Genomic DNA, 56,282 nt, shown 5'->3' on the forward strand with positions numbered 1-56,282 from the left:
CGGCGCCATGAAGCCGCGCATGGCGATATCCTGGCCGTTGAGCTGCTTCACCTTGTCGGAAAATTCGAGGCCGAGAACGCTGATCCTGCCATAGAGATCATCAAAGCCGATATCGGTATCGGCCCAAGCACGACGGGTTGCAAGGCCAAGAGGCGATGCTGCCGAAAGGCCGAGTACCAGCTTCAGCGTCAGGTCGAGTGTCTGGCGGCGATTGAACCGGGCCTTGCGGGGCTTTTCCATCACCAATCTCCCTATCACGGCATCATGCCATCGTCCTTGCTTCGGGTGAAGGACGAAAGATCGAAAAGGCAGAGGCACGCAATGAAGCGTGCCCCTGCCCCGTCAGGTTCTAGTTGGTCTGCTTGGCACCGAGCGCAAAGGCTTCGGCAAGCGCCTTGTAGACGTCGCTCTGTTCCATATAGCCGCGGAAGCCTTCGGCGCCGGGGCCTTCGGCCTGGAGAACGATGTCATCGACCGCGTGAACGCCGCTGTCGGCGCTTTTCGGGATGATGCCGGAGACGAAGACGGCGCCGGGAACATCCTTATACTGCTCGTTGGCGACATATTCCTTCTTCTCGTTCTGGATGGCCGGAACGAACGGGCCATCGAGCTTGGGACGGAAGGTTTCGTAATGGTCGGGGCCGTTGTTGGCGTTGAGGAACAGACGACGGGTAACGTCGAGCTTGTCCGGATAGCCGTCGCCGTTGGCGTCCTTGTAGTTGGGGAAGCCGGCTTCCGCGTAGGTGCCGACCTTCTCGCGCATGTCGCTGCCTTCCTTCTCGTCATCGACGGTGCCGATGATGGAGACGCCATGCGTGTGATCGCCGGTGACGATGATCAGCGTGTCGGGATTTTTGGCGGCGAATTCGCGCGCTACGCCGATCGCCTTGTCGAACTCGATCGTATCGACGACGGCACGGTCCCAATCGAGCGGGTGGGACATCTTGTCGACATTGGCGGCCTCGACCATGAGGAAGAAACCTTCCGGGTTCTTCGACAGGTTATCGAGGGCAACCTGCGTCATCTCGACGAGGCCCGGCTGTTCCGGGAACTTGGATACCGTCCCCTTCTTGAGGAACTCGCGGTCCAGCGTCGTATCCAGGTTGCCGGTGTGGAACAGGCCGAGGATCTTGCCGGTATTGGTACCGGAGGCCGATGCCAGCTCGGCCTTGCTCGTCGCCAGCGAATAGCCGGCTTCCTTGAACATGGCGATATAGTCCTTGTCGTCCTTGCGCTTCGAACCGGCGGTCGACTGCGGCAGGAAGTAGGCCGATCCGCCGCCAAGCACGACTTCCGGCTTCACGTCGAAGAGCATGCCGTTGATTTCAGCCTTGTCGCCGCGCTTGCGGGTATGGGCCACGACGGCTGCCGGCGTTGCGTCCTGCAGTTCGGCGGTCGAAACGATACCGATCGACTTCTTCGTCTGGCGGCGCAGCGCTTCGGCAATGTTTTCGACCTTCGGGTCGTCCATCGAGGCCGGCGTGCGGTCGGCGTATACGCCGATGGCATTCACGGCCGTCTTGTGACCGGTCATGTAGGCCGACATGGTGTTGGCCGAGTCGGTTGCGACAGCATCTGTCGCCGAGGTACCGATGAAGGCTGCCGGCGGCACGTCGTCCATGTTGAGACGGCCGTTCGCCTTGCCCTCGGTCATGCCCTTGGACATGATGCGGGCTGCGGTGCGGTGCGCCACCGAGAGGCCGTCGGCGATCAGGAAGATCACGTTCTTGGCCTTGGCCTGATCCGGCGTGCCATAGACATTCCAGGTGATGGCCTTGGTTTCGGCACCGGCCGAAACCTCGATCTTGTAATCGCCGGCATTGGCAAGCGTCACGCCGCGCAGGATGACGGCGGAACCGAGGACCTTGTCCTTGTTCTTCTCTTCGGCAACGAACTCGACTTGCCCGCCGAGAACGGTCTTGTAGTCCTGACCGTTGACGGTGATCCTGACGTCTTCGGGCTTCACGACCGTATCGAACTCGGCCTTGAAGTCGAAAGGCGAGCCAGCGAGAATGGTCGCACGATCGAGCGGAAACACTTCGGCGGCCTGAACGGCGCCGGTCAGAGCGGTCGATACGACCAGGGCAGCAAGCAACTTGCGCATTGGGAAACCTCACGGAAAAGGACGGAACGAGGTCGTCTTACCGGCAGCAGATGACACTTGCGTGACCGTTACGTGAGCTGATGTGATTGAGGAGAAAAAAGCTCCAGAAAAGCGAAAAGCCTGGCGCGGGAGGAGGATGCGCCAGGCTTTAAACTTGATCGACAACTGGGAGGAGGAGGATGTTGTCGATCCGTTATCGAACGACACTGGGAGGAGGAGTGCGTCGTTCGATGACCAAGCTTATATGCCATGATGCACCTATTCGCCAAGCGGGCACGCTGCAATGCAGCAATGCGCTATGCTCATAGCTGAGCATTTGCTCACCGCGCGCATGCTGCATTCCTGGTCATTGATGTTCCATGCGCGGACAAGCTGGATTATAGCAGAGGCACTTCACCAACAGGGAACGATCCGTATGGCCGAGATCCGCTATCATGAGGGAGATATCTCCGCTGCCGACGCACTGCGTTACACGGGCGCGATTGCCATCGACACAGAGACGCTCGGCCTCGTTCCGCGGCGTGACAGGTTATGTGTGGTGCAGCTTTCCCCCGGTGACGGCAGCGCCGATGTCATTCGCATCGCCAAGGGGCAGAACGCGGCCCCGAACATGACGGCGCTGCTGGCCGATCCGGCGCGGCAGAAGATTTTTCACTACGGACGCTTCGATATCGCTGTGCTGTTTCATACATTCGGCGTCACCTGCGCACCTGTCTTCTGCACCAAGATCGCTTCCCGGCTGACCCGTACCTATACGGACCGGCACGGACTGAAGGACAATCTGCGTGAACTGCTGGAGGTCGATATCTCCAAGGCGCAGCAGCAGACCGACTGGGCAGCCCCCGTTCTGTCGCAGGCACAGCTCGAATATGCGGCATCGGACGTGCTGCATCTGCATGCCCTGCGCGACAAGCTCGCCGGCCGGCTGGAGCGTGACGGACGGGCAGAGCTTGCGGCCGCCTGCTTCGAATTTCTGCCGACACGCGCCAAGCTCGATCTGCTGGGCTGGGAGGAGACGGACATCTTTGCCCATAGCTGAGATCGTGCCGCCAAAACGAGTAATCCTGACGTAGAACAATCTTAACCAACCGAACCTATCGTTGCATCCGACGCATATCTCAACGATTCGGATCGACCATGTTGCTTCCTACCCAGCAGTCCATCGGCCTTGTCGCGACAACCGCGATGCAATCGATGCTGGACGGTATCGAGGAGCAGCGCCGGCAGGAGGAAGAGCAGCGCAGCGGCAAAGAGCGCGACATGCTCACCGAGGCGAAGATCGGCGCCAGCGAGGAAGCCAGGCGCGCCCGCGACAAGATCGCCTCCGCATTGTTCGGCACGGGAAGCGATCCGGCCGCGCTCAAGCTGGATCTCATCGAACGGCTGGCCAAGAAGCTCGGCATCGACATGGACGAGGCCCGCTCATCCTACACGCTCGGCAAGACGCTTGAGGATGCGCTGAAATCCATGGGACCGGACCAGGTTCGCGAGCTTGCCGAGGATATCGGCCTCGTCGATCTCGGCGTGTCGATGGATACGTTGCTCAAGGCGATCAAGAACCCTTACGGCGACGACAACGAGCGGCTGAACGAGGCCTTCACCCGGCAGGCGAATGGCGGCAAGCTCGGCACAGAAGTGGAGCGCGTGGTACAGAGGCTGGAGGCCGTTGCCGATCCGAAGTCGCTCGAGGAATTGCGGCTCGGCCCGCAGGGATATGATCCGACACGCGTCGAGGATAGCGACACGCGTACCGAGAGGCAGCAGGATATCGCGGCGGCGCAAGCCGGCGAGAAGCTCGAAGACGTCGAGAAGGCACAGGATATCGTCGAGGAGCGCAACGACGCAGAGATCGGAAAGGCCGCCGGCGAAGCAAACGCCGCCGCCAGCGATGACGCTCTTACCATTCTCGCCGCCGCCGCAGACCAGGTCGTTGCAGCTGACAACGTGCCGTCGTCGACGGCAGATAAGGCAGATACCGTCGGCGATCTGGAACTTCAAGCGACGGTGGAGGACACCGTACAACAAAGCGAGAGCGGCGAAGAGATCGTTGATGCGCTGATGACCGCTCAGGATACATCCGACATGGCGGACGCCGCCATTCTGCCGGTGCGTCAGGACGAGCTGGGCATTTACGAGCTCTTGAAATCGAAGCGCGCAGCCTGACCGCCATAGCGGCGGTGCAAACCCTCCCGGCATCGTTAGCGGCGCATTAACCATTGTCATTTAACCTTCATCAATCGGCATGATTGCGCCATGAGGCGTTGCGGCGCCCGAGCGCCACGATTGAAAAACGGCCGACATGTTCCCCACCGTCGCAGACAACAGATGGAGCATGCGATGCTGCCACCCGTTCATGTCGCGTTGAGTTCGAATGCCGATTACCAGAGCAATGTTCAGCCCGCAGCCATGCGCGCGCCGATCCGTGCTGCGGCGAATTCAGGGGAACAGGAAACCGTCGCGACCGCACTCACATCCGGCGGCCGTCAGGATGCGCTTTCACTTTCCGCCCAACTGAAGCTGGCCCAGGGCTCGTCGATCCTTGCTGAGACGATCGGCAGGCTCCTCGACATGCCGCGCAAGGAAAACGAGACGCTGGCCGACTATACGACCCGGCTTTTCGAGGCGGTGCAGACACTCAAGCCATCCGAACAGGCCGCGATCCAGCGCCTCCTGAACCAGATCGTCAAGGGCATCTCACTGCGCCTGATGGCCGAGATCCTGAAAAACCCGAGCGGACCGGACGCGGCACGGCTGGCAAGCTATATAGAGGCTGCAAGCGCTGCCGAAAGCGATCTTGCCGCCAAGGCCGTCGTCAGCTCCTACCGCCAGAACGGCAGTGCCGAGGCTCCGGTCAACAACAACATTCCCCGCCCGACGCCGGCCAGTGCCGCTGCGGGACAGCCACCCCTCGTGGCGTCACAGACCGCGGCGGCTGCAACCACCGAAGATACGCCGGTGAGTACCGCTCCGGTGGCTGCTTTACCGGAGGAACAGCCGGACGGTGACAGGGTCAATGCTGAGCGCAGGCCGCCTGGCGATGCTCCGGCAGGCTCGTCGACCAGAATGGGATCCCTCGCACAGGCCGCCGTAGCGGTGGCCATGCAGCCCGCTGGCACCAAGGCAGCCGAGACGACGTCTCCCGCCGCCAACGTCGCGGCGCAGACCGCAGAAGCTACAGAGGCAGGCGAGGCGGCGGCGCCATCAACGGCTTCAGAGGCCGAAGAGGCCAGGACGCCGCCCTTTGCTTCGGATCGAAGAGCCACGGCCTCAAGGGCCGATGCGATCGCCGGCCGCCTCTATGACGGGCCGGCCCTTGCCCGCCGTTCGCTGGAAGCTTTTCGCCAGGAGGCGGCTCAAGCGCTTCGCGCCGCAGCCAATCCAGCAATGCCGGATGCCGCGGCCGTGCTTGCCGCAGCTCTTGCCGAAGCGGGACTGCCCGAACAGGCGCATCTGCAGTCGCGTCCAACGGCACAACCGTTCGCCGCGGGCAATGGAGGCACAGCCCAGCCCGACATACTGCCGGATACAGACGGCGATGCGGCCGGAGCATCGGCAAGAAATGCATCGGCAGCGGACGAGGCCCCGGCTCAGTCTCGACCGACGGAGGCTGCACGTGCCGCAGCAGCCGGCACGCAACCGGCTGCCGCTCTCGAGCAGCCGGATGGTATCGTTCCGGGCATGTTGCCTATCATTCCGCGCGAGGGCGTTCCTCTGCCGCAGGTGCCTTATCCGCCAAGCGAACAGGAGCCGCATCGCGAAGAGCGAAAGACCCGCGAACTTTCGGCAATCGGCGACGAGGAAGACGAGGCCCCGCAACAGGGCCACGACTTCCATCACGAGCAACAGGATGAGCCCCAGGACGAGAGTGAGGAAGGCCAGCCCGCCGAAGAAGCGGCGCGAACCGAAGGCGGCGACGAGGACGGGCGGCCGAACGATCTCTACTGGCGCATGGCCGGCTGGTCGTAGGTATTTCCAGCCGTCGTTGACTGATGAAAATGCTGATAAAAAGAAGGCACGAAAAAGCCGCCGGATCTTTCGATCCGGCGGCTTCTTTATTTCAGGAAACGACGATTACTCGTTGTTGCCGCGGTTCTTCAGGGCTGCGCCCAGGATGTCGCCGAGCGAAGCGCCACTGTCGGACGAACCGAACTGAGCAACGGCTTCCTTCTCTTCTGCGATCTCGAGAGCCTTGATCGACAGCATGACCTTACGGTCCTTCTTGGAGAAGTTGGTGACGCGAGCGTCAACCGTCTGGCCAACCGAGAAGCGCTCCGGACGCTGGTCGTCGCGGTCGCGAGCGAGGTCAGCGCGGCGGATGAACGAGACGATGTCTTCGTGCTCGACCAGCTTCACTTCGATGCCACCGTCGTTGACGGCAATGATCTCAGCCGAAACGACAGCGTTCTTGCGCAGGTCGCCGGAAGCGGCAGCTTCGCCGACCGAGTCCTTGCCGAGCTGCTTGATGCCGAGCGAGATACGCTCCTTCTCGACGTCAACATCGAGAACGACAGCCTTGACGACGTCACCCTTGTTGAACTCTTCGATGACCTGTTCGCCCGGACGGTTCCAGTCGAGATCCGACAGGTGAACCATGCCGTCAACGTCGCCTTCGAGGCCGATGAACAGGCCGAATTCGGTCTTGTTCTTGACTTCGCCTTCGACTTCAGTGCCGGCCGGGTGGCTGAAGGCAAATGCCTGCCACGGGTTCTCGAGGGTCTGCTTAAGACCGAGCGAGATACGGCGCTTGGACGGATCGACTTCGAGAACGACAACGTCAACGTCCTGCGTCGTGGACAGGATCTTGCCGGGGTGTACGTTCTTCTTGGTCCAGGACATTTCGGAGATGTGGATCAGGCCTTCGATGCCCGGCTCCAACTCTACGAATGCACCGTAGTCGGTGATGTTGGTGACGGTACCGGAGATCTTCTTGCCGATCGGGTACTTGGCCGCGATGCCATCCCACGGATCCGACTCGAGCTGCTTCATGCCGAGCGAGATGCGGTGGGTTTCCTGGTTGATGCGGATGATCTGAACCTTGACCGACTGGCCAATGGACAGGATTTCCGACGGATGGTTCACGCGGCGCCATGCCATGTCGGTGACGTGCAGCAGGCCGTCGATGCCGCCGAGGTCAACGAACGCACCGTAATCGGTGATGTTCTTGACGACGCCGTCAACAACCTGGCCTTCTTCGAGGTTCTGAACGATTTCAGAACGCTGCTCGGCACGCGACTCTTCAAGCACGGTACGACGCGAAACGACGATGTTGCCGCGACGCTTGTCCATCTTGAGGATTTCGAAGGGCTGCGGGTTGTGCATGAGCGGGGTAACGTCGCGGATCGGACGGATGTCGACCTGCGAACGCGGAAGGAAGGCAACAGCGCCGTCGAGATCGACCGTGAAGCCGCCCTTGACCTGGTTGAAGATAACGCCTTCAACGCGCTCGCCAGCTTCGAACTTGGCTTCGAGCTTGACCCAGCTTTCTTCGCGGCGAGCCTTCTCGCGCGAGAGAACCGCTTCGCCGAGAGCGTTTTCGATGCGCTCGACATAGACTTCGACTTCGTCGCCGACCTTCAGCGAACCGTCCTTGCCCTTGGCACCGAATTCCTTCAGAGCGATGCGACCTTCGACCTTGAGGCCGACGTCAACAACCGCCATGTCCTTTTCGATCGCCGTTACCAGACCCTTGGTAACGTAGCCTTCGGCCAGATCGTTGGAAACGAAGGATTCTTCGAGAAGAGCTGCAAAGTCTTCGCGCGTGGGGTTAGTTACTGCCATGGAATCTCCTGATCGTGCCCAAATATCATGGACACGCATGCGCCGGGGGTTCGTGTTAAACACGCCCGAAGTTCAGGCCCGCCTCTCTCTACGACTGTTGCGTTGGGAGGCATCCGGCGCCGGGACTGAACTGCGGGTCTTCCAGAACGAGACGCCGGGCTGTCCGGCGCTTCGTCAATTCCTTCTCAGAGCGGCGTCGATAAACGACTTCGCTGCCTGAAACGCGGCCTCTATACTCATTTTAGAGGTATCAAGCAAGTGCGCGTCTTGCGCCGGCTTCAGCGGGCTGTCGGCGCGACCCATGTCGCGCTCGTCGCGCTTCTTCACGTCGGCGAAAATCTCTTCGTAACTCGCCTCTTCGCCATTGCCGACAATCTCGTCGTAACGGCGTTTTGCACGCACGTCTGCGGATGCCGTGACATAGAGTTTTACCGAAGCATCCGGGCATACGACGGTGCCGATATCGCGACCGTCGAGTACCGTGCCGGGCTCTCGCGCCGAAAAGGCCTGCTGGGCTTCGACGAGCGCGCGGCGAACCTTCGGCATGACGGCAATTCTGGAGGCCGCCTCGCCGATCGCGTGGGCAGAAAGGACCGAACGATCAAGGCCGGCCAACTCAACCTCACGCGCCATCTTCTCCGCCACCGCCTCGTCATCGAGAGAAAGGCCTGCGTCAAGCATAGCCTTGGCCGTGGCGCGGTAGGTCAGGCCGGTATCGAGATGCTGAAAGCCATACTCTTCGGCGATCTGGCGCGACAGCGTGCCCTTGCCCGCAGCCGCCGGCCCGTCGATGGCGACGACAAAACCCATCAGGCCCCCTCACCTTCGACGAAGTCGATCTTCGCGCCGAGGCCGGTCATCAGATCCATGAATTCCGGGAAGCTGGTGGCGATGATCGACGCATCATCAACCGTCACGGGGTGCTCCGACGACAGGCCCAGGACCAGGAAGCTCATGGCGATACGATGGTCAAGATGGGTAACGACGGCGCGGCCCTGCGCATTGCCATAGCCCTTGCCGCCCGGACGGCCACGGACGACGAGCGTTTCTGCGCCCTCGTCGCAATCGACGCCATTGAGCTTCAGGCCCTCGGCCACAGCAGAGAGACGGTCCGACTCCTTCACCCGCAATTCCTCAAGGCCGAGCATGGTCGTCGTGCCGGTCGCATAGGCGGCGGCGACGGCGAGGACCGGATATTCGTCGATCATCGACGGCGCACGGTCGGCCGGGACGGTGACGCCCTTCAGTTCGGAATATTTCACCCGCAGGTCCGCGACATCCTCGCCGCCGGCGAGGCGGGCGTTAAGGATCTCAATATCGGCACCCATTTCCTGCAGCGTCAGAATCAGGCCGGTGCGGGTCGGGTTCATCAGCACGTTCAGGATCGTGACGTCGGAACCGGGGGTCAGAATTGCGGCCACGAGCGGGAAGGCGGTGGACGAAGGGTCGCCCGGAACATCGATGACCTGGCCCTTCAACTGGCCACGACCGACGAGACGGATCGTGCGGATACCGTCCGCATCGGTCTCGACCGAAAGATCTGCGCCAAAACCCTGCAGCATCTTTTCCGTGTGGTCGCGCGTCATGACCGGTTCGATGACCGTGGTGATGCCCGGCGTATTGAGACCGGCAAGCAGAACGGCCGACTTCACCTGCGCGGACGCCATCGGCACGCGGTAGGTGATCGGGTTCGGCACTTTCGGCCCATGCAGCGTCACCGGCAGACGGTCACCTTCGGCGGAGGTCACCTGCACGCCCATTTCGCGCAGCGGATTGAGAACACGGCCCATCGGGCGTTTGGTCAGCGAGGCATCGCCGATGAAGGTGGAGGCGAAATCATAGACGCCGACCAGGCCCATCGTCAGGCGGCAGCCGGTGCCGGCATTGCCGAAATCGAGTGGCTCTTGCGGCGCGAGCAGCGCGCCGTTGCCGGTACCCTGGATGATCCATTCATCGCCGACCTTGTCGATCTTGGCGCCCATGGCGCGCATCGCCTTGCCGGTGTTGATGACGTCTTCGCCTTCGAGCAGGCCGGTGATGCGCGTCTCGCCCGACGCAAGTCCACCGAACATGAAGGAGCGATGCGAGATCGACTTGTCGCCGGGAATCCTGATCGTCCCCGTCAATCCTTCCGAGCGAGCCGATTTCGCCGGCTTCAACGCCATACCATGCGACATTGATTGTCCCTACTTCTTAAAGCTGTCGTCAATTTCGCGCCGTGGTTAGCACAAAGCGTTTTGGCGGTCATCCGCTTGTTGATCGGACGGGGGCGAGAAAGCCCGGAAAGTTTGGCTTTGACATGAAGTGCGGTTGGCCTTATGGGGACCGGCTTAGATTTTTCACCCATTCATCCATCGCCGCAACCGCGGCGCGCCGATCTGATCGGCCGGCTTATGAGGCTTAACAGTGGCAAAAGCGGAACTCGGAACCAAACGTACCGACCCGGATACCGGAAAGAAGTTCTACGACCTGAACCGTGACCCGGTCGTCTCCCCCTATACCGGCAAGGCTTGGCCGCTGTCCTTCTTCGAAGAGAACAGCGCCGCCGTGAAGATGGAACAGGCTGCGGAAGACGAGGACGACGTCAAGGAAGTCGACAGCGAGAGCCAGGAAGCCGAAGTCGTGTCTCTGGAAGATGCCGACGGCGAGAACAACGGCGACGATATTCCGGACATGGGCGATGACGACGACGTCGATATCGGCGACGACGATGACGACACGTTCCTTGAAGAAGAAGAAGACGATGACGACGATATGTCGGGCATCATCGGCGTCGGTGGCGACGACGACGAGCAGTAATCACCTCAAAGCCCGGTAATTTCATAAAAAATTGCCGGGCTTTGATTTTTCGGCTTGCACTTCCAAAAATCCGGAAGTAATAAGCCGCCACCCCACAGCGAACGCCGCTTCGGGGCTTCCCAGGACCGGAATATCCGGACCACCCTGATGGGGCTATAGCTCAGCTGGGAGAGCGCTTGCATGGCATGCAAGAGGTCAGCGGTTCGATCCCGCTTAGCTCCACCAATTTTCTCAGACTTCTAGATTTGACAATAAAATCAAATCACTAGGCTGAATTTTGCCATTCGTCTCAGACCAATTCAGACCAACGGTTCAGACCAATCCTCAGCTTTCACTAATATTGTGGCGAGGCCCCGCCAGTTTCCCAGCAGGGCCTTGAGTAGTCGCAACGGATGTTGAAGTGCTTACTGATCTCCGTTTTCTAGTTCCGCGATCTCTCCGCTGCCCTCTCGCAAGCGCTCGTTCTCCGCGATGGATTTAACCATGGCAGTATACGCGGCGCTTCCCGCCCTAGCGCGAGCTGCGGCTGCGGCCCGCTTTGTCTCCCGATCCTCGATCCTCCGCAAATCGTTCGCGGTGCAGTGGATAATGAGACGCTCGGCCTCGGGCAGTTCATTTTCGATTGTTTGACTGTTTTCCATAGTTCTCTTTCTCGATCTAATTTAGAGCCGAACCAATCCGGCCCGTACCGCTGCCCCAAAGCCCATTTCGGGATAACCCGGCACGGCCACGGTCCAATCGCCACTAGCTGTCTTGCGGAGAACCTTTCTCTCCGCCTCAGACATGCCCTCTAGGCGTTCGGCAAACTCTTCCGGGTTCCGGGTCGGCAGAGTTGCCAAGCGCTCTACAGCGGCCCTCCCGATCTCCTGCAAGCGCTCGCCTGAATTCTGGACAGTGGCCCGTCGCGCATCCCGCAACTCTTCGTCGCTGCACAGTTCCATCAGCATAGGAACCGATGCGCCCACCGCTCCGAGCGTGCTGTTTGCCTGCGCGTAATAGCCCGCAGAGACCTTGATCACCTGCCCCATGTCCACACCCTGCGGGAGACCGTCTTCATCAGGCAGATAGCCACTATCAACAGCATCAGACAGCGCAGAATCCACCGCAGCGGCCCCTATCGTCTGGTCTAGCGCATTGAGAGTGTCGGATGCTTCCTTGGCTGCTTGCGCCGCCTCGGTGAGTTCAGGGCCATTCTCCTTCGCCTGTTCGCCCGCCTCAGTTGCCGACTTATCGACGGACTGGACGGGCTGCGGAAAACCCTTCGCTGCTTCCTCCGGTGTCATGAGGCCCGCCGCAACGGCACCTTCTATGGTGGTCTCGATACCCGCGATAACGATATGGCCGGGACGTAATCCGGGCGTCGCATAGGCCGTGCCGCCAGTCTGCTTCACGATGACCTGCTGTCCGTTGACGGTATTGATCTGACCACCGCCGCCCATCATAACATGGGGGACGAGTCCGACGTTGCTCTGCGGGCGAGCGGTTTCATACTGCTGTGTCCAAGCCGCCAGATCGTCAGCGTTGGAGATGTTGATTTCAGACATTCATGCTTCCTTTTCATTGATAAACCCCGCACCGGACATCGGAACGGGGGTATGGTTAGTTTGGGTTTTGGGTTGATTGCGGCGCTCCCGTCGTTGGAGACGGTGCCACCATTCAGGGGCAAGGTGCGGTTGAGCGAAGCGGGTTGGGCCGTTCATCGATCGAATGCCCGGACCTCGCCCTGCTATCCGATCCGCGATCTTCTGATCACGCTGCGGGTCATCGTCGGCTATGAACTCGTCGATTGGTCCCCATCCAAGCACCTTGTTATTTTCGCCGCTGTGCTTCTGAGACCGCGAAAGGCGTATCATGATACGTCGCTTCAGGTGATGCGGTTCGGACTAGAAACGGATCGCTACATCGCATTCCGGGTCATCGAGTTCGGCTTCACCGGCGACAACAAAGCTGCCCCATTCGTCCACCTCATCATCCATGCCGCCGAACAGCCAATCGGCAAACTCGCGGCACTTAGGTGGCCCCAAAGCTTCGCTCAGTGCCTCGAAGACGAAATTGCTTTCCCATGTCGCCGCACCGGCCTTCCGCCAGTCGAGGACATCACGCAATTGCTTTGCGACCTCCTCGATTGCCCGTTGCCGCTGAGCCTCGCTCATCTGCTCAGAGTTCGCCCATTCGGCGGCATCGTCCTGCCGGTCTCTCCACCATTGCCCCGTAACATCCACATCCGGCATCCCCATCAGGGCCTTAAGCCTCGCCCTCATGCGCCCAACCGTGGCTGTAGAAATCCCCGTCGCCTTGGCAATCTCAGGCTTTGAGAAGTTCATTCCCGGCTCCCTGACGAGCTTCCATGCGAGATCGGCCTTCTCCGCAGGACTAAGACACATCTTGTCCTTCGCGTTCGCTCCCGCCGCCACCAGCAAAGCCGTTCGACGGTCACAGGAAAGAATGGTCGCCGGGATAGGGTCTCGCCAACCTGCCGCCTTGTAGGCCTCAAGCCTGTAGGAGCCATCCAGCACCACCAGCGCCTCCCCATCCCGCCACAGTAGGACCGGATCAAGTGGCCCGTGGTTCTTCACCACTTGCGCCAATGTACGAACATGCGCCCGGTCACTCGCCCCCTTCCGGGCCACGAATTCATCCCGAACCGTGATCGCCTTTTGCGGGACAAACGTCCGCTCTCGGTGCATCGCCGTCTTGATTTCAGCCATGAAGCTCCTCCCGCCAATCGTCCAACCCGTCGCGGCCGGTCGGTGCTGGCTTCACTTCCTCGCTGGGGAGCGGCAGGGAGACTACTGTGGCTGTCGGGGGGGCCACCGGGATGGAAGGCGCTTCATCTTCCCGGACTGCATCTGCAGCCCTCCTGCGGCTGGCTGACAAGCAATGGATGCACATGCCCGCGATGTCCGAGGCTCCCGAGACATATTCCGCACTGCATGAGCGGCACACGCCGCGACGAACGCCTAGAAGCCGCGCATAGTAGGCACTTGAAATCCTCTCCTGCTGGTCGTGACCTCTACCTGAGCCAAAGCAATGCTCGATCATGCCATTAGGGCCGAACTCGATCACGCCCATGCCTCCAGTTCAAGGCTGTCCTTTCGGCTGATGACCAATTCGATGTCGGCCCGTTTAGAACGACCTTTCTTATTGATCAGGTTCCACGGTCGGAGGTCGAGGTGGTCCCCGTTCACGTACCTAATGGCGCTGCCCGGTCCTGCATCCATGATGAGCCTAGCGACCATCGCCAAAGTTCTAGTATCGCGTCCAGTTCGGATCATGGTGCGCACATAGGCCCGTCCCGGTGCTGCCTCGTTTAGAAGCCATACTCCGGTGGCTCCGGCTTGTTGAATACGGCGATAGTCGGCCTCGCCAACAATCGCGAATTTGCGCCCTGCTCGGTCGAGTGGAACGCGAAGGCAGTTAATGCCCGTCTCGGCATCCCGAAAGGGGATCGGAGCGTGGCGGAAAGTGGGTGTTGATGTCGGCATGAGCTTTGATCTCCTTTGCTACATGCGTGAAAAAGAAAGACCCCGCTCGGTTTCCCGGCGAGGTCGATGAAAGGTGCTGAACTGGTGACGCTGGCCGCTCAGCTACATGTCGGTAAACAGATGGGGACGCGCAGGTACGCAGTCGTGGATTGGATCAGCCCCGCACTGCTCAAAAGAGAACCCCGTCCCGCTAAGTCCAAACAGAACAAGGTTGAAAGGTGAGGAGCACGAGAATGACAGGCTGACGATCTCTTGGGAGAACGCCACGACAAATCGCCCACTCGATCCAAGTCCCGCAATGAGGAAAGGGAAAGGGTCAGGCAGGTGATCTGGCGAAGGGCTCAATGGTGTCGAAATTGAAAAGACCGCCCGGAAAACCCAACGGCCTTTGTATCGATTGTTGCTAGCTGAGCGGAGCGTCGGTGGTCCGTAATCCGGGGGTAATCAATGCCCCGTGGCCTCCCGCACCTTGGACATGGCCCATTCGAGCGACTGTTTCACTTCCCGGCTGTCCACCTCAAGGCCCATTGCCAGCTCCCGAACGGCACACATAAGGAACTCTGCGGCCTCCGTCAGTGCTGCTATCGGTGCGGCTGCGGTGGTCGTCGTATTCATCGCTTGCATTGCTCAATCCCTCTCTGAAATGCCGCCCGTCGCGGCTGTCGCGATACCTAGCTCTTGAAGGGCCTTCGATACAAACCAGTAATATTTGTCCCACTATAGGCACCACTTTTGGCTGCATTACTTTCGGGGCAAGGGCAGAGAAGTATAGAGAAGGGAAATAGTCTCGGTAGTGGGATGAATTTCGTTGAACCTCACGCCCCTGTGCCGGCTTCCTTGAGAATGCGGAAGATGCTGGTGCGCTTGACCCCGGTGGCTGCAATGATCGCGTCCACGGTCTTCCCTTCGGCTCTGAGGCGCACCACGTCCCCGGCCTTGTCGTCAGAGATAGGCTTCCGACCCTTATACTTGTTCTCTGCCTTCGCTTTGGCGATACCTTCCCTCTGACGCTCCAGCATCAATTCCCGTTCGAACTGCGCTATGGAGCCCAAGAGGTTCAGCATAAGCTTTCCTGTCGGGGTCGAGGTGTCGAGGTTCATGGCAAGGATGCGGAGGGCAACGCCCTTCTCGTTAAGGCGCTCTGTGATCTTCACGAGGTCAGCGACGGAGCGGGCAAGGCGGTCAAGCTTGGTGACAATGAGGGTGTCTCCGGCCCGAACGTAATCTAAAGCCCGATCCAGTTCGAGGCGCTTGGCCTTATCCACGGAGGAGACTTCCTCACTGAATACCTTGTGGCATCCCACGTCCTGCAAGTCCCGAAGCTGCCCCGCAAGTCCCGCCTTCTGGTCTGTGGTCGAGGTCCGGGCGTAGCCGACAAGCTGGCCGTGAGGTGCGCTGACGTGGTTCATTGGTGGCTCCATAGTTCATCTGAGGTCTAAGACTAATTGAACGGTATCGTTCGAAAAGTCAAATACCATTTCAAATGAACTACCCCGATGATGCGCCAGATAGTTCGGCAAGGGCAGGGCCTAAATGAACCCGAACTAGTTTTCTATCGGGGACTAGGCGGGCGCTCGGAGGTCGATTAGAGACCCCACGGGGGGTGATGTGCTTCCGCGACCGTCGAGTTCGACCCCTCAGATTTTTGGATCATTTTTAAAGCTGTGGATAGCAACGACAAGCTTGAATCTCTATCCCCGATATTCACACGCCGCTAACCTTGACTGCGACTAACCTTTAATGTAAAAGCCGCCACCGTTTCGCAAGTCATTGTTTTTAATGATTTTTCGCAAAACGCATTGAATAAATTGCGAATTCGCGCCGGACAATTTGTACAGATTCGCTTGTCAAGAGTGATTCGATGGCTTACAAAATCAACGTCCTGTTGATTACAGGAACAAAAAAAGACCCCCACCGAAATGGGAGCCTTTTCGACGGCACGTCTAGGTGAAGTCTGGTATTAAGCTGTTGCCCACGCTAGGAACGCGGCCAACGGCGGCAGTGCGAAACAACGTGTTCCCACTGCCCCAGACGGAACCGCCAGTAATCGATTACCGACACCGGACGGATTACAGGGCATGAGATTCTCATACCTGCCTCCTTTCTCATATGAGAGCCAGGAGGACTCGCTCTCGTCAGCCCTTCGCCACTTCATGCGACGAAGCTGCACCCCCCCACGACATTCAAGAGTGCCGCATAAGTGTGGGCCAACAATCACTTCTTTCCTAAATACTCGGTTCAACCAGAGTCTGCAAGCGGCGATCACTTAAATCCCGCCGCAATACCCGCTTAATTGGTCGCCAGCGAGCGTTAACAACATTTTTGATGCCAATGTGCGCTTGAACAAAACGCGCTCCAGTGGCCTTCTACGTCGATTCTACGGGTGGTTAAGTTTTGTTCTCGATGGGTTCTTGTTTTTGAGTCGGGAGCCTCACCGCATCCACACAAGCCCTCATCTGCTGCCACGCCGGTCCACCGGAGTATACCCCGAGCGTGATCGACTTGCGGCCCTCCTCGTGGCCGACAACCGACGAAATAGTGCTTTCAGGGATGCCCGCTTGCTCCGCTTGGGTCACAAACCAGCGACGGAAGGAATGGAAGTTAACCAAGCTCCGGCGCTGACCGGGCCTCTTGTCGTCCACCTCAAGCTTTTCTCGGTAGTTGGCGAAACGCTTTCCAAAAACGTCCCCTGCATTCCGTTCCTTAGTCAACTCATGAAATAGCCATTCTTGCGCTCCCTTGCCTTCTTTGCGTCTTCTGACAATCTCAACGAGGTCAGGATGCATCGGCACGCGTCTGGCTGCTGCTGCCGTCTTACCTTGCCGAATGTCGAAGTAGCCATTTCCTTCATCGTCCAAGGGGCATTCCTCTACCCAAAGCGTCACTAACTCTGCGAGCCGCAGACCTGTCAGGGCCGCGATGCGCATCGCATCGTTGATCTGAGCCTCGAAGTCCTTCTTCATCCCCTGCGGAAACGCGGAGTAGAGCAGTGTCTTAATTTCTGCTTCGTTGAATGCACGCTCATCGGCCTTCCCGCCGCGCTCGACCCTTCGGCCCCTGTCGGGCATCCTCTGGCCTATCCACGGGTTCGCCCCTCGGACATGGCCACGCGCCACAAGGAAATCCCAATACAGCTTCACCGCACCGTAGTGCTTGCGAGCGGTTCGTTCGTTCAGCGGTGCGATTGCCTCAGAGAAGTATGCACCGGCCTTAGAGCGGTCGATCTGGCGAAGGGACAACCCCTTAAGCTTGGCCCATACCGCGAACCGCCTGATGAGATTACGGCGTTCCTCGGTGGTCTTCGGGGCTAGGCGAGCCTCCTTCAAGTAGGCTTCCATGTGCTGGTCAACATCGACGTTGCCCTGCACAAGATTGAGAAAACGGTCCCGGCCTTCGGCCCCATGTCGTTGCTCTATACTCTCCGCCTCTCGCTCGACAAACTCGCGAGGGTCGCTGACTTCATGATCCTCTACGTCTGCCTTTTCTCGTCCGGTTATCTTGGCTGTCCAGCGGTGCGGGTCGTCCCGCGCTTCGGCCATCTCCGTGGCCCAAATCTCCGCCGCTTCTTGGATTGCGTCCGAAGCCGGAGCGATCGACAGGCCGCCTCGTGCGTCACGATAGAGCCGATCCGTCTGCCGTTTGATCTCGTCTCGGCGCTGCATTGCAGCCCGAATATCGCCCGTCTCAAGGTTGACCAAGTAGGCAGTAACGCCGCCGAAATGCGACCTAATGGCTGTGGGAATGTCGCGCTTGAACCAATATTTCAAGCCACGCATAACGAGGTATTGGCGGGAGCTTTTTGCCATTTCAGACCAATCATTCAGACCAAGATTGACCCGTAATTATCACGCCTATTCAATAGCTTCAATAGGTTGAATGCTATCCGTGGAGGCCCCGCTTAGCTCCACCAATCTTTTCCTCGACATAAAACAACACAAGAAGACTTCAGCAGTTCGAACGACGGACGCATGCATTCGACGCATTTCGAGGTGTTGCTGCGAGCTGTCCAATGCGGGCCGCCGCGGATATCAGGTTCGGGCGCGTCCGCGCAGGCGCACGCGCGAAGCGGGCCAGGGCAACCTCCTGTTCGTGGAGATCACGCAGGGCGAGCGAACGCTGATGGATCGCGAGGACGAGGCCCATGGCGACGACAATTGCGACGGATAGTAGGAAAAGCACGAATATCATGTCGAAAACCTCCGCCTGATAAACGCGGAGACGCCGACAAGGTTCATCCTATTGGCAAAGCAGGGATGCCGGTGGCATCCTCCCGCATCCCGACCGCACCGTCGGCACAAGCCTGCAGGTTTGGGCGAACGGCCTAGCGGATGGCACGATCCGCGGTATCGAAGCGATGCATGAGCGTTTTGTCCGGCGTGGCGAATACAACATCGTCGGCGCCGTAGCGATGCTCGCCGAACAGGCGCACCGTGACAAGTCCCGCCTTTTCCGTTTCGAGATAGAGGATGGTGTCGGCGCCGAGATGTTCGGCATGCACGACCTTGGCCTTCCAGTCGCCCGCCTCACGCGACAGGGCGATGTGTTCGGGTCTTATCCCGATCGTCTTGCAACCCGCTTCACCCAGTTTTTCCGCCTCGATGAAGTTCATCTGCGGCGAGCCGATAAAGCCGGCGACGAAAATGTTGGCTGGCCTGTTGTAAAGCTCCATGGGCGAACCGACCTGCTCGATCGCGCCGGCATTGAGGACGACGATCTTGTCGGCAAGCGTCATCGCCTCCACCTGATCGTGGGTGACGTAGATCATCGTGGCCTTCAAGCGACGATGCAGGCCGGCGATCTCCAGCCGCGTCTGGACACGCAGAGCCGCATCGAGGTTGGAGAGCGGTTCATCGAACAGAAACAGGCTCGGTTCGCGCACGATGGCGCGGCCGATCGCAACGCGCTGGCGCTGGCCACCGGAAAGTTCTGAAGGGCGGCGGGCAAGATAGGGGGCGAGTGACAGCATGGCAGATGCCTGCGTCACCCGATCCTCGATCTCGGCCTTGGGCGTACCGGCCTGCTTGAGGCCCAGAGCCATATTGTCCTTGACGGTCAGGTGCGGATAGAGCGCGTAGGACTGGAAGACCATGGCGATGCCGCGCTTGGCCGGCGGCACGGTCGCAACCTCCTTGCCATCGATGCGGATCGAGCCGGAACTCGCGTCCTCCAGACCGGCGATGACCCGCAGAAGCGTGGACTTGCCGCAGCCCGAAGGGCCGACGAAGATGACGAATTCGCCTTCCTTGACGTCGAGATCGATGCCCTTCAGCACTTCATGATCGCCGAAGGCCTTGCGGATGGATGTCAGTTGCAGCGAACCCAAGAGCGTAATTCCTTCAGAGATAAACAGGTTTGCCCGTGCGGGCGCTTTCGTCGGCCGCCAGGCAGATGCGCAGCGACTGAACGGCGTCGCCCATATGCCTTGTCAGATCGAGATCCTCGCGGATCGCCTTCAGCATATAGGCCTGTTCCAGGTCGCAGAGTTGCTGGTGGCCCGGCTCGCCGGCCATGGCCATATCCTCGTCGGGGCGGATGAACTTTCCGTCCGGGCCGGTTTCCGCACTGTGCAGGCGAATGACCGAGGTCTTGGTATGGGTGTCGATATCATCCGACTTGGCATTCGGGTCCATGACGATCGAGACCGACCCTTTTGGCGACATAACGTCCTTCACGAAGAAGGCGGTTTCGGAAATCATCGGCCCCCAGCCAGCCTCGTACCAGCCGACTGACCTGTCGTCGAAGATGACCTGCAGGTGGCCGTAATTATACATGTCCGGCGCGATCTCGTCGGAGAGGCGCAGGCCCATGCCACGCACTTCCACCGGCCTGGCATCGGTGATCTGGCACATGACATCGACATAGTGGACGCCGCAATCGACGATCGGCGGCGTGGTGTTCATCAGCGCCTTGTGCACGTCCCAGGTGGCGCCGGAGGATTGCTGGTTGAGATTCATGCGGAAGACGTAAGGCGGACCGAGCTTGCGCGCCTCCTCGATCAGTTTGATCCAGGACGGGTGATGGCGCAGGATATAGCCGATCACCAGCTTCCTGCCCGAGGCCTTGGCGGCGGCCACGACGCGTTCGGCATCGGCGACGGTGGTCGCCAGCGGCTTTTCGACGAAGACGTGGCAGCCGGCCTCGAAGGCGGCGACGGCATAGTCCGCGTGGCTGTCGGAATAGGTGCAGATGGAGCAGAGATCGGGTTGCAGCTCCGCCAGTGCCGTCTGGAAATCCGGGTGGATCTCGTAGCCGGCAAGCGCCGGATCGAGCTTCGGCACCGAGCGATTGACCAGGCCGACGATCTCGTATCCCGGATCGTTGTGATAGGCGAGCGCATGGCTGCGGCCCATATTGCCGAGACCTGCGACGAGGACCCGGATCGGTTTCTGTCCGCTCATTTCACTGCTCCAGACGTGATGCCGCGGATCAGTTGCCGCGAGAAGATGACGTAGAGGACGAGGATCGGCAGGATGGCGAGCGACAGGGCCGCCAGAACCGCGTTCCAGTTGGTGACGAACTGGCCGATAAAGATCTGGCTGCCGAGCGTGACCGTCTTGGTCGCCTCGGATGGCGCAAGGATGAGTGGGAACCAGAGGTCGTTCCATATCGGGATCATGGTGAAAACGGCGACCGTCGCCATGGCGGGCCGTACGAGCGGCAGGACGAGGCGGAAGAAGATCGCGTATTCCGACAGGCCATCGATCCGCCCGGCATTCTTCAGATCGTCGGAGACCGAGCGCATGAATTCCGACAGGATGAAGATGGCAAGCGGTATGCCCTGCGCCGTGTAAACGAGGACGAGCGCCGTCAGCGTGTTGACGAGGCCGGATGCGACCATGCCCTGCAGGATCGCCACCGTGCCGAGCCGGATCGGGATCATGATGCCGATTGCCATATAGAGGCCGACCAGCGCATTGCCGCGAAACCGGTATTCCGACAGCGCGAAGGCCGCCATGGCGCCGAAGAGCAGCACGAGTGCGATGGAAGCGACGGTGACGATCATGCTGTTCTGGAAATAACCGACGAAATCCGCCTGGCCGAGCACCGTCTGGTAGCCGACGAGGCTGAAGCTCGAGGGTGTCGGCACCTGCATCGGATTGCGGAAGATCGAGTTGCGATCCTTGAACGAGTTTATGATCGTCAGGAACACGGGGAAGACCGCGATCAGCGTATAGGCGATCAGCGCCAGATGCACGAGGCTGGAGCGGATCGGGGACGAGCGGGCCTTGCTGGACATCACCGCTCTCCTTTCAGAACTGATAGCGGCGCATGCGCCGCTGGATGGCAAACAGATAGAAGGATACGCCGGCCAGGATGATGATGAACATCACCGCCGCAATCGTCGCCCCCATGGAACGGTCGCCAAGCTGAAGCTGGAAACCGAAGAAGGTACGGTAAAGGAGCGTGCCAAGGATATCCGTCGACATGTCCGGGCCTGCAAGCGCGCCCTGGACCGTGTAGACAAGATCGAAGGCATTGAAATTGCCGACAAAGGTGAGGATCGAGATGATGCCGATCGCCGGCAGGATGAGCGGCAACTTGATCTTCCAGAACTGGCTCCAGCCGGTGATGCCGTCGCATTCGGCCGCCTCGATCACCTCCTCGGGAATGGACAGCAGGGCCGCATAGATCAGCATCATCGGGATGCCTACATATTGCCAGACGGAGATCAGCGACACGGCGATCAGGGCCGGGCCGGACTGGCCGAGCCAGGGCGCGAACATCCAGCGCGCATCGACAAGGCTCAACAACCAGGGGGCGACGCCCCAGATCGGCGAGAGAATGAGCTTCCAGATGAAGCCGACGATGACGAAGGACAGAAGCGTCGGCAGGAAGATCGCCGTGCGGTAGAAGGCGGCGAAACGCAGTTTCGGGATCGACAGAAGAGCTGCGAGCGCAATCCCGATCGGGTTCTGCACGCACATGTGGATGACGAAGAAGATCAGGTTGTTGGTTAGCGCATTCCAGAAGTCGCGCGCCCAACGCTCGTCGCCGAACAGTGTCTGGTAATTGGCAAGGCCGACAAATGTCGTGGCGCCGTCGACGGTGTTGTAGAACGAGAGCCGCAGCGTCTCGATGAGCGGCAAAATCATGATCGCCGTGTAGACGAGAAAAGCCGGCGCCAGGAAGACAAGGATATGCCAGCGGAATGGCTGTCTGATCGGGGCCGTTTCGTGTGGTGTGTCGGCTTCGCTCATCGGTTCTCGTCTTGCGGTTATCGGTGGTCAGCCAGTTGATGGTTTCTGGTCAGCCTGAAGAGTTACCCCTCATCCGGCTGCCGCCACCTCCCCCCAGGCGGGGAGAAGGATATGTCGCCCGCTCTCGCCCGGCCATCGAGCTTCGGCGTTCGCCGCGCGTCTCCTTCGCCCCGCTTGTGGGGGCCAAAGGACGGGACGGGCAAGCGGCCCGTCCCCGATTGGTGCCCGGCAGGGCGGATGAGAGGCAAGGCGTCAGACGCCAGACTTCATTTTGGAAGCGCTTACTTTGCCGGCTTGTACCAGCTGTCGAGGCCCTTCTGCAGCTTCTCGGCCGCCACGGCGGGGGTATCCGTGCCGTTGATGACGTTTGCCGATTCCACCCAGGTCTCGTTTTCCAGGTTCGGCGTGCCACGCGACAGGATCTGGTAGGTGGAGCGCACGGTGGGCGTGAAGGTCTCGCGCCAGGAAACGAATTCCTGCGCCAGCGGATCAGCCATCTTCACCGGCGACGCATTGAGGCTGAAGAAGCCCGGCAGCGCATTGGCGTAGATTTCGGCAAATTCCGGCGAGGCGACCCAGGTGAGGAATTTCTTCGCCTCTTCCGGATGCTTGCTGGCGGCATTCAGACCGACGCCGATATCCGGATGGTCGGAAATATAGCCCTTGTCACCGGCGGTCGGCACCGGCGGCGGGAAGGCGCCCATCTTGAACTGGGCCTGGGTGTTGAAGAGACCAATTTCCCAGGAGCCCGCCGGGAAGATGGCGGCGCGGCCGAGCGTGAACAGGTTCTGGCTGTCGGCATAGGTCTGGGCTTCAAAGCCTTCGCCGAGATAGGGCTTCCACTTGGCAAGCTCCTCATAGGGCTTGACCCATTCCGGATCGGTCAGCTTCTGGGTGCCGGCGATCAGCGCCTTGCGGCCCTCCTCACCCTTCCAGTGGTTGGGGCCGATATTCTGGTAGCCCATCGTGGCGGCTTCCCAGAGATCCTTGGTGCCCATGGCGAGCGGCGTGTAGTTGCCGTCTTCCTTGATCTTGTCGAGGACGGCGTAGAACTCGTCGACCGTCTTCGGCACTTCGAGCTTCAGCTCGGTGAAGATGTCCTGGTTATAGATGAAACCGTGGATGACGGAGGCCATCGGCACGCAGAAGGTGGCGCTGCCATCATCCGTCGACCATGCGGCCTTGGCGACGGGCGAGAAATTCTCGATGCCCGAGAGGCTGGTGAGGTCGGTCAGCTGCTTCTTGTTGAACAGTTCGAGCGAAGCATCAAACGGACGGCAGGTGATGATGTCGCCGGCGGAGCCTGCATCGAGCTTGGCGTTCAGCGAGGCGTTGTATTCGGTCGGGGCCGTCGGCGAGAAGCTGAGCTTGATGCCGGGGTTCTTCGCCTCGAAGGCCGGGATCAGCTTTTCCTGCCAGATGGCGAGGTCGTCATTGCGCCAGCTCTCGATGGTGAGCGTGACCTCCTGTGCCTGAACGGCGCCCGCAGAGGCGAGTACGGTCGTGGCAAAGAGCATGCCTTTCAATAGACGGGTCATGATGTTCTCCCTCTTCTGTTAACACCTTGCGGCGCGTTTCACGGCATTTTCCGTCATGGTCAGCTCCGCCAGTGCTTTCCTCAACACCTGGTCGGAACGAATGAGAAGTTCCTGCGCGGCCGCCACGTCGGACGCGCCGGATGCAAGCAGGACAGCGATCTTTACCGAACCACCGGCTGCATTCAGCTTGTCGCGCGCATCCTCGAAGCCGATACCGGCAATCTCCGCCACCATTCCGGCGGCACGAATGCGCAGCTTTTCGTTGTCGGCGCGCAGATTGACCATATGGCCATCATGCACATGGCCGAGCTTGATGGCGGCAAGCGTCGAGAGCATGTTGAAGGCAAGCTTCTGGGCCGTGCCGGCCCCCATGCGGGTCGACCCGGCGACGACTTCCGGCGGGGTCTGCAGCAGAACAGCGACATCCGCATGGTCGAACAGGCGGGCGTTCGCATTGTTGGCAATGGCAACGACTTTCGCGCCTCGGGCGGCAGCAATCTCGGCGATCTTCAGGACATAAGGGGTGGAGCCGCTGGCGGAAACGACGAGCACGCAGTCTCCGACGGCAATGATCTCAGCTTCCTTTTCTGCAAGCGCCAGATCGTCCTCCGGCGCCCCCGGCATTTCACCGAGGCTCGACAGGCCGCCGGCGAGAAGAAGCGCTATCTGATTGCGGGGAATTCCATAGGTTCCGGGAAGTTCGAGCGCGTCCGCCATCGCCATCAAGCCGGAACTGCCGGCTGCAGCATAAACGAGCTTGCGGCTGGACCGCAGGGCGTCCGCCACCAGATCCGCCGCCTGGCCAAGCGCCGGGATCGCCGCATCGACGGCCTTGGCCGCCTCCTGCTGGCCCGACGCCAGAAGCGCAAGGATATCGGCCGGGGCGCGCGTATCGAGCCCTTCCGCATTCCCATGCCTGGCTTCCGTTGCGGTCTCGGTGGCTTTTTGGCTCATCCGATTTCTCCCTCTGGGTAAAATGATGCCAAAAAAATACCAATTGTCCAGAGAGAAATTAAGAATTCTTACCCGCCGGAATTGTAGCCGGTGCAGCGCCTAGCAATAACAGAGCAAAAACAGCGTTATAGCGCAGCGAAATCCGAACTTCACATTTCTCGCTTGGTAAATGGTATTTTTTTGGTATTATTCGACATGGAGGTATCCATGACGGGTCATGTTATCGGCATAGATGGTGGTGGAACGAGCTGCCGGGCGGCGCTGGCCGGTGCGGACGGCATCGTGCTTGGACGCGGCAGAAGCGGCGCCTCCAATATCCTGACCGATCCCGATACCGCCCTCAAGCATATTGTCGAGGCCACGGAACTGGCGTTCGAAGACGCGGGGCTTGCGCCTGACCTTGTCGCGACATCCGCTATTCTTGGCCTTGCCGGAAACAATGTCGGCGATGCGGTCGGCTATGTCATGGCCCGCCTGCCTTTCAGGAAAGCCGATATCGTCTCCGATGGTGTCATCGCACTGCAGGGCGCCATCGGCGATGCGGATGGCGCCATCGGCATCATCGGTACCGGCACGGTATATATCATTCGTCAGAACGGCCGGCTGAAATCCATCGCGGGATGGGGATTTCAGGTCGGCGATCTCGGCAGCGGCGCAAGGCTCGGGCAGATGGCACTCCAGGAGGCGCTGCTCGCCTTCGACGCCATACGTCCGATGACTGCATTGTCTCAGGCCATCCTTGCAGAGTTCGACGGGAATCCGGAATTGATCGTCGATTTTGCCCGCCTGGCAAGACCCGGTGATTTTGGCCGATACACGCCGAAAATCTTCGACTTCGCCGCCAAGGACGACGCGGCGGCACTTCGTATTCTGGAGGCCGGCGCAGGCGGTATAAATGAGGCGCTGGATGCCGTTCAGGCCGAGACCGCGGCCAGGGACAAGCTCTGCCTGCTCGGCGGGCTGGCGGCATTTTATCCGCCCTATCTGGCGGAGCGGCACCGTACGCGGCTTTCCGAACCGCGAGCGGATGCGCTGACCGGCGCCGTCGAACTGGCAATCAAGGCCTATGCAACGGCGGAGGCCGGTGCATGAGCGAGACGCTGACCGCAATCCTGCCGCTCGACGGCCTACAATCGGCAGGCACCGGTCCGCTTTACCTGAAGCTGCGGCAAAGCCTGGAAGATGCCATCCGTAGCGGGAAACTCGGCCACGGCGACGCCTTGCCGGCCGAGCGTGATCTTGCCGATTATGCCAATGTCAGCCGCGTCACGGTGCGCAAGGCTGTCGATGATCTGGTCAAGGACGGGCTGCTTGCGCGCAGGCACGGCTCCGGCACATTCGTCGTCAAGCCGATGTCGCGTGTCGAACAGCCTTTGACCAAGCTTACCTCGTTTACCGAGGACATGGCGCGGCGGGGGTTGATATCGCGTTCGGAATGGCTGGAACGCGGGCTGTTCCATCCCTCACCGGAGGAGATGATGATGCTGGGCCTTGCGCCCGGCACGATGGTCGCCCGTATCGGCCGCCTGCGTTTCGGCAATGACATGCCGCTGGCCATCGAGCGCGCCAGTATTTCCGCCGACTTCCTGCCCGATCCGAAACGTGTCGAAGGCTCGCTCTATGCGGAACTGGAGAAAAAGGATGCCCGGCCGGTGCGCGCCATCCAGCGAATTTCAGCCACCAATCTGAAGAAAGCCGATGCCGGGCTTCTGGAAGTGCCGGTCGATGCCGCCGGCCTGTCGATAGAGCGGGTCTCCTATCTCGCCTCCGGCCGGGTGGTGGAGCTGACCCGCTCGCTCTATCGCGGCGACGCCTATGATTTCGTCGCCGAGCTTTCGCTCGGCGACGCCTGACATTCGAACCGTATCCGAGGATTTGCGATGCCGACCCATATGCGCCAGGAAATCGATGAGATACCGGAAGCCGTGGCACGGCTGATTGAACGTTCCGCAGTCGATATCGCAAAGGCTGGCCGGGCGCTGCGTGACAAGGATCCCGCCTTCGTCGTGACAATCGCCCGAGGATCTTCGGATCATGCGGCAACCTTTATCAAATACGCGATCGAGCTGACCGCCGGCAGGCCTGTTGCCTCGCTCGGGCCATCGCTCGCTTCCATCTACGGTGCAAAGCTGAAACTCGCGGGCGGGGCTGCCATCACCATTTCGCAATCGGGCAAGAGCCCCGATATCGTCGCCATGGCGGACGCTGCGACAAGGAGCGGCGCCGTCAGCGTGGCGCTCACCAACACGCTACCTTCGCCGATTACCGAAGCTTCGCTGCATTCCGTCGATATCGCGGCCGGCCCCGAGCTTGCCGTTGCCGCGACGAAATCCTTCGTCAATTCGATCGTTGCCGGCCTTGCGCTGCTTTGCGAATGGACCGGGGACGACGCGCTCGATCGCGCCATCCAAGCACTGCCTGACCACCTCGAGAAAGCCACCCGCCTCGACTGGAGCGATTTTGCCGGACAGCTCGGCGATGCGGATTCGCTCTACATGCTGGGCCGTGGTCCGGCACTGGCGATCGCCAGCGAGGCCGCGTTGAAATTCAAGGAAACCTCCAACATGCATGCGGAGGCCTATTCGGCGGCGGAAGTCCTGCATGGGCCGGTGGCCCTGGTCGAGAACAGCTTTCCACTGCTTGCCTTCGCCGCCCGCGATGCAGCGGAGGCATCCGTCGTCGAGATCGTCGAGAGCCTGGGCGGTGCACGTGCACTCGCCTTCGCGACGTCCGACAGGGTCAAGACGGCCGGCCGATTGCCGTTCGTTGCAACGGGCCATCCGCTCACAGATGCGTTGGCCCTGATCGTGCCCTTCTATGGATTCGTCGAGGCGTGGTCGCGATCCAAAGGCTTCAATCCGGACCAGCCGGCCGCCCTGAAGAAAGTCACCGAAACCCTATGACCGATCTGAAAGCGCTTACCGGCTCACGCATTTTCGACGGCGTATCCTGGCATGAGGATGCCGCCGTGCTGTTTCAGGACGGCAAGATCATCGGCATCCGGCCGAGTGTGTCTCTTCCCGCAGGCACCGAAATCGCCGGTGGCGGCGACATCATCGCGCCCGGCTTCATCGACCTGCAGGTCAATGGCGGTGGCAGCGTGCTGCTCAACGAAGAACCGACTGTCGACGGCATCGCGACGATCTGCGCCGCGCATGCGAAATTCGGTACGACAGCGCTGTTGCCGACACTGATCACCGATACATTCGATATTACATCGCAAACCGTTTCAGCCGGTATCGAGGCGAAACGCGCCGGCATTGCAGGTTTTCTTGGCCTGCACCTGGAAGGTCCGCATCTGTCGCTGGCGCGCAAGGGCGCACACGATCCGAAACTTATCCGTGCGATGGATGAGCGCGATCTCGCCCTCCTCCTTTCCTGCGGTGCGGCACTCGGCACCGTGATGGTGACCATCGCGCCGGAAAGCGTATCGCCGGAACAGGTGTCCAGGCTTGCACGTGCCGGCATCACCGTCAGTCTCGGACACACGGAAGCCGGCTACGAGACCGCACGCCTCTACGCCACAGCCGGGGTGCGGACGGTTACCCACCTGTTCAATGCCATGAGCCCGCTCGGCCACCGCGAACCCGGAATGGTCGGAGCGGCGCTCGATACCGGCGCACTTCATGCCGGAATGATCGCGGATGGGATTCATGTCCATCCCGCCGCCATGAAAATCGCGCTCGATGCCAAGCGCGGTCCGGGCAAGATATTCCTGGTGACTGACGCCATGAGCCCGATTGGTACCGAGATGAGCTCCTTCACCCTCAACGGACGTGAAATCATGCGCCAGAACGGCCGCCTGACACTTGCCGACGGAACGCTTGCCGGAGCGGATATAGACATGGCCTCGTCCGTCCGCCTCGTGCACGAGACACTCGGCCTCTCTCTGGACGAAGCGCTGCGCATGGCGACGGTCTATCCGGCGGACGCGGCGCAGATCGGCAATAGAAAGGGCTCCCTGCAGCCCGGCATGGACGCGGACTTCGTCGTGTTGAACGGCAACGTCGAGGTTGAAAGCACCTGGATCGGCGGTATCGAAGTCTACCGCGCTTAGAATTTCCCTTAGGCCGCCGATCCTGCGGGAATGGCGGAACAGGCGCCTTTCCGCTCAATTGGTCATGCCGAAAACGACCCGTACCTTGAGCCCCCTGCCTGCGGCGCCTTCCTCAAGGCTGAGGCTTGCGCCGTGCAGCCTTGCGATTTCCTCGACGATCGGCAGGCCCAGCCCCGATCCCGGACGGGCATCGCCATGGGCGCCAGCATCTCCACGCTCGAAACGTCTTAGCACAGTTGCGCGACGGCCAGCCGGGATGCCCGGCCCGTTATCCTCCACTTCCAGCATCGCCATGGCTTTGCCGGACAGAACCCTGACCGTAACCTCGGCGCCCGTTCCGGCATAAAGCAGCGCGTTGGAGACGAGGTTCTTGACCAACTCGCCGATCAGGATCGGCTCGACCGCAACGCGCAGTTCCCCCTCGCCTTCGAAGCCGAGGTCGATGCCGGCATCCGCAGCCCGCGGCACATGCTCGCCGGTTGCGGCGCGCACGAGATCGACGAGGTCGACGTCGCGCATGGCAACAGACCGGCCGGCGGAATCGATCCGTGCCATCAGCAGCAGTTGCGCCAGAATGCGCTCGGCGCTGGCGACGGCCTCATCCGCCTTTTCCGTCGCCTGGCGAGCCTCTTGCAGCGTCCCGGCCCTCTTTGCCAGGGCAAGCTGGGTGCGGACGATGGCAAGCGGCGTGCGCAGCTGGTGACCGGCATTGCCCGTAAAATGACGCAGCGCATCCAGCGCACTTTCGAGCCGCACCATGAAGGAATTGACGGTGTCGACGAGACCCTGGACTTCGCTCGGAACACGCTCGGCGATAGGCGCGAGGTCATCCTGGCTGCGTTTGGCCAGCGCCTCGCTGAACCGGTAGAGTGGCCGCAGCGACAGCGTGACCGCCACCCAGACGATCGCCGCCGCCCCGAGAATCATCAACAGGATGCGCAGCGCCGAGCGCAGCAGGATGGCGCGAGTGAGCTGCTGGCGGGCAATGGTCGTCTCGGCTACCGTCACCGTGAAAGGCACGGAATTGATGCCGGTCGATGCGGAGCGTGCCAAGGCCGCGACCCGGATCGGCTCGCCTCTAAAGGTCGCGTCGCCGAAGGCCGCCGCCTGCCCTTCACGCCGCGCTATCGACGGAAGGTTGCGGTAACCGGTGATGAATGTGCCGGGCGGCCCGTCGACGCGGTAGAACACCCGGTCCTGCGCCGCAGACGTCAGCATCTCCAGCGCGACATAGGGAATGTCGACCTCGAGCGAGCCGTTCTCGGACACGATGACCCGCTCGGCAATCGCGAGCGCCGAACCGGCCAGAACGCGATCAGACACTTCGTTTGCCGTATCGTTGGCCTCGTCCCAGGTATCCACCATGGCGACGGCTCCAATCACGGCCGTGGAGACCAGAAGCCAGGCCAGAAGCCGACGGCGCAGCGAATAGACGCCGGACAGGTCCGCGATCATTGCGAAACGCCCGCAGCTTCGAGGTAATAACCGATGCCACGGGCGGTCCTGACAGTCAGGCCATGCGGCATCAATCTTTTTCTTAGCCGGCTTACATATTGCTCGATGGCATTGGCGGAGAGATCGTCGTCGAAGCCGGTCAGCGATGCGACGATGGCTTCCTTGGAGACGACCTTGCCCATGCGCAGGAACAGCAGTTCGAGAAGTGCGACTTCCCGCGCCGGAATGTCGAACGGCGTGCCATTGCAGGAAAAGCTGCGCGAGGTCAGGTCGAAGGTCACGCCGCCATGGGTGACGGCCGAGCTTCGCAGCCCCGCCTGGCGGCGCAGCAGGACGCGGATACGCGCCTCGAATTCAGGCACATCGAAGGGCTTGATCATATAGTCGTCAGCCCCGAGGTCGAGGCCGCGCACGCGCTCCTCGGGAAGGCCACGCGCCGTCAGGATCATCACCGCCGCGCGGCTCTGTCTTGCACGCATCGCCCGCAGAACATCGAGCCCATCCATCTCCGGGAGGTTCAGGTCAAGGATGACGAGATCATAGGCCTGCGCCCGCGTGGCCGCTTCGGCAGAAGCACCGTCAGCGACGAAATCGACAACATAGCCGCTGCCGCGCAGGATGGCCGACAGGCCTTCCGCCAGCGCCAGATTGTCCTCGACCAGCAATATGCGCACGAAATCCCCCACTGCAAAGCCGACTATAATCGCGGAATGACCGCAATGTCACGATGGCGGCGGGGATGAAGATCGCGGCCTGACGCCGGATGTTGCCTGCGGCGGCTTGCCGCAGGCTGAAGGCTGAGGCATTGTCGGGGAATGAAACGGTTTATCCACCTCTGGCTCTGTCTTGCCGGGCTCTGTCCCACCGTTCTGCCCGACGCCGGCCTTGCCAATGTCCTGATGTTTCCTGCGCCGTCTGGAAGGCCGGATGCGGCGGTGTTGAAAGTCTACTCCTCGCTCGACGAAGCGCTCGCGAAACCGATGATCACCGGCTTCCAGGCCGCCAACCCGGATATCGCCGTCGCCTACGAGGATATGCTGACGGGAGAGATCTACGACCGGATCGTCGCGGAGACGGACGCCGGACAGAAAACTGCAGACTTCGCCTTCTCCTCCGCCATGGACCTGCAGGTGAAGCTTGCCAATGACGGCTATGCGCAGAGAAGCGACCTGCCGATGAGCGATCGCTGGCCGCAATGGGCAAACTGGCGCAATACGGTCTATGCGCTCACCTTCGAGCCGGCGGTCTTCGTCTATCACAAGCCGAGCTTCGGGACCGAAGCGCCACCGGCCAGCCGTGCGGAGTTCATCGAATTCCTGAGGAAGCACGGCAATTCCGTGCATGGCCGCATCGGCACCTATGACATAGAGCGTTCCGGAGTGGGCTTCCTGTTCATGTCGCGCGACCAGGAACAGTTCGGCGATATCTGGTCGGTTGTGCGCGCCATGGGGGCCGCCGGCGTGAAACTCTATTCGACGAGCGGCGCCATTCTGGAACGCGTCGCAGACGGCCGCTTCCTGCTTGGCTACAACATCGTCGGCTCCTATGCGGCCGACTGGGCCTCGCGCGATCCGAATGTCGGGATCGTCCTGCCGAAGGACTATACCGTCGTGATGTCCCGCATCGGCCTGGTGCCGCAGGCGGCCGCCAATGCCGAACTCGGCAAGCGCTATCTGGAATTCTTCATGTCGAAGGAGGGCCAGACGATCATGGCGCGCGAACTGCAGATCCCCGCCGTCAGCCCCGATGTCGCGGGAAACAACACGGCGACGACGATGCGCGAGATGCTGGGTGGTCAGCTGAAGCCGGTTCCCGTCAGCCTCGGCCTGATGGTCTATCTCGACCAGGTGAAAAGAGCCCGGCTGGTCGAGAAATGGAACGAGGAACTTCGCAAGCAATAAGGCAATGGCATCGTTCTGTGAGATATCAGACCGCGCCATCCTTTGCTGAACGTCACTGCGGACGCTAAACCGGTTTGCCATCCCTTGCGGGTTTTACCGCCTGTAAAAAAGCTGGCGCGCGGCTTCCGCTTGCGGCAAGAATGACAGCTGTCAAGCGATGTCAGGTAAATGTCAGGTTCCTGTGGTCGCTTAGGACATTCGGCCCATGGAGGTGGTGCCGGTTGCCAATGGGAGGAGGCTGACAGGCGTATTCACGTCTGCTCGTTATTTCCTTCCGTTGCCCACAAACACTTCGTCCCGCGGGACGACAACGGAGGATACACACTTGAAACATTTCATGCTCGCTTCCTTCCTCGCAGGCGCCATTGCCCTGCCGGCGGCCGCAGCCGATTACTCGATCATGGCGCCCGCAGCACCGGGCGGCGGCTGGGACCAGACCGCACGCACGATGCAGACCGCGTTGCAGCAGGAGAAGATCTCCAACCGCGTACAGGTGATGAACGTACCCGGCGCCGGCGGCACGATCGGCATCGCACAGTTCGCCAGCCAGCAGAAGGGCAATGCCAACGCACTTCTCGTCGGCGGCTATGTCATGGTCGGCGCGATCCTCACCAACCAGTCGCCGGTCACGCTGAAGGATGTCACGCCGATCGCGCGACTGACCGGCGAATATGAGGTCATCGTGGTTCCGGCATCGTCCGACATCCAGTCGATCGGCGACCTCGTCACCAAGCTCAAGGCAGATCCGGGCGCCGTGTCCTGGGGCGGCGGCTCGGCCGGCGGCACAGACCATATCGGTGCCGGCCTGATCGCAAAGGCTGCCGGCGTCGATCCGACCAAGATCAACTACATCGCGTTTTCGGGCGGCGGCGAAGCACTGGCAGCCATTCTCGGCAGCCAGGTGACCGCCGGCATCTCGTCCTATGGCGAGTTCGAAAGCCAGATCAAGGCCGGCACGCTGCGCCTGCTGGCGATCTCGTCGGAAAACCGCGTCGAAGGCATTGATGCCCCGACGCTGAAGGAATCCGGTATCGACGTGGTGCTGCAGAACTGGCGCATGGTGGCTGCGGCTCCCGGCATCAGCGACGAGCAGAAGACCGCGATCACCGCCGATGTCGAAAAGCTGGTCAAGTCCGCGACCTGGCAGGAAAACCTGAAGACCAAAGGCTGGATGGACACCTATCTCTCCGGCCCCGCCTTCGATGAACAGCTGGCCAAGGACATCGCTTCCACCGAAACGATCCTGAAGGAAATCGGACTGGTCAAATGAGCCTGGATACCAACAACACCAGCAATGAGCGTCGCCCTGATTGGGCGGCGCTTGTCATTGCAGCCATTATGGTCGCCATCGCCGGCACCATCTTCTTCGATGTCACCCGACTGAAAAGTGTCGGCGGCTATTCACAGGTTGGCCCTGCCACCGTCCCCGAATGGATCGCCTTCGCGCTGATCGGCCTTGCCGTCTGGACAGTTTTCGCCGCGTTCAGGGGTGATTTTCCAGCGCGCGAGAAGCAGGAAATCAAGCCGGTGGTGTGGGTCGTGGCAGGCCTTGCGGCGCAGATGCTGCTTCTCCAGACCGCAGGGTTTTCGATCGCAACCGGCATTCTCTTCGCGTTCACGGCGGCGGGCTTCGGCAAGAAGAAGCTCTATATCAGCATTCCGGTCGGCATCCTCGTCTGTCTCGGGATCTGGCTGATCTTCGCCGGACTGTTGCAGCTTTCGCTTCCCGCAGGGCCCATCGAGCACCTGTTCTGGTAATCCGGCCCCAAGGTTCAAGATCATGAGCACATTCGACTTTCTAATTCAGGGGTTGATCTCGGCCGCACAGCCGATGAACCTCCTTTACGCGCTGATCGGCGTGACGCTCGGTACCGCCGTCGGCGTCCTGCCCGGCATCGGCCCGGCTCTCACCGTGGCGCTTCTGTTGCCCGTCACCTATCAGCTCGATCCGACCGGATCGCTGATCATGTTTGCCGGCATCTATTACGGCGGCATGTATGGCGGCTCGACCACATCGATCCTGCTGAACACGCCCGGCGAAAGCGCCTCGATCGTCACCGCGCTCGAGGGCAACAAGATGGCCCGCGCCGGCCGCGGCGGACCGGCGCTTGCCACCGCTGCGATCGGCTCGTTCGTCGCCGGCCTGATCGCGACGATCGGGCTTGCATTCATCGCGCCCTATATCGTCAAGCTGGCGCTCGTCTTCGGTCCCCGCGAATATTTCGCCCTGATGGTGCTTGCCTTCGTCACCGTCTCTTCGGCCTTCGGCGATTCGACGCTGCGTGGCCTCACCTCGCTGTTTATCGGGCTTGCCTTCTCGATGGTCGGTATCGACCAGCTGACCGGGCAGAACCGCCTCTCCTTCGGCATTCCGGACCTGCTCGACGGTATCGAGGTGACGACTATGGCGGTTGCCATGTTCGCCATCGGCGAGACGCTTTACATCGCGGCGCAGGGCAATACCGGCCCCGACACCGTTCAGGCCGTCAAGGGTTCCGTGTGGATGACCGCGCAGGACTGGGCGCGTTCGTGGAAGGCCTGGCTGCGCGGTACGCTGATCGGCTTCCCGATCGGAGCCATGCCGGCCGGCGGCGCCGAGATCGGCACATTCCTGTCCTATGCGACCGAAAAGCGCCTCTCCAAGCACCCGGAAGAGTTCGGCAAGGGTGCCATCGAAGGTGTCGCCGGCCCCGAAGCCGCCAACAATGCATCGGCCGCGGGCACGCTCGTACCGCTTTTGACACTCGGCCTGCCGACCACGGCGACCGCCGCGATCATGCTCGCCGGCTTCCAGCAGTTCGGCCTTCAGCCTGGACCGCTGCTGTTTGCCACCAATCCGCAGCTCGTCTGGGGTCTGATTGCCTCGCTGCTGATCGCCAACTTCATGTTGCTGGTGTTGAACCTGCCGCTGATCGGCCTGTGGGTGAAGCTGCTCACCATTCCGAAACCTTGGCTCTATGCCGGCATCCTGGTGTTTGCGACGCTCGGCACGATCGGCGCCAATCCTTCGGTGTTCGAACTCGGCATGCTGCTCGCCTTCGGCGTGATGGGCTACGTGATGCGGGTAATGGGCTATCCGATTGCGCCGGTCGTCGTTGGCCTCATTCTCGGCCCGCTTGCCGAACAGCAGCTACGCCGCGCACTGTCGATCAGCCAGGGCGATGTGACCGTGCTGGTCACCTCGCCGATCGCCGCAGGCCTTCTTATCCTCGCAGCACTGGCGCTGATCGTTCCGCTGATCCTTCGCGCACGCGGCCGGGGCCAGGTTCTGTCGCAGGTTGCGGCGAACGAAGACTGACAGTCCTCCCAAGGACAAAAAGCCCGGCACTCCGAAGGGAGGCCGGGCTTTTTTGATTTTCACGCCAGTTTGCTTTTCATGCCGCCGCGTCGCTGGATGGCGGCTCAATGGCCGAACACGGACCAGCCGGTTTTTTCCGCAAGCATTTCGAGCGCCAGCGAGCCGACCAGCGAATTACCGTTGTGATTGAGGCCCGGCGACCAGACGGCGATCGACGCCTTGCCGGGGGCCACGGCCATGATGCCGCCGCCGACGCCGCTCTTGCCGGGCAGGCCGACACGATAGGCGAACTCGCCAGACCCGTCATAATGGCCGCAGGTCAGCATCAACGCATTGATGCGCCTTGCCCGCTGGCTTGAGACGACGGTGTGACCGGTCATCGGATTGCGACCGTTCGCGGCCAGGAACAGGCCGGCCCTGGCAAGCTGGGTGCAGGTCATGGCGATGGCGCAGTGGTGGAAATAGACGCCGAGCACATGCTCGACCGGATGCGTCAGCTTGCCGAAGGAGCGCATGAAATTGGCGAGCGCGAAATTGCGGTAGCCCGTTGCCTCTTCCGATTTCGCCACGTCCGGATCGATGACGATTGTCTCGTCATCGGCCAGATAGCGGACGAAACGCAGAATCTCGCCGATCGCCTCTCGCGGCGTGTGGCCGGCCAGAACCAGATCGCTGACAGCGATCGCACCGGCATTGATGAAGGGATTGCGCGGCTTGCCTTCCTCGTGCTCCAGCTGGACGATCGAGTTGAAAGCGGACCCCGATGGCTCGCGGCCGACGCGGTTCCAGGTCGTCTCTCCATGTTTTCCAAGCGCCAGCGTCAGGGTAAAAACCTTGGAGACGCTCTGGATGGAAAACGGCTGGTCGCAATCACCCGCGGCATGCACCGTTCCATCGACCCCGACCACGGCAATGCCGAACTTCTTGGGATCGACATGGGCCAGCTGCGGAATATAGTCCGCGACCTTGCCCTCACCCAGCCGCGTCTGCAGCTTTTCATGGATTTCGTCGACGATTGCCTGAAGGCCATCCATCGTTCACACCCCGAGATAACGGTCCTGCACCTGCGCAGTCAGCTCCGCCGGGGCACCTGCCCAGGCTTTCCTACCGTTTTCAAGGATGACGCAGCGGTCTGCAACGGGCAAAAGCTCCGAAAGCGTCTTGTCCACCACGAGAATGGACAGGCCTTCCGCTTTCAGCTGACGGATTGCTCGCCAGATATCCTGCCGGATGACCGGCGCGAGCCCCTCGGTCGCCTCGTCGAGGATGAGCAGGCGAGGATTGGTCATCAGCGCCCGGCCGACGGCCAGCATCTGCTGCTCGCCTCCCGACAGCGATTTCGACATCTGAGTGTGCCGTTCCTGAAGCCGCGGGAAGAGTGCATTGACCCTTTCCAGCGTCCATTCGCCGGGCCGGGCGGCCGCCACGAGATTTTCATGTACCGTCAGGTTGGGAAAACAACGCCGGCCTTCCGGCACGAGGCCGACGCCGAGGCGCGCAACCTTGTAGGCTGGCAGGCGCAGCGTCTCCTTGCCGCCGAAGAAGATCCGGCCGGTCCGCGGTGGCAGAAGATTGCAGATCGACCTGATCGTCGTCGACTTGCCCATGCCGTTGCGACCCATCAGCGCCACGACCTCGCCCTCGGCGACCTGGAATTCGACACCGAAAAGGGCCTGGCTGGAACCGTAATATGTGGTGATATCCTGGACGTCCAAGAGCATCAGTCGTGATCTCCCAGATAGGCGGTACGAACGGTCGGATTATTGCGGATCTCGTCTACCGTGCCGGTGGCGATCACCTTGCCGTAGACAAGCACAGAGATGCGGTCGGCGAGCGCGAAAACGGCATCCATGTCATGCTCGACCATCAGGATCGGCGCCTCCTTTCGCAACGTATCGAGAAAGCCGGTCAGCTTCTTCGAACCCTCGGGCCCCATGCCGGCCATCGGTTCGTCGAGCAGAAAGGCCTTTGCCTGCAGGGCGAGCGCCATGGCGATTTCCAGTTGGCGGCGTTCACCATGCGAAAGCTCGGCTGCGGGAAGCCGTGCGCGTTCTGCCAACCCTACCCTTTCGAGGATGGCCATGGCGGGATCGATCAACGAGCGATCCCGCATCACCGGCCTGAAGAAGGCAAAGCTCGATCCCTGCCGGGCCTGGACCGCCAGCATGACGTTGCGCAGGGCGGAAAATTCCGGCGCGAGCGAGGAGACCTGGAATGTTCGCCCCAGACCGCGCTGCGCCCGCTCGGCGGTGCTCAACGCACCGATATCCTCGCCGGCAAAGCGGATCGTGCCGCCGTCCTGCCGAAGCGTGCCGCAGATCTGGTGGATCAACGTCGACTTGCCAGCACCGTTCGGGCCGATCAGCGCGTGGATTTCGCCCGGGCGAAGATCGAGCGTCACGCCATCGGTGGCCCGCAGCGCGCCGAAATTCTTGACCAGATTGTCTATCGCCAGCACCGGCTCAATCATGACCTTATCCATGTCGGGGCTTTCCTGCGAGGAGACCGATCAGACCGCCGCGGGCAAAGAGCACGACGCCGAGAAGGATCAGGCCGAGGAAGAACTGCCAGCGCTCGGTGAGGCCGCCGAGCACGAACTCAAAGCCGACGAAAAGTGCTGCGCCGGCCAGCGGGCCGAAGAGACGCGCCGTGCCGCCGAGGATGATCAGCACGATCAGTTCTCCCGACATATGCCAGGAGAGCATGGACGGGCTGACGAAGCGATTGAGATCGGCATAGAGCGCGCCGGCAAGGGCGGTGATCATGGCCGACAGAACGAAGCCGGTCAGCTTGATGCGATAGGGCTGGATCCCGACGGTCGCCACACGCGTCTCGTTCTGCCGGGCCGCCTCCAGCGCCGCGCCGAAGCGGGAGGCCCGAAGGAGGGCGAAAAGCCCGATGCCGGCCATCAGCACCCCATAGCAGACGAAGAAGTAGTTGAGCGGCCGCATGGTGTTCGTGCCGGGAAACTGGTTGCGCACGAGGATCGACAGCCCGTCTTCTCCCCCATAGGCCGGCCAGGAGATGGCGAAATAATAGACCATCTGGGCAAAGGCCAGCGTGATCATGATGAAGTAGACGCCCGATGTCCTGAGGCTGATCGCGCCGATTGCCAGCGCCACGAGGCCGGCGGTAACGACCGCAACGATCCAGATCACCGGCATCTGCACCGTGCCCGGCAGGCCGAAGACGATCGGTTCGTAGGCGGCGGCATGGCTTGCCAGGATGCCGGCGGCATAACCGCCGATACCGAAGAAGGCCGCATGACCGAAAGACACGAGGCCGCCAAGGCCGAGTGCGAGATTGAGGCCCACCGCCGCCAGCGCAAGGATGGCGATGCGGGTGGCAAGTGTCACGTAGAACGCCTGGCCGAGCGCGCTCGCCGCCAGCGGCGCCGCCAGCAGAAGTGCTGCAAGCACGAGGTTGAGTGTATTTTCACGGGTCAGCATCGAGGCCTCACGCATGTGCCGGCGGGAAGAGCCCGCGCGGCTTGACGGCCAGGATGACGGCCATGACGACATAGATCAGCATCGATGCGGCAGCACCGCCTATCATGCTCGCCCGAGATGGATCGACGAAGAAGGCGATGAGCTGCGGCAGCAGGAAGCGGCCCAAAGTATCGGTCACACCGACCAGCAGCGCTCCGTAAAGCGCACCCTTGATTGAGCCGATACCGCCGATGACGATGACGACGAAAGCAAGGATCAGCACAGGCTCGCCCATACCCACCTGCACCGATTGCAGCGGGCCGACGACAGCTCCGGCAAGCCCCGCCAGAGCCGATCCGAGCGCGAAGACCAGGGTATAGAGCGTGCGGATATCGACGCCGAGCGCGCCGATCATTTCACGATCGCTTTCGCCCGCACGAATGCGCATGCCGAGCCGGGTTCCGCCGATCAGGATGTAGAGACCGAGCGCGACAAGCGCTCCGACGGCGATGATCGCGAGCCGATAGGCGGGATAGCTCATGCCGCCTGGCAGGCTGACGGCGCCCTGAAGCAGCGGGGGAATATCGAGGTAGAGCGGAAAGGAGCCGAATATCCAGCGCGTGCCTTCCGAAAAGATGAGAATGAGCGCAAAGGTGGCGAGGACCTGATCGAGATGATCCCGGTCGTAGAGCCTACGTATGACCGCAAGCTCCACGATCGCGCCGGCCGCCGCCGCGCAGGCGAGGCTGGCAATGAGGCCGAGCCAGAAAGACCCGGTCCATGCGGCCACGGCGGCGCAGGCGAATGCGCCGACCATATAAAGCGAGCCATGGGCGAGGTTGATCAGCCCCATGACGCCGAAGATCAGCGTCAGCCCGGCAGCCATGAGAAACAACATGACGCCGAGCTGAATGCCGTTCAGCAACTGCTCCAGAGCAAGTGCGACTGTCACGCGATACCCTTAGATCTTGCAGTCTTTGGCGTAAGCGTCACCGTGGTCGGTAAAGACCTTCTCGACCGTCTTGTTGGTCAGAACGCCATCCACCTTCACCACTTCCGTCAGGTAGATGTCCTGGATCGGGTGCTGGTTGGTGTTGAACTTGAAATTTCCGCGCGGCGACTTGATGTCGGCCTTCAGAAGCTCGGCGCGAAAGGCATCCTGATCCTTGACGTCAGCCTTGGCTGCAGCGGCGAGGATCAGCTGTGCCGCGTCATAGGCCTGAACCGCATAGATGGATGGGATACGGTTATATTCCGCCTTGAAATCGGCCAGGAATTTCCTGCTGACATCGGTATCGAAGTCCGGCGCCCACTGGCCGGATGCCTTGGCGCCGAGCGCCGCATCGCCGATGGCCGGCAGAACGTCCTGGCTGAAGGAGAAGCCCGGCCCCATGACCGGAATATTGACGCCCGACTGGGCGAACTGCTTCATGAAGGAGATGCCCATGCCGCCCGGCAGGAAGACGAAGATGCCATCCGCACCCGATGCGCGCATCTGGGCGATTTCGGCAGCGTAATCCGTCTGGCCGACCTTGGTGTAGACTTCAGCCGCCAGCTCGCCCTTGTAGTAGCGCTTGAAGCCGGTCAGCGAATCCTTGCCGGCCGGATAATTCGGAGCGAGGATGAACATCTTCTTGTAGGTCTTGGCTGCGTATTCGCCGACAGCCTCATGCAGGTTGTCGTTCTGGTATGCGGCATTGAAATAGAGCCTGTTGCAGCCCGCACCGGCAAGCGCCGCCGGGGCCGCATTGGTCGAAACGTAGAACTTGTCCTGGGCAACCGCACCGGGAACCACGGCCATCAGGAGATTCGACCAGACGATGCCCGTCAGAACATCGACCTCATCGCTCTGGATCATCTTGTCGGCGACCTGAACGGCGAGTTCCGGCTTCTGGCCGTCATCCTCGGTGATCACGGTCACGTCCTTGTTGCCCGACTGCTTGACCGCAAGCATGAAGCCGTCGCGCGTGTCGACACCCAGGCCCGCACCGCCGCCGGAAAGCGTGGTGATCATGCCGATCTTGATCGGCTCGGCAATCGCCAAGCCCGACACGCCAAGGCCGAGGGCCATCGTCGCCGCTGCCAGAATAGTCTTCATTTCGGTACTCCCCTTTTTTTGTCGTTCCCCTGATCCGCCGGGATGTTTGCCTCGGCGAAACCGTTACCTTCCACATTCACGCAGAAACTTCCACCTCAGCCGGATAATTTCGCCCGGCAGCGGCTGGAACAGAGATGCATACAAGGCGTCAGCGGCACAGATCGCCATTCAGGCAATCGCTACACGCACATTTATCCTGATGGTCCGAAACAATCGGTGCACTTATGTTCCCACTCTTCTTATCTTTTAAGGCTTTTTGCCTTTTGTTCAGAATTACACTGGAGAACCCGGCTTGCAAGCAATAAATTTTAAGCTTGTAATAATTTGACGGAATGGGCTTCCTGCCTGGCAGACGCCACGAAGCGCCAGCGGATGCGCCATCTCGGTCGAGCGGCAAACATCAAAGGAGAACTGCATGCGCCACAAGATCACCGACTGGGACGACGCCTATGCAAACGGGATCAACATTCCGCAGGGCGATCGCTGGCCGGGTGCATGGGTGGAGCCTGCGAAAGAGTATCGCGACCGGATGGCGCAGACCGGCCAGGCGAAACTCGGCCTGACCTATGGCGAGAAGCCGCGCAACCGGTTCGACCTGTTTCTTCCCGCCGGCGACCCGCTCGGGCTTGTGGTCTTCGTTCATGGTGGCTTCTGGATCGGGCTAGACAACAGCTATTGGTCGCATCTCGCACGCGGCGCGGTGGAGACCGGCTATGCGGTTGCGATGCCGAGCTACACGCTGGCGCCCGAAAACCGTATTTCCGGCATTACCCGCGAGATCGGCCAGGCGATCGAGGCTGCAGCCGGCATCGTCTACGGCCCGATCCGCCTTGCCGGCCATTCCGCCGGCGGACAGCTGGTGACGCGGATGGTATCGGCGACTTCGCCCCTGCCGCCGGAGATCCTCAAGCGGATCGTCAACGTGGTTTCGATTTCCGGCGTCCACGATCTGCGGCCCATCATCAATACCCGGATGAACGACAAGCAGCGGATCGATGTCGCGGAGGCCTATCTGGAAAGCCCGGCCCTGCTGGAGCCGATTGCCCGCACCCGGCTGACCTGCTGGGTGGGCGCGTCGGAACGGTCGGAATTTGTGCGCCAGAACGCCCTGCTCGCCAATATCTGGAAGGGGCTGGGGGCGGAGACGGCCTGCGTCGAGGAACCCGATCGCCACCATTTCAACGTCCTCGACGGGCTCGCCGACCCGCATCATCCGCTGACGGAAGCGCTTTTGTCCTGACGCGGCGCGATGCTGCGGGCGACCAGCTATGGCAAAAACCGGCGAACTGCCGTAACCGAGGAGCATGACGAAACAGGTTGCGATTATCGGCGGCGGTCCGGCGGGACTGATGGCGGCGGAAGTGCTTTCCAGCGAGGGGCTGCTGGTTACCGTCTACGACGCGATGCCGACGTTCGCGCGCAAGTTTCTGCTCGCCGGCAAGTCCGGCCTCAACATCACGCATTCGGAAGAGTACAGCCGCTTTGCCGAGCGCTTCGGCTCGTCTTCCGCCCGTCTTCGACCGGCCCTCGACGCCTTCACACCCGATGATGTGCGGGCCTGGGCGGCCGGCCTCGGTACGGAAACCTTTACCGGCACGTCCGGCCGCGTCTTCCCGACCGCCATGAAAGCCTCGCCGCTTCTCAGATCCTGGCTGAAGCGGCTGGAGGCGCAGGGCGTGATGCTCAAGACACGCCATCGCTGGACCGGTTTTTCCGGCACCGGCTACCGTTTCGAGACGCCCGACGGTGACCTCACCATCCAGCCGGATGCGGCGCTACTTGCTCTCGGCGGCGCCAGCTGGCCGCGCCTCGGCTCGGATGGCGCGTGGATGCCGTGGCTGAGCGAGCAGGGCATCGGCGTGGATGCGCTGAAGCCGGCCAATTGCGGCTTCGATGTCGCCTGGAGTGACATCTTCGCGGAACGCTTTGCCGGCGCACCGCTGAAATCGGTCGCGACGACATCGGATGCCGGTACGATCCAGGGCGAGTTCGTCATTTCCAGACACGGTATCGAAGGCAGTCTGGTCTATGCCCATGCGGCAGCCCTGCGCGATCGGCTTGCCGCGCACGGACATGCCGCCCTGAATGTCGACCTCATGCCCGGACGCAGCCGTGAGCGCCTCGTTCGCGATCTATCCCGACAGGATAGAAAGGCGAGCCTTTCCAACCGGCTGCGCAAGGGGGCGGGGCTCGATGCCGCGAAGGCGGCGCTGATGCGTGAACTTGCGCCGGATGCCAACCGGATGCTGCCTGACGAACTGGCGCGCCTGATCAAGGCCTTGCCGATCCCGCTTGTCCGCACCCGGCCTATTTCGGAGGCGATTTCGTCGGCGGGCGGGATTTCCTGGAGTTCCATAGATGCGCACTACATGCTGACGGCACGCCCCGGCCTCTTTACCGCGGGAGAGATGATCGACTGGGAGGCTCCGACCGGGGGCTATCTGTTGACAGCCTGCCTTGCAACCGGGCGTGCCGCAGCCCTGAGCCTTCGGAATTGGCTCGCCGATCATTGATAGCCGGGATAGCCGGGCTCTGATCGCGCACGATTTTTCGTCCTCCTCGCGAAGATTGTTCTAGATCAATGACGTGCTTCGGTGCCTCATAGGGAATGCAACCAGCCCCTGTGATCCATCCTCACCCGTGACACTTCAGCGCCCATGACACGCCAGCGCCGCCGCCATATCATCCGCCAACGACGCACGACGACCGGCCTCGTACTGGTTGCCGCGATCTCCTTCATCGCCGGCATGACGGATGCCGCAGGGCTGATCCTGTCCGGCGATTTCGTCTCCTTCATGAGCGGCAATACGACCCGCGCCGCGCTTTCCTTCGCGGATGGCGATTATGGCCATGCGATCACGCTGTTCATCGCGCTCTGGGTCTTCGTCCTCGGTAATGCGCTCGGCATTGTGCTCGCCTATACGGTTTCCGCCCGTCGTACATTCGTGGTCCTGTCGGGCGTTGCCATTCTTCTCGGGCTTGCGGCAGTCGTTCCGGCAGATCATCTCGAGTTGCAATTCTATCTTGTCGTGCTGGCGATGGGCATGATCAACGCTACCGTCGAGCAGATCGAAGGCCTGCCGATCGGACTGACCTATGTGACCGGAGCACTCTCCCGCTTCGGCCGCGGCATCGGCCGGTTCGTGGTCGGCGACCGTAATCCCAAGGGCTGGCTGATCCAGTGCGTGCCTTGGACCGGGATGGCCTCCGGCGCGGTTACCGGCGCACTGCTGACGCACAATATCGGCAGCCAGGCGCTTTGGATCGTTGCGCTGCTAACGCTTGCCGTGGCGACAGCGGCAGCACTTCTGCCACGATCCCTGCACCTGCATTTCCAGCAGCCGATCGTTCACGCCCGCCGCCGTACACTATAGACTGGCGCGACAAGAATCACCGCGGCGGCCAACATGTTTCTCCTGTCCAAACTGATCTGGCTGGTTTCCCAGCCGCTTTCCGTCGCCTTCCTGCTGGCGGCCTGCGCCGCGCTGCTCTCTGTCTTAGGCCTGAGAAAACTCGGCGGTGCCTCGGCCATGCTCTGCGCGGCCGTTCTTTTCGTGACGCTCTATACGAGTTCCGGCGCGGTCGCGCTGCAGGCGCTGGAAGATCAGTATGCCAAGCCAACCGCTGACCCGGAGACGCTATCCTGCATGATCGTGCTCGGCGGCGCCTTCGAAAACGAGGTAACCACGGCGCGCGGCGGCATCGAGTTCAACCAGGCCGGCGACCGGTTTGTCGAAGCGCTGAGGCTCGCGCTGAAATATCCGCAGTCGCGCATCCTGATTTCCGGCGGCGACGGCTCGTTCAGCGGCGTCTATGAAGGAGAGGCGCAGGCTTCGGAGCGCTTCTTCACCGAATTCGGTGTGGATGCTGCGCGCATGGTGAAGGAAAACACCTCGCGCACCACCTACGAAAACACGCTCAACACCGCCGACCTCCTGAAGGCGCAGGGCCTCACCGACTGCCTGCTCATTACCTCGGCATTCCATATGCCACGCTCCGTCGCGCTGTTTGGCAGATCGGGTATCGAAGCGACGCCGTGGCCCGTCGATTTCCGCACCAGCGGCAGGCTGTCGCTAGGTTTCGACTTCACCCAGCCGGCGCTCAACGCCCAGCTGACGGCCACCGCCGTGCGCGAGTGGATGGCGCTGATCGGCTACCGGCTGATGGGCCGGATCTGATCGCCTACTTCTTCGAGATGGTAACGAAACGGCCGCCGCGCACGCGAACCCGCATTTCGCAAGGGGTTCCGTCGGTGCGCTCGCAAAAGCGCGGATGCATCTTGAACAGAAACACCATGTTGCCGAAGTACTTGACGAAATCGTAGCCGTAGACCTGGGCGGTGGCGATCATGATGTAACCGCCCTCTCTCGCCTGGATGTAGAAATTCTGCGGGCAGCCATCGGCATTGCAACCGGGACCGCGCACGCCGTCACAGGTCAGTTCGCCATGATTGACGACGACATCCGGGATGTTGTCGTTGTTGATGTCGAAACGGCGGATGAAGTTCGCGCCGAACTGGGCAGCCTTGCAGGTTTCCTGAAAATGGCTCTTTTCGAAGATTTCCGGGTCGGTGACCAGTTCCTGCTGGGCGCTCGCCACCAAGGGCATGGCGACCACAAGGGCAATTGCTTGAATTATCGTGACCAGGCGCTTTTTCACGGGCCTCACCATTGCGACGAAATTGATCTGTTCACGCCATCCGGCAGCGGATGACGCATGCGGGTGGCGCGGATTATATCTGCTACCTAACCGCCACCACTTGCGCGACGCTGGAGAGTTTGAATGTCCCTGCTGATGATCCTCGACTATGCGGGCGTCGCCTTGTTCGCCGCGACAGGGGCGCTCGCCGCTTCACGCAAGGAACTCGATTTCATCGGATTCCTGTTCTTCGCAGCCGTTACCGGGCTTGGCGGCGGCACGGTGCGTGACCTCATTCTCGATCGGCCGGTCTTCTGGGTCATGGACCCGGCCTATATCATCATCAGCGTTGTCGCCGGCGCTTTCGTCTATTTCACCGCCCATCAGGTGGAGTGGCGTTACCGGCTGCTGATCTGGCTCGATGCGATCGGGCTTGCAGCCTATTGCGTGCTCGGCGCCGCCAAGGGCATGGCGGCCACAGGCTCACCGACGATTGCCATTGTCACCGGCATCATGACTGCAACGCTCGGCGGTGTGCTGCGCGACGTTCTTGCCAACGAGCAATCCGTTCTGCTGCGTCCGGAAATCTATATCACTGCAGCGCTCGCGGGGGCCGGCGCCTTCACCGCAGTCCACGCCGCGGGCCAGCCGCTGGTCGTAAGCGCCGGCTTCGGCGTCATCATCGCCTTTGCGTTGCGCGGCGGCGCGATCCACTATGGATGGACGCTGCCACGCTACCGGCCACGGCCTGGCCGCCCGCCGGAAGAGGCTATGAAGCCGCTAAAACGGAAAAGACGGCGCTGAGCGTCAGGAACGTTTCTCGCGCAAGCGGATGATGACATCCACATGGGCGATTTCCATGCCTTCAGGCGGCGTCGGCAAGTTGCCGATCTCCAGATTGTTGACCGGCACGTCCAGAACTTCATTGCGTCCTTCGACGAAGAAGTGATGGTGATCCGACGTGTTGGTGTCGAAATAGGTTTTCGCACCTTCGACGGCCAGGACGCGGATCATGCCCGCTTCGGTGAACTGGTGAAGCGTGTTGTAGACGGTTGCCAGAGACACCGGCACGCCGGCGAGAACCGCCTCGTCATGCAGTTCTTCCACGGTCAGATGGCGATCCCCCTTGGCGAACAGAAGATCGCCCAAGGCAACGCGCTGACGCGTCGGCCGCAGGCCGTGGTGGCGCAATTTCACTTCGATGTCCGGCATGGCTTCTGCCATTCTGTCCTGAAGCTCCCGCAACTGACGATACTTGTAGACTTTGCGATATAACTTTTGCTGCCTCCATATTCAACAGTTTCCCGCGTCGGATACACGCAGGAGGCCGCAAATCTTCGGAATTTATAGCGGAACCTCTGGTTTGCGGGCTCCGCTTCCTATATGCGGACCTGAGAAAACGGCGTTCCAGGCTCACAATACCCCGTGCCCGGAAGGTTGAACGCTTCAATTTCGGCCACGCTTGCCCTAAAGCTGCGGCCGACCAGACACTAGCGATCTTAGGGGGACGCGGATTTCAATGACCACCAGACAGTCCAGCTACAGCTACGAAGAAATTATCGCTTGCGCCCACGGTGACCTGTTCGGTCCCGGCAATGCGCAGCTGCCTTTGCCGCCGATGCTGATGGTTCACCGCATCACCGACATTTCGGAAACCGGCGGCGCCTTCGACAAGGGCTATATTCGCGCCGAATACGACGTGAAGCCGGACGACTGGTACTTCCCCTGCCATTTCGAAGGCAACCCGATCATGCCGGGCTGCCTCGGCCTTGACGGCATGTGGCAGCTGACCGGCTTCTTCCTCGGCTGGCTGGGCGAAGAAGGCCGCGGCATGGCGCTTTCGACCGGCGAAGTGAAATTCAAGGGCATGATCCGCCCGACCACCAAGCTTCTGGAATTCGGCATCGACTTCAAGCGCGTCATGAAGGGCCGCCTCGTGCTCGGCACCGCCGACGGCTGGCTGAAGGCCGATGGCGAAACCATCTATCAGGCAAGCGACCTGCGTGTCGGCCTGTCCAAGGACAAGACGGCCTAAGCCTTAGTGCTCAAGGGCCAACTGACGGAAACAACAAGGGTTAGATCAGATGAGACGGGTAGTTGTCACGGGCCTCGGTATCGTGTCCTCGATCGGTAACGATGCAGGCGAAGTCACCGAATCCCTGCGGCAGGCAAAGTCCGGCATTTCCTTTTCCCCCGACTTTGCCGAGCACGGTTTCAAGTGCCAGGTGTGGGGCAAGCCGGATATCGACGTGACGGATCTCGTCGATCGCCGCGCGATGCGCTTCCTCTCCCAAGGCGGAGCATGGAACCACGTCGCGATGAAGCAGGCGCTGGCCGACAGCGGCCTGGAAGAGAAGGACTACGCCGAAAACGAGCGTGCCGGCATCATCATGGGTTCGGGCGGTCCTTCCACCCGCACGCTGATCGAAGCCGCCGACATCACCATCAAGAACAACAGCCCGAAGCGCATCGGCCCGTTTGCCGTGCCGAAGGCGATGTCCTCGACGGCGTCGGCCACGCTTGCCACCTGGTTCAAGATCCACGGCGTCAACTACTCGATCTCGTCGGCCTGCTCGACCTCTGCGCACTGCATCGGCAATGCTGCGGAAATGATCCAGTGGGGCAAGCAGGACATCATGTTCGCCGGCGGCCATGAAGATCTCGACTGGACCATGTCGAACCTGTTCGACGCGATGGGTGCCATGTCTTCCAAGTACAACGACAACGCCGCTTCCGCATCGCGCGCCTATGACGCCGATCGCGACGGTTTCGTCATCGCCGGTGGTGCGGGCGTTCTCGTTCTCGAAGAACTGGAACATGCCAAGGCCCGCGGCGCCAAGATCTATGCGGAAATCACCGGTTACGGCGCAACTTCGGACGGTTACGACATGGTCGCTCCGTCGGGCGAAGGCGCGATCCGCTGCATGCGTCAGGCTCTGTCCACCGTGAAGGGTGAAGTCGATTACATCAACACCCACGGCACCTCGACGCCGGTGGGTGATTCGAAGGAAATCGGCGCGATCCGCGAAGTCTTCAGGGACAAGATCCCGCATATCCAGTCGACCAAGTCGCTGACCGGCCACTCGTTGGGTGCAGCCGGCGTGCAGGAATCGATCTACGGACTGCTGATGATGCAGGCCGGCTTCATCGGCGAAAGCGCCCATATCCAGACCCTCGATCCGGAATTCGACGGCGTGCCGATCGTGCGCAAGCGCATCGACAATGCCAAGATCGACACGGTCCTTTCCAATTCCTTCGGGTTCGGCGGCACCAACGCCACGCTCGTATTCCAGCGCTACAACGGATAATCGCCCATGACCGGTATCATGCAGGGCAAACGCGGCCTCATCATGGGCGTTGCCAACAACCATTCCATCGCCTGGGGCATCGCCAAGGCGTTGGCGGCGCAAGGCGCCGAGCTTGCCTTCACCTATCAGGGCGATGCGCTCGGCAAGCGCGTCAAACCGCTGGCAGCCGAAGTGAACTCGGACTTCGTCATCCCGTGCGACGTGGAAGACATTGCATCCGTGGATGCGACCTTCGACGCGATCAAGGAGCGCTGGGGTTCGTTCGACTTCATCGTCCACGCAATCGGCTTTTCCGACAAGAACGAGCTGAAGGGCCAGTACGCCGACACGACGCGGGAAAACTTCTCGCGCACGATGGTGATCTCCTGTTTCTCCTTCACCGAGATCGCCAAACGGGCGGCGCCGCTTATGACCAACGGTGGCTCGATGTTGACGCTGACCTATAACGGCTCGCAGCGCGTCATTCCGAACTACAACGTCATGGGCGTTGCCAAGGCTGCTCTAGAGGCCTCCGTGCGCTATCTGGCGGCCGATTTCGGCCCGCAGGACATCCGCGTCAACACGATTTCGGCAGGCCCCGTGCGCACGCTCGCCGGCGCCGGCATTTCGGATGCCCGCGCGATCTATGCGTGGAACAAGGAAAACGCTCCGCTTCGCCGCACCGCGACGATCGAGGATATCGGCGGCTCCGCGTTGTATCTTCTCTCGGACCTGTCCCGCGGCGTGACCGGCGAAGTCCACTATGTCGACGCCGGCTACAGCATCACTTCGCTGCCGACACTCGACAACCTGCGCAAGGCAGACGCTGAATAAGCGCTGACTGGATGAATTGAAAAAGGGCCCGTGCATCCTGATGCGCGGGCCCTTTCCATTTCACGGCAGCGTCTTCAGATCCTCCGCCGCCTGCATATTGCCGGCCGCAGCCGCTTCCTTCATCAGCGCCTTCGCCCTCGCAGGCTCCTCCGATGCGATCAGCAGGGCCAGCTTCCACTTGGCCCAGTGATCCTTCGTTTTCGGTAGGCTGAGTTCCAGATAGCGGCGGGCAAGCGCTGCGTCCCGCGGCATGCCCTCGCCATCAGCCAGCATGAAGCCAAGCATGTGGTAGCCCCAGATATTGTCATTTTCGGCAGCCAGCCGGTACCAGATCGCCGCGATCTGCGGATTGGCTTCCACGGCAATGCCCTTCTGATAACACCAGCCGATCTTCAGTTGGCCGTGCTTGTCGCTCTTAGAGGCTGCCCGCATGTACCAGTAGAAGGCCTGCACCGGGTCGGCGGCAAGCCCCTGCCCGTTCTCGTAGATTTCTCCGAGCTTGTAAGCGGCGGCGGCATTGCCCTTTTCGGCAGCCAGCCGGAAATAGTGTGCGGCAAGCCTCGGGCTGTCATGCCGATTGACCTTGCCACGCTGATGGACTTCGGCCGCGTTGTACCATTCCCAGGTGATACGCTCAGCCCCGGCGCAGACGACGCCTGAGGTCGTCAGCCATAAAGTCAAACCTGCGACGAGCCCCTTCATGCGATCATCCCCCGATGCCACCGAAAACAACCCTAGTTTGTATCGACGGCATCAGGCAAGTGACGATGATGAGAGCTTGTCCTCGGGTTACTTCTTCGCCCAGAGAACCTTGAACTTTGAATTGCGGCAGGTTTCGCCGTGCTCGCGGAATGCTTCGGCAAGCACCGTCTCATAGGGAAGGCCGCGATTGGCGACCATCAGAAGGCGACCGCCCTGCTTCAGCGCTGCAGCAGCCGTGCGGATCATCGTGCGGCCCAGTTCCGGGTCGGCAGCCTGTGCTTCGTGGAAGGGAGGGTTCATGATGACCATGTCATACTTTTCCTTCGGCGGCTCGGCTCCGAGATCCTGCCAGAAGAAGCGTGCCTCGAGATCCGGGCAGTTATGCGCGATGTTCTGCTTGGCGAATTCCAGCGCCCGGTGGTCGGCCTCGAACAGGTCGATACGGTGTACACGCGGCGACGTTTCCGCCAGCATGACGGAGAGATAGCCCCAGCCGGCGCCGAAATCGGCGACATTGCCGTCGAAATCGGTCGGGAAGCGGCCTGCGAGAAGCTCGGAGCCCGCATCGACGCGATCATGGCTGAACATGCCCGGAGCCGCCTGGAAGCGTCCCTCGACCGTTACAGCGGTCTTCTTCAATGTCTTGATGGCATCGCCGGCATCTTCCGGCCGCGCGAACCAGATGGCGACGCCATGGTATTTCGGCGTGTAGTCGAGCGGGATGCCGAGTTTCAGCAGCAGGGTGCGCAGCGACTGGATGCCGTCTTCCTTAGACCCGGCCACGACGATCAGCCCGCCCACCTTCACCCGCGCAAGCGCTTCGGCAATACGGTTCTCGTTGTCACCACGGTGCTTGCCACACAGAATCAGCGCGCCATCGTAATCCTCGCCCTCCGCTTCCGGAAACGCATTGTCGCGCAAGGCGCGGAAAAGCGGGCGGAACGGCTGGACGAAGGTAATCTCCGCATTGAAACCTTCCGGGCGGGCATTGCCGGCCTCGGCGCCCAGGAAGATCACCCGCTCGCCTTCGCCGGGCATCGGCACGGCATCGGTAACGAAGGGATGGAACAGGGTTTTCAGCGCGTCGCGGCTCATGGGTGCGGACCTTAGTGAAGAGGGTGTTCGTCTACGGATAAAGAAAAGGCGCGGAAGAAGAAACTTCCGCGCCTCTCATTTCGATCAAGCGAAAGCTTATTCGGCAGCTGCGTCGCCGTCGGCCTTCTTGATTTCCTGGCCGGTAGCCTGGTCAACGACCTTCATCGACAGGCGAACCTTGCCGCGCTCGTCGAAGCCCATCAGCTTGACCCAGACCTTGTCGCCTTCCTTGACGACGTCCGAAGTCTTGGCAACGCGATCGCTTGCCAGCTGCGAGATATGGACGAGGCCATCGCGGGCGCCGAAGAAGTTGACGAAAGCGCCGAAGTCGGCGGTCTTCACAACCGTGCCCTCATAGACAACGCCGATTTCCGGTTCTGCAACGATCGAATGGATCCACTTGCGGGCCGCTTCGATTTCCTTGCCGGAAGACGAGGCGATCTTGACGGTGCCGTCGTCTTCGATGTTGATCTTGGCGCCGGTCTTTTCGACGATTTCGCGGATGACCTTGCCGCCCGAACCGATGACTTCGCGGATCTTGTCGACCGGGATGTTCATCACTTCGATGCGCGGAGCGAATTCGCCGAGCTGCGAGCGACCTTCGGAGATGGCGTTGGCCATTTCGCCGAGAATGTGGGTACGACCGCCCTGCGCCTGAGCAAGCGCGACCTTCATGATCTCTTCGGTGATACCGGCGATCTTGATGTCCATCTGCAGCGAGGTGATGCCGTCGGCGGTACCTGCAACCTTGAAGTCCATGTCGCCGAGGTGGTCTTCGTCGCCGAGGATGTCGGAGAGAACAGCGAAGCGATCACCTTCGAGGATCAGGCCCATGGCGATACCGGCAACCGGCTTTGCCAAAGGAACGCCTGCATCCATCAGAGCGAGCGAGGTGCCGCAGACGGTTGCCATCGAGGACGAGCCGTTCGACTCGGTGATCTCGGAGACGACGCGCAGCGTGTAGGGGAACTGTTCAGGCGACGGCAGCATCGGACGGATAGCGCGCCATGCGAGCTTGCCGTGACCGATCTCGCGGCGGCCCGGGGAACCCATGCGGCCGGTTTCGCCAACCGAGTAGGGCGGGAAGTTGTAATGGAGCAGGAAGCGCTCCTTGTACATGCCGGTCAGGCTGTCGACATACTGTTCGTCTTCGCCGGTGCCGAGCGTGGCAACGACGATCGCCTGGGTTTCACCGCGGGTGAAAAGGGCCGAACCGTGGGTGCGCGGCAGCAGACCGACTTCGGAGACGATCGCACGGACGGTCGACAGATCACGGCCGTCGATGCGGCTCTTGGTGTCGAGAATGTTCCAGCGAACGATCTTTGCCTGCAGGTGCTTGAAGACGGCGCCGATGACTTCGGCGGTGTACTTCGGCTCGACGCCTTCCGGGAAGAAGTGCGCCTTGACCTTTGCCTTGACGGCGTCGATGGCGGCGTAGCGATCAGCCTTCTGGGTGATCTTGTAACCTTCGCGCAGCTCGGCTTCGAAATGCTTCAGCATTTCGGCTTCGAGTTCGGAATGATCTTCCGGCTGGAAGTCACGCGGCTCCTTGGCAGCTACTTCAGCGAGCTTGATGATCGCGTCGATGACCGGCTGGAAACCCTTGTGGCCGAACATGACGGCGCCGAGCATGACGTCTTCGTTCAGTTCCTTGGCTTCCGATTCAACCATCAGGACGGCGTCCTGGGTGCCGGCAACGACCAGATCCAGAACTGACTCTTCCATCTCGTCGAGATGCGGGTTCAGAACGTATTCGCCGTTGATGTAGCCGACGCGTGCGCCGCCGACCGGGCCCATGAAGGGAACGCCGGAGAGCGTCAGTGCAGCGGAAGCGGCAACCATCGACAATACGTCCGGATCGTTCTCAAGGTCGTGCTGGACGACGGTGACGACGACCTGGGTGTCGTTCTTGTAGCCTTCCGGGAAGAGCGGGCGGATCGGACGGTCGATCAGGCGGGAAACCAGCGTTTCCTTTTCCGACGGACGACCTTCGCGCTTGAAATAGCCGCCCGGGATCTTGCCGGCAGCATAGGTCTTTTCCTGGTAGTTGACGGTGAGCGGGAAGAAGTCCTGGCCCGGCTTCGGCGCCTTGGCCGAAACGACGGTGGCGAGAACGACGGTTTCACCGTAAGTGGCGAGAACGGCGCCGTCAGCCTGGCGGGCGATCTTGCCCGTTTCCAGCTTCAACGTGCGGCCGGCCCATTCGATTTCGACGGAGTGGGTATTGAACATCTACTGTCCTTCAATGCGGCAACGCAGCCTCGTCTTTGAAAGACGTCAGCACATCGACCGCAATCAATGCGACACATCACGGGCAAGACAACAGGAAACTTTGTTCGACTGACCGAAGCCGCTTGGCGGCTCCGATCAAAAGCATCCGGCAATCCTGCCCCATGACAGGTCTGGTTCTGTTGGCGAAACCGGCCCATCCGGGTCCACCTTAGTCCTGGCAACTTGAAAGATGCCGAAAAGAGCCGGCGGGCGCTTCCTTATGGAAGCGCCCGCCGAGAACGATTAGCGACGGATGCCGAGGGCGCCGATCAGCTTGGTGTAACGGCCTTCGTCCTTCTTCTTGAGATAGTCAAGAAGCGAACGGCGGCTGGAAACCATGGTCAGAAGGCCACGACGCGAGTGGTTGTCCTTCTTGTGGCCCTTGAAGTGTTCCGTCAGGTTGTTGATCCGCTCGGTGAGGATGGCAACCTGGACTTCCGGCGAACCGGTATCGCCTTCGACGGTTGCGTATTCCTTGATGAGGGCGGTCTTACGTTCTGCAGTGATCGACATCGTCTGATCCTTTACATGAAGAGGAAATAAGGTCGCCAAAGGCCGGGATGTCGTCCAGCCTTGGCCGTGAATGCAAAAGCGATACCCGAAGGCAGCCCCTTTGGCTGGCGCTGCCTATAGACTATTCAGCCTGCAATTGGAAGAGGCACGCCCGGGATCAGGCGAACACCCGTTTCGGCCGGAATTCGCCCTGACCGATCTCGCCGATGGCCAGCAGCTTGCCACGGACCGTCGCATAGACCTCAGGCTCCTCGACCGGGACATCACGGCCACGCAGGATGATGGCATTGCCCATCCTGATGCGATGCGCCTGGTCTTCGGTTACCGGCAGATGCGGCAGCGAGGACAGGGCTTCTGCCGTATCGATCAGATAAGCATCCAATGCTGCAAGGCGTTCGTCGCGATCCTCGATCTTTTCCAGCACCACGAGATCGGCGAGCGGCACCATGCGGTCTTCTCCGAACGGTGCGACAAAGGTGCGGCGCAGGTTTGAAACGTGACCGTAGCAGCCGAGGTCGCGGCCGAAATCGCGGGCAAGCGAGCGCACATAGGTGCCCTTGCCGCACTCAACCTCGAAATGCGCCTTGTCGGCCTCGACGCCAAGCAGCGTCAGGCGAAAGATTGCCACCTCGCGCGACGGGATCTCGACCGTCTCGCCTTCTCGGGCGAGGTCGTAGGCGCGCTCGCCGGCGATCTTGATCGCCGAAAACTGCGGCGGGATCTGATTGATGACGCCGGTATAGTTCGGCAGGATATCGCGGATCGCCTGCTCTTGCGGACGCGCTTCGGACGACGCGGTGACTTCGCCCTCGAGATCGTCCGTCGAACGCTCCTCGCCCCAGGTGACGGTGAATTCGTAGATCTTGCGACCGTCCATGACGTAAGGCACGGTCTTGGTGGCGTCACCGAGCGCGATCGGCAGCATGCCGGAAGCAAGCGGATCGAGCGTGCCGGCGTGGCCGGCCTTCTGGGCGTTCAGGAGCCACTTGATCTTGGAAACGGCTTCGGTCGAGCCGAAATCCACCGGCTTGTCGAGGATAAGCCAGCCGGAAACCGCCCGGCCCTTGGGTTTGCGTGGTTTGGACATGCGTACTCTTTAAGATTACTTGTTGTCGTCGCCGTCGTCGCCGAGATCGCGCTGGACCTCCGGCGAGCGCAGCAGCTCGTCGATCTTCTTGTAGTTGTCGAAGCTCGTGTCGTCGCGGAAGCGGACTTCCGGCATGTATTTCATCTGGCGCAGCTGACCACCCAGACGGCCGCGAATGAACTTCCCGTGGCGGTTCAAGGCCTCGATCACCGGTTGGCGGTCTGTCACGCCGAGAGGCGTCACATAGGCGGTGGCGATCTTCAGGTCGGGCGACATGCGCACTTCCGACACGGAAACCACCGTCTTTTCGATCAGGTCGTCGCGCACTTCACCACGCTGCAGCACCTGGGTGATGGCGGCGCGAACCTGCTCGCCAACGCGAAGCATGCGCTGGGAGGGCGCCGAAGATGTAGCCTTGGCCATTTGCTTATCTCTGTGTAGAGCGCCAACGGGGTTCGTCCCGAAACAGGCGCTTTGTCAATCAAGGGGCGTCAAATGACAAAGGGAGACCCAAAGGTCAAGGCGCACGCGCCGATAAATCGCGTGCGCCATATTGCCAGCCGGCCTTTCAAGGCCGACTTTCGCAGCTTTCAGCCCTTGAGTTTGATCTGCAGTTTGACATCCGACGGATGGCCTTCGGCAGCGCGTTCGAACGCAGCGATCGACTGGCTGAAATCGAAAGTTCCGGTGATCAGAGGCTTCAGGTCCACCTTGCCCGAAGCGATCAGCTCCAGCGCCCGGTCAAAAATGTTGGCGTAGCGG

General features: G+C 61.1%; 55 protein-coding genes and 1 tRNA gene (2 of these 56 only partly in view). 21 read left to right on the forward strand and 35 right to left on the reverse strand.

Annotated features, from left to right (window positions below; translation table 11 throughout):
• Positions 1-240, reverse strand: the 5' end (the start) of a protein-coding gene (locus AC0JZ4_RS05060) for a hypothetical protein (protein ID WP_471885336.1). 249 nt of this gene lie to the left of the window's left edge; 240 of the gene's 489 nt are visible here — the first part of the coding sequence; its start codon is at positions 238-240; the stop codon falls past the left edge of the window.
• A 109-nt stretch (positions 241-349) separates the two neighbouring features.
• Positions 350-2,104, reverse strand: coding sequence for an alkaline phosphatase (locus AC0JZ4_RS05065; protein WP_471885337.1), 1,755 nt, complete (start codon positions 2,102-2,104; stop codon positions 350-352).
• A 415-nt stretch (positions 2,105-2,519) separates the two neighbouring features.
• On the opposite strand from AC0JZ4_RS05065, the gene AC0JZ4_RS05070 reads away from it, so the two are divergent.
• From AC0JZ4_RS05070 to AC0JZ4_RS05080, 3 genes are all read left to right on the forward strand, one after another.
• A complete protein-coding gene (locus AC0JZ4_RS05070; protein ID WP_471885338.1) occupies positions 2,520-3,143 on the forward strand; it encodes a ribonuclease D in 624 nt (207 codons plus the stop codon).
• A gap of 98 nt (positions 3,144-3,241) precedes the next feature.
• Positions 3,242-4,267 (forward strand): hypothetical protein, encoded by a 1,026-nt coding sequence (locus tag AC0JZ4_RS05075; protein WP_471885339.1) that lies wholly within the window; start codon positions 3,242-3,244, stop codon positions 4,265-4,267.
• A 174-nt stretch (positions 4,268-4,441) separates the two neighbouring features.
• Positions 4,442-6,070 (forward strand): hypothetical protein, encoded by a 1,629-nt coding sequence (locus tag AC0JZ4_RS05080; RefSeq protein ID WP_471885340.1) that lies wholly within the window; start codon positions 4,442-4,444, stop codon positions 6,068-6,070.
• A gap of 105 nt (positions 6,071-6,175) precedes the next feature.
• Here AC0JZ4_RS05080 and rpsA read toward each other — a convergent pair whose 3' ends face one another.
• From rpsA to aroA, 3 genes are all read right to left on the reverse strand, one after another.
• A complete protein-coding gene (gene rpsA, locus AC0JZ4_RS05085; RefSeq protein ID WP_471885341.1) occupies positions 6,176-7,882 on the reverse strand; it encodes a 30S ribosomal protein S1 in 1,707 nt (568 codons plus the stop codon).
• 174 nt (positions 7,883-8,056) lie between these two features.
• Positions 8,057-8,692 carry a (d)CMP kinase gene (gene cmk / locus AC0JZ4_RS05090; RefSeq protein ID WP_471885342.1) on the reverse strand — a complete coding sequence of 212 codons (636 nt, stop codon included), beginning with the start codon at positions 8,690-8,692 and terminating at the stop codon, positions 8,057-8,059.
• Entirely contained in the window at positions 8,692-10,059 is a 1,368-nt protein-coding gene (aroA, locus tag AC0JZ4_RS05095; protein ID WP_471885343.1) for a 3-phosphoshikimate 1-carboxyvinyltransferase, read from the reverse strand. Before aroA ends, cmk begins: the two co-directional genes overlap by 1 nt.
• 229 nt (positions 10,060-10,288) lie before the next feature.
• On the opposite strand from aroA, the gene AC0JZ4_RS05100 reads away from it, so the two are divergent.
• Together AC0JZ4_RS05100 and AC0JZ4_RS05105 are read left to right on the forward strand one after the other, a co-directional pair.
• Entirely contained in the window at positions 10,289-10,681 is a 393-nt protein-coding gene (locus tag AC0JZ4_RS05100) for a TIGR02300 family protein (RefSeq protein WP_471885344.1), read from the forward strand.
• A gap of 149 nt (positions 10,682-10,830) precedes the next feature.
• Positions 10,831-10,906, forward strand: a tRNA-Ala gene (locus AC0JZ4_RS05105).
• 437 nt (positions 10,907-11,343) lie between these two features.
• On the opposite strand, the gene AC0JZ4_RS05110 is transcribed toward AC0JZ4_RS05105, so the two are convergent.
• The 13 genes from AC0JZ4_RS05110 to AC0JZ4_RS05170 form a co-directional block, all read right to left on the reverse strand.
• Entirely contained in the window at positions 11,344-12,225 is an 882-nt protein-coding gene (locus tag AC0JZ4_RS05110; protein WP_471885345.1) for a hypothetical protein, read from the reverse strand.
• Positions 12,226-12,564: 339 nt separating this feature from the next.
• Positions 12,565-13,389, reverse strand: coding sequence for a ParB/RepB/Spo0J family partition protein (locus AC0JZ4_RS05115; protein WP_471885346.1), 825 nt, complete (start codon positions 13,387-13,389; stop codon positions 12,565-12,567).
• Positions 13,390-13,743: 354 nt separating this feature from the next.
• Complete coding sequence (locus AC0JZ4_RS05120) at positions 13,744-14,166, reverse strand: hypothetical protein (RefSeq protein WP_471885347.1); 423 nt, start codon at positions 14,164-14,166, stop codon at positions 13,744-13,746.
• A 444-nt stretch (positions 14,167-14,610) separates the two neighbouring features.
• Positions 14,611-14,790: a hypothetical protein gene (locus AC0JZ4_RS05125; protein WP_471885348.1), complete on the reverse strand. Its 180-nt coding sequence runs from the start codon at positions 14,788-14,790 to the stop codon at positions 14,611-14,613.
• 191 nt (positions 14,791-14,981) lie between these two features.
• On the reverse strand, positions 14,982-15,575 hold the full coding sequence (locus AC0JZ4_RS05130) for a recombinase family protein (RefSeq protein ID WP_471885349.1): 594 nt from the start codon (positions 15,573-15,575) through the stop codon (positions 14,982-14,984).
• A gap of 978 nt (positions 15,576-16,553) precedes the next feature.
• Complete coding sequence (locus tag AC0JZ4_RS05135) at positions 16,554-17,972, reverse strand: tyrosine-type recombinase/integrase (protein WP_471885350.1); 1,419 nt, start codon at positions 17,970-17,972, stop codon at positions 16,554-16,556.
• A gap of 139 nt (positions 17,973-18,111) precedes the next feature.
• Positions 18,112-18,354 (reverse strand): hypothetical protein, encoded by a 243-nt coding sequence (locus AC0JZ4_RS05140; protein ID WP_471885351.1) that lies wholly within the window; start codon positions 18,352-18,354, stop codon positions 18,112-18,114.
• A gap of 133 nt (positions 18,355-18,487) precedes the next feature.
• Positions 18,488-19,489, reverse strand: a complete 1,002-nt coding sequence (locus tag AC0JZ4_RS05145) for an ABC transporter ATP-binding protein (protein ID WP_471885352.1) — start codon at positions 19,487-19,489, stop codon at positions 18,488-18,490.
• Between the two features lie 13 nt (positions 19,490-19,502).
• Positions 19,503-20,564, reverse strand: coding sequence for a Gfo/Idh/MocA family protein (locus tag AC0JZ4_RS05150; protein WP_471885353.1), 1,062 nt, complete (start codon positions 20,562-20,564; stop codon positions 19,503-19,505).
• Entirely contained in the window at positions 20,561-21,403 is an 843-nt protein-coding gene (locus tag AC0JZ4_RS05155) for a carbohydrate ABC transporter permease (protein ID WP_471885354.1), read from the reverse strand. The genes AC0JZ4_RS05150 and AC0JZ4_RS05155 overlap by 4 nt, the downstream gene beginning before the upstream one ends.
• 13 nt (positions 21,404-21,416) lie before the next feature.
• Positions 21,417-22,364 carry a carbohydrate ABC transporter permease gene (locus AC0JZ4_RS05160; protein WP_471885355.1) on the reverse strand — a complete coding sequence of 316 codons (948 nt, stop codon included), beginning with the start codon at positions 22,362-22,364 and terminating at the stop codon, positions 21,417-21,419.
• A gap of 281 nt (positions 22,365-22,645) precedes the next feature.
• On the reverse strand, positions 22,646-23,902 hold the full coding sequence (locus AC0JZ4_RS05165; RefSeq protein WP_471885356.1) for an ABC transporter substrate-binding protein: 1,257 nt from the start codon (positions 23,900-23,902) through the stop codon (positions 22,646-22,648).
• 18 nt (positions 23,903-23,920) lie between these two features.
• Positions 23,921-24,856 (reverse strand): N-acetylmuramic acid 6-phosphate etherase, encoded by a 936-nt coding sequence (locus AC0JZ4_RS05170; protein ID WP_471885357.1) that lies wholly within the window; start codon positions 24,854-24,856, stop codon positions 23,921-23,923.
• 207 nt (positions 24,857-25,063) lie between these two features.
• Here AC0JZ4_RS05170 and AC0JZ4_RS05175 point away from each other — a divergent pair, with 207 nt between their 5' ends.
• Genes AC0JZ4_RS05175 through nagA form a run of 4 tightly spaced genes read left to right on the forward strand, consistent with a single transcriptional unit; the run spans position 25,064 to position 28,913 of the window.
• Positions 25,064-25,948 (forward strand): glucosamine kinase nucleotide-binding domain-containing protein, encoded by an 885-nt coding sequence (locus AC0JZ4_RS05175; RefSeq protein WP_471885358.1) that lies wholly within the window; start codon positions 25,064-25,066, stop codon positions 25,946-25,948.
• The gene (locus tag AC0JZ4_RS05180) at positions 25,945-26,709 is read left to right on the forward strand and encodes a GntR family transcriptional regulator (protein ID WP_471885359.1); all 765 of its coding nucleotides are present in this window, start codon (positions 25,945-25,947) and stop codon (positions 26,707-26,709) included. Before AC0JZ4_RS05175 ends, AC0JZ4_RS05180 begins: the two co-directional genes overlap by 4 nt.
• Positions 26,710-26,736: 27 nt before the next feature.
• On the forward strand, positions 26,737-27,759 hold the full coding sequence (locus AC0JZ4_RS05185) for an SIS domain-containing protein (RefSeq protein ID WP_471885360.1): 1,023 nt from the start codon (positions 26,737-26,739) through the stop codon (positions 27,757-27,759).
• Positions 27,756-28,913, forward strand: a complete 1,158-nt coding sequence (gene nagA, locus AC0JZ4_RS05190; protein WP_471885361.1) for an N-acetylglucosamine-6-phosphate deacetylase — start codon at positions 27,756-27,758, stop codon at positions 28,911-28,913. The genes AC0JZ4_RS05185 and nagA overlap by 4 nt, the downstream gene beginning before the upstream one ends.
• A 54-nt stretch (positions 28,914-28,967) precedes the next feature.
• Here the strand turns inward: nagA and AC0JZ4_RS05195 are convergent, their stop codons facing one another.
• Complete coding sequence (locus tag AC0JZ4_RS05195; RefSeq protein WP_471885362.1) at positions 28,968-30,368, reverse strand: sensor histidine kinase; 1,401 nt, start codon at positions 30,366-30,368, stop codon at positions 28,968-28,970.
• Positions 30,365-31,042 carry a response regulator transcription factor gene (locus AC0JZ4_RS05200; protein WP_471885363.1) on the reverse strand — a complete coding sequence of 226 codons (678 nt, stop codon included), beginning with the start codon at positions 31,040-31,042 and terminating at the stop codon, positions 30,365-30,367. Before AC0JZ4_RS05200 ends, AC0JZ4_RS05195 begins: the two co-directional genes overlap by 4 nt.
• 141 nt (positions 31,043-31,183) lie before the next feature.
• Between AC0JZ4_RS05200 and AC0JZ4_RS05205 the strand changes: the two genes are divergently transcribed.
• The 4 genes from AC0JZ4_RS05205 (at position 31,184) to AC0JZ4_RS05220 (ending at position 35,567) form a co-directional block, all read left to right on the forward strand.
• On the forward strand, positions 31,184-32,269 hold the full coding sequence (locus AC0JZ4_RS05205; RefSeq protein ID WP_471885364.1) for an ABC transporter substrate-binding protein: 1,086 nt from the start codon (positions 31,184-31,186) through the stop codon (positions 32,267-32,269).
• A gap of 325 nt (positions 32,270-32,594) precedes the next feature.
• Positions 32,595-33,539: a Bug family tripartite tricarboxylate transporter substrate binding protein gene (locus tag AC0JZ4_RS05210; RefSeq protein WP_471885365.1), complete on the forward strand. Its 945-nt coding sequence runs from the start codon at positions 32,595-32,597 to the stop codon at positions 33,537-33,539.
• Entirely contained in the window at positions 33,536-34,027 is a 492-nt protein-coding gene (locus AC0JZ4_RS05215) for a tripartite tricarboxylate transporter TctB family protein (RefSeq protein WP_471885366.1), read from the forward strand. The genes AC0JZ4_RS05210 and AC0JZ4_RS05215 overlap by 4 nt, the downstream gene beginning before the upstream one ends.
• A 22-nt stretch (positions 34,028-34,049) precedes the next feature.
• Complete coding sequence (locus AC0JZ4_RS05220) at positions 34,050-35,567, forward strand: tripartite tricarboxylate transporter permease (protein ID WP_471885367.1); 1,518 nt, start codon at positions 34,050-34,052, stop codon at positions 35,565-35,567.
• Between the two features lie 104 nt (positions 35,568-35,671).
• Here AC0JZ4_RS05220 and AC0JZ4_RS05225 read toward each other — a convergent pair whose 3' ends face one another.
• From AC0JZ4_RS05225 to AC0JZ4_RS05250, 6 genes are read right to left on the reverse strand one after another with little or no spacing between them, the layout of a single operon-like run.
• Positions 35,672-36,601 (reverse strand): glutaminase, encoded by a 930-nt coding sequence (locus tag AC0JZ4_RS05225; RefSeq protein ID WP_471885368.1) that lies wholly within the window; start codon positions 36,599-36,601, stop codon positions 35,672-35,674.
• A gap of 3 nt (positions 36,602-36,604) precedes the next feature.
• Entirely contained in the window at positions 36,605-37,291 is a 687-nt protein-coding gene (locus AC0JZ4_RS05230; protein ID WP_471887798.1) for an ABC transporter ATP-binding protein, read from the reverse strand.
• Positions 37,288-38,037: an ABC transporter ATP-binding protein gene (locus AC0JZ4_RS05235; protein WP_471887799.1), complete on the reverse strand. Its 750-nt coding sequence runs from the start codon at positions 38,035-38,037 to the stop codon at positions 37,288-37,290. The genes AC0JZ4_RS05230 and AC0JZ4_RS05235 overlap by 4 nt, the downstream gene beginning before the upstream one ends.
• Positions 38,038-38,041: 4 nt before the next feature.
• On the reverse strand, positions 38,042-39,016 hold the full coding sequence (locus AC0JZ4_RS05240; RefSeq protein ID WP_471885369.1) for a branched-chain amino acid ABC transporter permease: 975 nt from the start codon (positions 39,014-39,016) through the stop codon (positions 38,042-38,044).
• A 7-nt stretch (positions 39,017-39,023) separates the two neighbouring features.
• Positions 39,024-39,947, reverse strand: coding sequence for a branched-chain amino acid ABC transporter permease (locus AC0JZ4_RS05245; protein ID WP_471885370.1), 924 nt, complete (start codon positions 39,945-39,947; stop codon positions 39,024-39,026).
• 9 nt (positions 39,948-39,956) lie between these two features.
• Positions 39,957-41,093 carry an ABC transporter substrate-binding protein gene (locus AC0JZ4_RS05250; RefSeq protein ID WP_471885371.1) on the reverse strand — a complete coding sequence of 379 codons (1,137 nt, stop codon included), beginning with the start codon at positions 41,091-41,093 and terminating at the stop codon, positions 39,957-39,959.
• 415 nt (positions 41,094-41,508) lie between these two features.
• Between AC0JZ4_RS05250 and AC0JZ4_RS05255 the strand changes: the two genes are divergently transcribed.
• The 4 genes from AC0JZ4_RS05255 (at position 41,509) to AC0JZ4_RS05270 (ending at position 45,271) form a co-directional block, all read left to right on the forward strand.
• Positions 41,509-42,333, forward strand: a complete 825-nt coding sequence (locus AC0JZ4_RS05255; protein WP_471885372.1) for an alpha/beta hydrolase — start codon at positions 41,509-41,511, stop codon at positions 42,331-42,333.
• Positions 42,334-42,397: 64 nt separating this feature from the next.
• Positions 42,398-43,606 (forward strand): TIGR03862 family flavoprotein, encoded by a 1,209-nt coding sequence (locus AC0JZ4_RS05260; RefSeq protein WP_471885373.1) that lies wholly within the window; start codon positions 42,398-42,400, stop codon positions 43,604-43,606.
• Between the two features lie 144 nt (positions 43,607-43,750).
• Entirely contained in the window at positions 43,751-44,467 is a 717-nt protein-coding gene (locus AC0JZ4_RS05265; RefSeq protein WP_471885374.1) for a YoaK family protein, read from the forward strand.
• 33 nt (positions 44,468-44,500) lie between these two features.
• The gene (locus AC0JZ4_RS05270) at positions 44,501-45,271 is read left to right on the forward strand and encodes a YdcF family protein (protein ID WP_471885375.1); all 771 of its coding nucleotides are present in this window, start codon (positions 44,501-44,503) and stop codon (positions 45,269-45,271) included.
• 4 nt (positions 45,272-45,275) lie between these two features.
• On the opposite strand, the gene AC0JZ4_RS05275 is transcribed toward AC0JZ4_RS05270, so the two are convergent.
• The gene (locus AC0JZ4_RS05275; RefSeq protein ID WP_471887800.1) at positions 45,276-45,701 is read right to left on the reverse strand and encodes a hypothetical protein; all 426 of its coding nucleotides are present in this window, start codon (positions 45,699-45,701) and stop codon (positions 45,276-45,278) included.
• A gap of 174 nt (positions 45,702-45,875) precedes the next feature.
• Here AC0JZ4_RS05275 and AC0JZ4_RS05280 point away from each other — a divergent pair, with 174 nt between their 5' ends.
• Positions 45,876-46,535, forward strand: a complete 660-nt coding sequence (locus AC0JZ4_RS05280) for a trimeric intracellular cation channel family protein (RefSeq protein ID WP_471885376.1) — start codon at positions 45,876-45,878, stop codon at positions 46,533-46,535.
• A 3-nt stretch (positions 46,536-46,538) separates the two neighbouring features.
• On the opposite strand, the gene irrA is transcribed toward AC0JZ4_RS05280, so the two are convergent.
• On the reverse strand, positions 46,539-46,955 hold the full coding sequence (gene irrA, locus AC0JZ4_RS05285; protein ID WP_471885377.1) for an iron response transcriptional regulator IrrA: 417 nt from the start codon (positions 46,953-46,955) through the stop codon (positions 46,539-46,541).
• A gap of 295 nt (positions 46,956-47,250) precedes the next feature.
• Here irrA and fabA point away from each other — a divergent pair, with 295 nt between their 5' ends.
• From fabA to fabI, 3 genes are read left to right on the forward strand one after another with little or no spacing between them, the layout of a single operon-like run.
• Positions 47,251-47,766: a 3-hydroxyacyl-[acyl-carrier-protein] dehydratase FabA gene (gene fabA / locus AC0JZ4_RS05290; protein WP_471885378.1), complete on the forward strand. Its 516-nt coding sequence runs from the start codon at positions 47,251-47,253 to the stop codon at positions 47,764-47,766.
• Positions 47,767-47,815: 49 nt separating this feature from the next.
• Positions 47,816-49,039 carry a beta-ketoacyl-ACP synthase I gene (fabB, locus tag AC0JZ4_RS05295; RefSeq protein WP_471885379.1) on the forward strand — a complete coding sequence of 408 codons (1,224 nt, stop codon included), beginning with the start codon at positions 47,816-47,818 and terminating at the stop codon, positions 49,037-49,039.
• Between the two features lie 6 nt (positions 49,040-49,045).
• Complete coding sequence (gene fabI, locus AC0JZ4_RS05300; RefSeq protein ID WP_471885380.1) at positions 49,046-49,852, forward strand: enoyl-ACP reductase FabI; 807 nt, start codon at positions 49,046-49,048, stop codon at positions 49,850-49,852.
• A gap of 60 nt (positions 49,853-49,912) precedes the next feature.
• Here fabI and AC0JZ4_RS05305 read toward each other — a convergent pair whose 3' ends face one another.
• The 7 genes from AC0JZ4_RS05305 to AC0JZ4_RS05335 all read right to left on the reverse strand — a co-directional run.
• Positions 49,913-50,554: a tetratricopeptide repeat protein gene (locus AC0JZ4_RS05305; protein WP_471885381.1), complete on the reverse strand. Its 642-nt coding sequence runs from the start codon at positions 50,552-50,554 to the stop codon at positions 49,913-49,915.
• Between the two features lie 87 nt (positions 50,555-50,641).
• Positions 50,642-51,649: a class I SAM-dependent methyltransferase gene (locus AC0JZ4_RS05310; RefSeq protein WP_471885382.1), complete on the reverse strand. Its 1,008-nt coding sequence runs from the start codon at positions 51,647-51,649 to the stop codon at positions 50,642-50,644.
• 96 nt (positions 51,650-51,745) lie between these two features.
• On the reverse strand, positions 51,746-53,881 hold the full coding sequence (gene pnp / locus AC0JZ4_RS05315) for a polyribonucleotide nucleotidyltransferase (RefSeq protein ID WP_471885383.1): 2,136 nt from the start codon (positions 53,879-53,881) through the stop codon (positions 51,746-51,748).
• A gap of 282 nt (positions 53,882-54,163) precedes the next feature.
• A complete protein-coding gene (gene rpsO / locus AC0JZ4_RS05320; RefSeq protein WP_471885384.1) occupies positions 54,164-54,433 on the reverse strand; it encodes a 30S ribosomal protein S15 in 270 nt (89 codons plus the stop codon).
• Between the two features lie 157 nt (positions 54,434-54,590).
• Complete coding sequence (gene truB, locus AC0JZ4_RS05325; RefSeq protein WP_471885385.1) at positions 54,591-55,520, reverse strand: tRNA pseudouridine(55) synthase TruB; 930 nt, start codon at positions 55,518-55,520, stop codon at positions 54,591-54,593.
• Positions 55,521-55,535: 15 nt separating this feature from the next.
• Positions 55,536-55,943: a 30S ribosome-binding factor RbfA gene (gene rbfA, locus AC0JZ4_RS05330; RefSeq protein ID WP_471885386.1), complete on the reverse strand. Its 408-nt coding sequence runs from the start codon at positions 55,941-55,943 to the stop codon at positions 55,536-55,538.
• A gap of 167 nt (positions 55,944-56,110) precedes the next feature.
• Positions 56,111-56,282 carry the final stretch of an NAD(P)-dependent alcohol dehydrogenase gene (locus AC0JZ4_RS05335; RefSeq protein ID WP_471885387.1) on the reverse strand. The gene runs 866 nt beyond the window's last position, so 172 of the gene's 1,038 nt are visible here — the last part of the coding sequence; its start codon lies off the right edge, out of view — the gene reads right to left on this strand; the stop codon is at positions 56,111-56,113.

Source organism: [Rhizobium] kunmingense, from assembly GCF_977018605.1.

Excerpts from the sequence above, each read along its gene's own strand:
- AC0JZ4_RS05065 (WP_471885337.1), bottom strand. The coding sequence starts at position 2,104 with ATGCGCAAGTTGCTTGCTGCCCTGGTCGTATCGACCGCTCTGACCGGC.
- AC0JZ4_RS05070 (WP_471885338.1), top strand. The coding sequence starts at position 2,520 with ATGGCCGAGATCCGCTATCATGAGGGAGATATCTCCGCTGCCGACGCA.
- AC0JZ4_RS05075 (WP_471885339.1), top strand. The coding sequence starts at position 3,242 with ATGTTGCTTCCTACCCAGCAGTCCATCGGCCTTGTCGCGACAACCGCG.
- AC0JZ4_RS05080 (WP_471885340.1), top strand. The coding sequence starts at position 4,442 with ATGCTGCCACCCGTTCATGTCGCGTTGAGTTCGAATGCCGATTACCAG.
- rpsA (WP_471885341.1), bottom strand. The coding sequence starts at position 7,882 with ATGGCAGTAACTAACCCCACGCGCGAAGACTTTGCAGCTCTTCTCGAA.
- cmk (WP_471885342.1), bottom strand. The coding sequence starts at position 8,692 with ATGGGTTTTGTCGTCGCCATCGACGGGCCGGCGGCTGCGGGCAAGGGC.
- aroA (WP_471885343.1), bottom strand. The coding sequence starts at position 10,059 with ATGTCGCATGGTATGGCGTTGAAGCCGGCGAAATCGGCTCGCTCGGAA.
- AC0JZ4_RS05110 (WP_471885345.1), bottom strand. The coding sequence starts at position 12,225 with ATGTCTGAAATCAACATCTCCAACGCTGACGATCTGGCGGCTTGGACA.
- AC0JZ4_RS05115 (WP_471885346.1), bottom strand. The coding sequence starts at position 13,389 with ATGGCTGAAATCAAGACGGCGATGCACCGAGAGCGGACGTTTGTCCCG.
- AC0JZ4_RS05120 (WP_471885347.1), bottom strand. The coding sequence starts at position 14,166 with ATGCCGACATCAACACCCACTTTCCGCCACGCTCCGATCCCCTTTCGG.
- AC0JZ4_RS05125 (WP_471885348.1), bottom strand. The coding sequence starts at position 14,790 with ATGCAAGCGATGAATACGACGACCACCGCAGCCGCACCGATAGCAGCA.
- AC0JZ4_RS05130 (WP_471885349.1), bottom strand. The coding sequence starts at position 15,575 with ATGAACCACGTCAGCGCACCTCACGGCCAGCTTGTCGGCTACGCCCGG.
- AC0JZ4_RS05135 (WP_471885350.1), bottom strand. The coding sequence starts at position 17,972 with ATGGCAAAAAGCTCCCGCCAATACCTCGTTATGCGTGGCTTGAAATAT.
- AC0JZ4_RS05140 (WP_471885351.1), bottom strand. The coding sequence starts at position 18,354 with ATGATATTCGTGCTTTTCCTACTATCCGTCGCAATTGTCGTCGCCATG.
- AC0JZ4_RS05150 (WP_471885353.1), bottom strand. The coding sequence starts at position 20,564 with ATGAGCGGACAGAAACCGATCCGGGTCCTCGTCGCAGGTCTCGGCAAT.
- AC0JZ4_RS05155 (WP_471885354.1), bottom strand. The coding sequence starts at position 21,403 with ATGTCCAGCAAGGCCCGCTCGTCCCCGATCCGCTCCAGCCTCGTGCAT.
- AC0JZ4_RS05160 (WP_471885355.1), bottom strand. The coding sequence starts at position 22,364 with ATGAGCGAAGCCGACACACCACACGAAACGGCCCCGATCAGACAGCCA.
- AC0JZ4_RS05165 (WP_471885356.1), bottom strand. The coding sequence starts at position 23,902 with ATGACCCGTCTATTGAAAGGCATGCTCTTTGCCACGACCGTACTCGCC.
- AC0JZ4_RS05170 (WP_471885357.1), bottom strand. The coding sequence starts at position 24,856 with ATGAGCCAAAAAGCCACCGAGACCGCAACGGAAGCCAGGCATGGGAAT.
- AC0JZ4_RS05175 (WP_471885358.1), top strand. The coding sequence starts at position 25,064 with ATGACGGGTCATGTTATCGGCATAGATGGTGGTGGAACGAGCTGCCGG.
- AC0JZ4_RS05180 (WP_471885359.1), top strand. The coding sequence starts at position 25,945 with ATGAGCGAGACGCTGACCGCAATCCTGCCGCTCGACGGCCTACAATCG.
- AC0JZ4_RS05185 (WP_471885360.1), top strand. The coding sequence starts at position 26,737 with ATGCCGACCCATATGCGCCAGGAAATCGATGAGATACCGGAAGCCGTG.
- nagA (WP_471885361.1), top strand. The coding sequence starts at position 27,756 with ATGACCGATCTGAAAGCGCTTACCGGCTCACGCATTTTCGACGGCGTA.
- AC0JZ4_RS05195 (WP_471885362.1), bottom strand. The coding sequence starts at position 30,368 with ATGATCGCGGACCTGTCCGGCGTCTATTCGCTGCGCCGTCGGCTTCTG.
- AC0JZ4_RS05205 (WP_471885364.1), top strand. The coding sequence starts at position 31,184 with ATGAAACGGTTTATCCACCTCTGGCTCTGTCTTGCCGGGCTCTGTCCC.
- AC0JZ4_RS05215 (WP_471885366.1), top strand. The coding sequence starts at position 33,536 with ATGAGCCTGGATACCAACAACACCAGCAATGAGCGTCGCCCTGATTGG.
- AC0JZ4_RS05220 (WP_471885367.1), top strand. The coding sequence starts at position 34,050 with ATGAGCACATTCGACTTTCTAATTCAGGGGTTGATCTCGGCCGCACAG.
- AC0JZ4_RS05225 (WP_471885368.1), bottom strand. The coding sequence starts at position 36,601 with ATGGATGGCCTTCAGGCAATCGTCGACGAAATCCATGAAAAGCTGCAG.
- AC0JZ4_RS05235 (WP_471887799.1), bottom strand. The coding sequence starts at position 38,037 with ATGATTGAGCCGGTGCTGGCGATAGACAATCTGGTCAAGAATTTCGGC.
- AC0JZ4_RS05240 (WP_471885369.1), bottom strand. The coding sequence starts at position 39,016 with ATGCTGACCCGTGAAAATACACTCAACCTCGTGCTTGCAGCACTTCTG.
- AC0JZ4_RS05250 (WP_471885371.1), bottom strand. The coding sequence starts at position 41,093 with ATGAAGACTATTCTGGCAGCGGCGACGATGGCCCTCGGCCTTGGCGTG.
- AC0JZ4_RS05255 (WP_471885372.1), top strand. The coding sequence starts at position 41,509 with ATGCGCCACAAGATCACCGACTGGGACGACGCCTATGCAAACGGGATC.
- AC0JZ4_RS05260 (WP_471885373.1), top strand. The coding sequence starts at position 42,398 with ATGACGAAACAGGTTGCGATTATCGGCGGCGGTCCGGCGGGACTGATG.
- AC0JZ4_RS05265 (WP_471885374.1), top strand. The coding sequence starts at position 43,751 with ATGACACGCCAGCGCCGCCGCCATATCATCCGCCAACGACGCACGACG.
- AC0JZ4_RS05270 (WP_471885375.1), top strand. The coding sequence starts at position 44,501 with ATGTTTCTCCTGTCCAAACTGATCTGGCTGGTTTCCCAGCCGCTTTCC.
- AC0JZ4_RS05275 (WP_471887800.1), bottom strand. The coding sequence starts at position 45,701 with ATGCCCTTGGTGGCGAGCGCCCAGCAGGAACTGGTCACCGACCCGGAA.
- AC0JZ4_RS05280 (WP_471885376.1), top strand. The coding sequence starts at position 45,876 with ATGTCCCTGCTGATGATCCTCGACTATGCGGGCGTCGCCTTGTTCGCC.
- irrA (WP_471885377.1), bottom strand. The coding sequence starts at position 46,955 with ATGGCAGAAGCCATGCCGGACATCGAAGTGAAATTGCGCCACCACGGC.
- fabA (WP_471885378.1), top strand. The coding sequence starts at position 47,251 with ATGACCACCAGACAGTCCAGCTACAGCTACGAAGAAATTATCGCTTGC.
- fabB (WP_471885379.1), top strand. The coding sequence starts at position 47,816 with ATGAGACGGGTAGTTGTCACGGGCCTCGGTATCGTGTCCTCGATCGGT.
- fabI (WP_471885380.1), top strand. The coding sequence starts at position 49,046 with ATGACCGGTATCATGCAGGGCAAACGCGGCCTCATCATGGGCGTTGCC.
- AC0JZ4_RS05305 (WP_471885381.1), bottom strand. The coding sequence starts at position 50,554 with ATGAAGGGGCTCGTCGCAGGTTTGACTTTATGGCTGACGACCTCAGGC.
- AC0JZ4_RS05310 (WP_471885382.1), bottom strand. The coding sequence starts at position 51,649 with ATGAGCCGCGACGCGCTGAAAACCCTGTTCCATCCCTTCGTTACCGAT.
- pnp (WP_471885383.1), bottom strand. The coding sequence starts at position 53,881 with ATGTTCAATACCCACTCCGTCGAAATCGAATGGGCCGGCCGCACGTTG.
- rpsO (WP_471885384.1), bottom strand. The coding sequence starts at position 54,433 with ATGTCGATCACTGCAGAACGTAAGACCGCCCTCATCAAGGAATACGCA.
- truB (WP_471885385.1), bottom strand. The coding sequence starts at position 55,520 with ATGTCCAAACCACGCAAACCCAAGGGCCGGGCGGTTTCCGGCTGGCTT.
- rbfA (WP_471885386.1), bottom strand. The coding sequence starts at position 55,943 with ATGGCCAAGGCTACATCTTCGGCGCCCTCCCAGCGCATGCTTCGCGTT.